Consider the following 48897-nt stretch of genomic DNA (forward strand, 5'->3'; position numbering starts at 1 on the left):
GAGGCCAAAATTGTCTTATACTGCGTTAAAAATAATTCTTTTAGACGACTAAATTTCGTTATTTTTGCCTTGTCTAAGACAATTTTTTCTCTCAGATCAAATTATAAACAAAGATAAACAGGCTCTAGGAATGCGTTAAATGAAATCACATCAGACAAACTTAATTAGCCATTGGCTGATTTTATGCACTTTTATTATCTTATCCGCTGCTGCTTTTGTTGGTTCTGCTTCTGCTAAAGAGGCGCTTATTTACCAAGATATAATTTGGGCTAAACCCAAAGGGTTTGCATTAACCGCAGATATTAAAGTGCCAGAGCAGCAAAGCTCTGAGCTACTACCTGTGGTGGTGATTTTTCATGGTGGCGGCTGGCTGGTTAACCGCAAAGAAATTATGAATGATCTGGCTGCTTTTATTCCTGAGCAAACTCAAATGATTACGGTTAATGTGAATTATCGTTTGCTCGGTGATTTAAATAATACAACAACAATGAATGAGATTATCGAAGATGCAATGGGCGCTGTACTTTGGGTTAAAGACAATATTAAAAACTATGGTGGCGATCCTAATAAAATAGCTGTCACTGGCGATAGCGCTGGTGGGCATTTGGCCGCTATGGTCGTTTTGGCTGGGCGTACACTGGCAACAGATGGATTTTCAGATAAAACATTAGGTTTTAATCCAACTTATTTGCCGAAAGGTAAAACCGCAGAAGAGATAGCCAAATCAGATGGTTTAAAAGTGCAGGCCGCTATTTTAAGTTACGCCGCTTTAGATTTATATCAGGTAGCGCAAGGCGGCTTTTTTGAATCTGATAATAATGGTTTTTGGCATTGGGCTAAGGCTAAGCCACGCGGCATATTTGGTGATCCGATTTCCGTTAAAACTAATCCAGAATATTATCGGGCAGTATCGCCTTCGCATAATGTTAAGCTCAATGCAGATTATACCTTACCGCCACAGTTTGTTTTTGTTGGAAGTTTAGACCAAATAACCCCAGCAACATCGGCAGAAAAGTATGTTAATTTGCTAAAAGAGTCTGGGCAAAAGGTTGAATATAAATTGTATCAGGGGAAAGGCCACGGATTTTTAGACAGTGGTTGTAATGAATATACCAAAGGCTGTTTTGATGAGCTGGCAAAACCAGTCGTAAAAGATATGATTACTTTTTTAAATAAAGTATTTGCGACTGAATAAATATATTAATGCAGCTTGATCAAAAAAATGAGCAGTTGGCTGCTCATTTTTATCGATTTTTCTTTATTTAGATTTGGCTTAACGCTTTAACGATTAAATCAATTTTTGATTAATCGTCTTGTCCGCATTTTTCGGTATCAACGCAATAACCATATAAATGTAAGCTGTGGTTGGTCAATCTGATGCCATGTTCTTCGGCAACTCTTTCTTGACGCTCTTCAATTACATTGTCGATAAACTCAATTACTTTGCCACATTTTAAACACACTAAATGATCGTGGTGTTTTTTCTGGCTTAGTTCAAATACTGATTTACCGCCTTCAAAATGGTGACGGTTAACAATACCGGCATCATCAAATTGGTTTAATACACGGTAAACCGTTGCTAAACCAATTTCTTCGCCTAAATCGAGCAATATTTTGTAGAGTTCTTCAGCGCTAATATGCTGATGCTCTGGCTTTTGTAATAGCTCAAGTATTTTGATTCGAGGCAGAGTAACTTTTAAGCCCGCTTTTTTTAGTTCAGTATTTTGTTCTGACATAATAATTTGCTATTCGTTAAAATTTTAAAGATTATACACTTAATTCGCATCTATATGCGAGCCTACTTTGATTTTAGTCTGACTTGATTAAGTTTTAAACCTTTTATTTTTAAATAATAATTAGAACTTGCCGTTTTTAAGAGAATAATTGTAAATGGATAAAGTATTTAAATATCCTAGGCTGATTCGACTAGCTATGAATATCTGGCCGCCGTTTTTTTGCTGTGGAATTCGCTTTAGTCAAATTTCAGCCGATTACCGGTATGCCAAAATAGAATTAAGACACTGGAAAATTAACTTAAATGCTAACCGCACTCAATATGGTGGTAGTATCTTTAGCATGACAGATCCGGTTTATAGCTTATTATTAATGGCTAATTTAGGTTCAAAATATCATGTTTGGGATAAATCAGCAGAAGTTGATTTTATTCATCCTGGTCGGGAAACGCTTATTGCCGAAGCTTTTTTAGAAGCTGAAAAACTAGCTGAAATTATTCAGGCGACCCGCAACGGCGATAAAATTTATCCAACATTTACTTTTCATATTAAAGATGCCCACGGACAGTTGGTTGCTAAAGTGAATCGCACTTTATATGTCAGGCTTAAAGCCAAATATAGACCAGCAATAAATACAGAATCCGAATAAATGACAACGACTAAAAAACCATAGGGAAAGAACCAAACAATAAAAATAATAGCGCACAAAGAAAAAAGCCCAGACCACTAGATATCTGGGCTAAAACTAGACTCAAGGGGTGAGTCCATTTGCGCTAACTAGTTAAAAATGTCTGCCAAATTTAACTAGGTATCTTAATTGTAGATGAGCTTTTAAATAAGTGTTACATCTGCTAGGAATAATTTGTTCCAAACCAGAACTGTTTATCATTTTTGGTTATATCGCTTAGCGGCATTAGCTAACATTGTCTCTGACCAATTCACGCGGGAGCTGATTTTTTAATTTATCCGGTAGTTTTTTGGCAAAACCTAACGCTTGCTGATTAAACAGCACAACCACTTCACCTTTGTTAAGCTTGGCTAGTTCATCATTTTCAAACCAAATATCCTGACCTTTTAAATAACTCGCAGCTTGCTCTGAGTTTAATTCAAATGTTTGTTGCTTAAATAACGGGGCAAAATTGGTGGCTAAATTGTGATCAAATTTAAAGCCATGCTTTGCTAGTTCAGCTAATTTAACCCCAACTCGGGTAAATTTTATTTTGCCAATTAATTTGGCAAACTCAGGCGGAAAATACCAAATTTCGTTATTGCGTTGATAACAGTGCTCAACCGGAAAGTGCTGGCAAGCAAATTGATTTTGTAACGTCTGACAAAATTGCTCAGCTAATTTTTTTGTCACAGGTGTATAAGGGAACTTACCGAGTTTAGTAAACGGGTTATCATGATGCGGCTCAATACTAGCTAATTTTTTGATGCGGGCAATAAAAAAGCCCTCTGAATCATAAATTTGTGGCCAAACATGCAAAAAGCCATCAGCTGTCATGCTTTGCTCTGCGCCTTCAAATAAATTATTTAACGGCTCAAAGCTTACCTGCTGCGGGTATTTTTGTTTTAAAGCTAAACAGATTTGCTGGTTTTCGATTGGATTTAAAGTACAGGTTGAATAAATCATCACACCACCTACTTTAAGAGCATGAAATGCGGCATCAATTAAATCAGCTTGAGTTTCGGCTATTTGATAAACACTGTCTTCAGTCCAGTTTTTCATCGCATCCGGATCTTTACGGATTGTGCCTTCGCCACTACAAGGTGCATCTAATAAAATGGCATCAAAGGTTTCTTCTAAATAAGTAAACTGGCGGCCATCCATGTGTGTTAGGGCTGAGTTGGTGACACCACATCTTTGAATATTAGCAAATAAACCTTTACTGCGGCTGGATGAAAATTCATTTGCAACCACTACGCCTTGATTATTCATTTTTGCGGCCAGCTGAGTGGTTTTAGACCCCGGAGCTGCGGCAACATCCAAACAAACCGATAATGAAGTTTGATTAAATGCCAACGCTTCTGGCGGTAACATAGAACTGGCTTCCTGAATATAAAATAAACCAGCGACGTGCTCGGCGGTATTGCCTAGGCCTATTGTATTTTCTTCTTCATCTGGCCTTTGTAACCAAAAGCCAGTGTCACACCAAGGAACAGGACTAAGGTGCCAGTTTTTATGGTTAGCAAGCTGAATAAAGTTATCGACGCTTATTTTTAAGGTATTCACCCGAATACTTTTTCTAAGTGGTTTGGCACAATATTCGGCAAAGCTTTGTAAACTTAAATGGGCTGGAATATGCGGCGAAATAAAATCAATAAAATTTTGTGGTAACAGGTTTTGGTTCACGTTGGGTTCAGCAAGGCTAATCAATAATGGTTTGGAATATACCCAAGCCTTAACAATATGCAAGTTTTGACCGGGAATTAAATGATATTCTATGAGTCTTAGTTCTAGTTTATATTTTTATTGGTTCGTTTTAATAACAACAGAGGTTTTATCTATGAATGTTAAACACATAAATGCTCATTTTTTGAAAAGCCGTTTTATTTATTTTGTTTCTGCTTTTGTTTTAATCGCTGCTGCTTTTACCAGTTTACAAGCTAAAGCGGATGATGAATTAGTGTTTGTGAGCGGGCGGGCTGCGGTGAATGCAGTGCCGGATAAACTGAGTATGCATTTATTTATTGAAGAGCAAAATTTAAGTGTTTCTAAAGCTAAACAAATTGTAGATGCTAAAACTGACAGATTATTAAAAAGTATATTTCAGTTTGGTATTGATGAAGCTGATGTGCAAAGCTACCAGCTAGATATTCACCCTTATTATGAAAATATTCCTGATCAGGGCAATAAGCAAAACGGTTTTATGGTTACTCGAACTTTTAAAATTGATTTAGATAACTGGGAAAAATTTGATCAATTAATTGATAAAGCGTTAGGTTTAGGGGTGACACGAGTTGGCCAAATCAGTACGCATGTATCTGATAGTTATTCACTTTATTTAAAAGCGTTAGAAAACGCAGTAGAGCAAGCTCGGGCAAAAGCTCAAATTTTAGCAAAACAGGCCGGGCGAAAATTGGGTAAAGTGGTTGAAATTAGAGAGCAGGGAGGTTATCAATATGTCGCGGCTGAGGCGATGAGCTTAAAATCTATGCGCAGCCAGCCGGGTTCAACTGATATTGAAGCGAATGTTTCGGTGAGTTTTGAATTAAAATAATGCTTTATTGATTTAGCTCTAAATTAACAAGCCGCCAAAGTGTCGATGATTTGGCGGCTTTTTTTCTCGATTACATCAAGCCTGATTTATCTCATCCTGTCGATAAAATAAAGCGTATAAACAAGGCACAATACATAAAGTTAATAATGTGCCTAATGCCAAACCATACGCTAGTACACAAGCTAAACCATAAAAGAGAGGATCATGGCTTAAAATAAGCGGTAATAAACCTAAAACTGTGGTGATTGTTGTCATACAAATTGGTCTTAACCGGCTGTTACAAGCTTCAAAAATTGCCTCATTTATGTTTTGTCCGGCTTGGCGGTTTAAATCAATTTTATCAATTAATACAATCGCGTTATTAATAATAATCCCAGCCAAACTATATAAACCCAGCGATACCATAAAACCAAATGGAGCCTGCATTATCCACAAACCGGCGACTGCGCCAATAAACGCCAACGGAATGGTTGCAATAATAATCAGCGGGCGTCTAAAAGAGTTAAACTGAACAACTAATAAGATCACGATCAGCGCCAGCACCAGCGGCATGTATTGGGCTAACGCTTTTTGAGCTTCGGCTGATTCTTTAACGACACCATCATATTCTATGGTGTGATTAAGTGGCAGGCTTTGCTTTAAGGTTTGAATTTGCTGATCAATTTTTTGTTTTAATATCTCAGCCGTAAGCGTTAAATGACGAGCTTCTACCGTAACGGTTTTAAATAAATCTTCTTTTTGAATTTTGGCAAATTCATTAAACGGCTCAAACTCAGCTATCTGAAACAGCGGAATATAGTGCTGAGTATTCGGCGAATAAATATTAACCGTGCGTAATCTGTCTAAATTATAACGTTCATCTAATTTTGCCCGATATAAAATAGGGATAATATTATCGTCTTCCCGGTACTGTGAAATTTGCGCGCCGCTAAAATAAGCTTGCAGGGTTTGCGCAACATCATCAGAGGTTATTCCAGCTCGTCTGGCTCTGTGCTGATCAACCAAAACTTTAACTTTGGTAATGCGTCCTTCCCAATTGTTTCTAATATCTATGGTGCCGTCGATAGAAGCCAGTATCGACTGAATATTTTCTGCGGTTTGATAAATGACTTCCTGATCCGGCCCCTTAACCTGAATTGAAATAACAGAGGAATCAGACGGGCCTAAAAACATTTTATTCACTCTGGCCGATAAATAAGGAAACTGCGTTCTAAAACCGTTTCTTAACTGGGTGATAGTTGGCTCCATCTGGCTGGCATCATCTAAATTTAATACCATAAACCCTTTGTTAGAGGCCGGATCTTGCGGACTTAACGACAGCACAAATCTAGGGCCACCAAAACCGACATAAGCTGCATAAGAACTGATTTGTGAAAATTCATCTTGTTTTAACCAGTTAAAAATTTCCTGCATCGCGGCATCGGTTGCTCGGCTTGATGCATCTGGCTCTAATTCTATATCGACCAGAATTTGTAACCGGTCAGAATCGGGGAAAAACTGTTTGTTTAAAAAAGGCATACTGCCAATACTCAATACTAATAAAGCAAACGCGATACACAGGCTTAATAATTTGTGGCCGAGTGTCCAGTCTAAAATCGAGTGATACTTTTGCTGAATAAAAATAAAAGTCTTGGACGATTTAGCAGCTTGGTTATTTTTAGTATTTGGCTGATTTTGTTTGGGTTTATCGACAAAAAAGTAACATAAAACGGGTGTTATGCTTAACGCTAACAGCCAACTCGCCATTAAACTGATTAAAATTACTAACGAGATTGAGCGGGTATATTCACCTGCTACATGCTGAGCCAGCATTAAAGGTAAAAAGAATAAAATCGTGCTAACCGATGAGCTTAACAACGGAATTGCTAACGAACTTGGGCCGTGGGTGAGGGCGTACATTCGATCTTCGCCTTGCTCTAGTCTGGCTTTAAAATCTTCTGCGATGACTATGCCGTTATCAATTAATAAACCGAGCGCGATAATTAAAGTGGCTAAACTCATTCGCTCAAGATTAATCCCGCTAAAATTCATAATCGCCAGACTAATAAGCATGACACAAGGTACAATCGAACCAACAATTAAGCCAACTCGCACGCCTAAAAAAATCATGACCACAACTAATACAATAATCAGCGTTTGCAGCACATTAACTGAAACACCATAAACGGTTTGCTCAACCTGATCGGCCTGATAAGTTGCAATTTCTAATTGGTAACCCAGTGGCAGGGTTTGCTCTATTTCCGCTAATTTAGCCTTTAAAACCGGGCTGTAATCGAGCACATTAAAGCCAGACAACATAGAAATAGCAAATACCAAGGCAGGTTTGCCATTGTAATAAGCCAGTTTTTCTGGTGGGTCGATATAGCCGCGTTTTATTTGAGCTAAATCGCGTAATAAAATGGGCTGATTTAAATTAGGCAGACTAATTAATAAATTACCAATTTCTTCAATTGAATTAAAATTACCAGACGGCTCAAGTACATAACTTTTTAAGCCGGTATCAATTGAGCCACCGGGGCTAATAATATTCTGGCTTTGTAAAATAGCGCCGAGCTGAGCCGGATCAATCCCCAGTTGTGCCAGTTTATTATTGGCTATTTCAAGATAAATTTGCTCTTGCTGAACTCCTAATAAATCAATTTTTTTAGTACCAGCTACGCCATATAAAGTATCGCGGATATGTTTGGCTGTGTCGTACATTTGCGCCAGAGAAAAGCCGTCTGCGGTGAGCGCTAGCGTAATAATCGCCACATCACCAAATTCATCATTTATTTGCGAACTTTGAGTACCTTGCGGCAGTTGGCTTTGTGCTGAGGTTACTTTGTTGCGTAAATCCTGCCAGATATTATCTAAATTAAAATAACGATCCGCTATTTCCACATGAATAACTGACGAACCAATTGAAGAGGTTGAACGAATACGCTCAACTTCGGGGATTTTGCGGATCGCTTCTTCGAGTTTTTTGGTGATCAGTCGCTCAACCCGCTCAGCAGACATGCCCGGATATTGAGTGCTAACAATGGCTTCTCTAATCGTAATTTCGGGATCTTCACGCGCTGGCAGAGTAAAGTAGCTAAATACACCGTATAAAATCCCAAGCGCCAGGATAAAAAATAAAGGTTTGCGATAATGCAAAGACGTTGCAGCAATATTCATTGGTTTTCCTTTATTTTGTATTAGTTGAATATTGTTATATTGTGTTCAAGCAAACTGACTTTTTGCCCGTCTTGTAAAAACGACACACCGGCAATTGCAATAATATCGCCATGTTTTAACCCAGCAGAAATGAGCACCTGATTATTAATGATATTTTCCGGCTTTACGCTCACTTTTTTTAAGGTTTTGCTATCTGGTTGATAAACAAATACAAATGCTTGTTGGTTTTGACCTGCCAATAAAGCGGATACCGGTACTTTTACCGTATTGCCGCGGTAACCTGATTTACCTTGACCATTAAATTCAAACTCAACTTCTACCGACATCCCAGCTTTTAATTTGGGGTTTTGTTCGGTTAAGCTCAACACCACAGGAAAGGTATTAACATCAATTGCGGTATTTGACACTTCGGTCACTTTAGCGGTTAAAGTTTGATTAGGAATCACCTGACTGGTTATTTTGCAAATAAGCCCGGGTTTAATATTTTGAATCAGTGTTTCGGGTACTAAAACCGATACTTCTAAACCATGACTCGCCTCAATCGATAATACGGTTTGCCCCACGCTTACTTGCTGCGAAGGTTCAATTAACCTTTGGCTGATATGGCCGTCGTAAGGGGCGATTAACAGCGTATCAGTTAAATTCTTTTGGGCGATATTAAACTGGCTTTTTGCAACTTCGACACTGCTTTTCGCCGATTCAAACTGAGATTTAGCATTATCAAATGCTGAGGCTGAAACCAATTGCTCTTGTTTTAATTTGGCAAATCGCTCAAATTCGGCTTGTCGGTCAATCAATGCAGCTTGTGCTTTATGTAATTCACCTTCCGCAGCCTGTAATGATAGCTGGTAATTTTCTGGTTGAAGTTGGGCTAATTTATCACCGGCTTTAACTGTATCTCCCAAATTAACCCAAACTTTTTCTACTTTTCCGGCTACCTGAAAACTGAGCGGGGCAAAATCAACCGATTGTAGCTCTCCGGCTAAATGGCGTACCTGAGTTAAAGCTTGTTGTTCAACTTTAAGCCATGCAATTGATCTGGGTTCTAGCTCGGCTTGATTATTTTGTGGCTGACAGGCTAATAAAATAGCGCAACTGAATAAAAGCGAAATTGATTTAAAAGCATTCATAAATTAACTTAAACAGGAAAAGAATGCTTTTATTAAAGCTGAAATCACTTAAAAATTAAAGTATTAGACAATATTATGTTTAATACTTTAATTTTATTTTTTTGATGTTAATTTGGCTAGGTGCCAAATATTATTGTTGGGTTTGGCTTGCGCGGTTTAAGTAACAGCCAAGCTCAGTAAAATCTGTGGTATTGGCTTTTAACTCTTTAATTGCAGCTTGCATCGCTTCGCTTGCAATATTTTCCGTTACATCAATATAAAACATTTCTTCCCAAGGGCGGCCTTTAATTGGGCGGGATTCTAATTTACACATATTAATGTCGTGCTTTTTAAAGATCATTAACGCATCAACCAACGCGCCTGGACGTTGACCAACAGCTAAAATTAACGATGTTTTTGCCGCACACTGAAACGGTACATTAACAGACTCGCGCGCCACCACAATAAAACGGGTTTGATTGTCTTTTTGATTAGCAACATCAGCCTGAATCGATTCTAATCCATAATGTTTTCCGGCTTCAGCACTGCCTAATACTGCAACGCTTGGGTCATTTAAATTTTTAACCGCTTCAAGCGCAGACGATGTGCTATCCATCACTTCCAGTTTTACGTTTTCAAATTCAGATAAAAAGTCGCTGCATTGTGCAATTGGCTGGTGGTGGGCATAAATCGTGCGAATTTGATCCGGCGATGTTTTACATGCTACCAATAAATTATGCTTTACTGGAATAAATAACTCATCAACAATTTTTAAACGTGTGGTTTGCAGTAAATCATAGACTTCGTTAATTGAACCAGATGAGGTATTCTCAATAGGAATAACCCCTAAATCTGCTTTTTTGTCTTCGACCGCAGCAAAAATACCGTTAAAGCTATCGCAGCCTAAATCAATTAAACCACCATTAATACTGGCTAAATATTTTTCAACTGCGGCATGGCTATAACTGCCTTTGCTGCCTAAATAAGCAATTTTATATTCAGCACTTTTTAGCTCAGGATTATCGAGTTGTAATAAATAATCTTGTTGCAGCTCAACTGAATCTTCAATAATTAAGCGATAAACTTGATTAACATAATCTGGTTTAAGTTTTAATTTTTTGCCTTTTTCTGTCAGGTTTTGCAAAAGTAACGTTTCGCGGTAACTATCGCGGATTGCTTTTTGAGTTTGTACCTTACTTTTAACGACTTGCAGGCTTAAAGCGCGGCGTTCAGCTAATAACTTTAATAAAGCTTCATCTACTGCGGTGATATTTTGTCTTACTTGGTCTAAATCTATTTTTTCCGTGGTCATTGGAGATCTCGTGCTTTTCACTATCCGCAGGGGATATTTTTTATAGCCAGAACCTGAAAAGGACTAATACAAGCAAATGTGTTGCTAAATACTCAGGTAATATCAAAAATTTCGCCAACTATAGCGAAAAAAAGCGCAATGATAAATCTCTTAATTCAAACTAGTGAAAAAACCAAGAAAAAACGTAGTGATTGATGTGAGAAAAATCTTACAAAAGTGAGATATTACTTGAGTTTTGTAATATAACGTGCAATAAAGTGGGCAGTCGAACATGGTTTCAAAGTTGACTAAACCTCAATTAGAGCTTGGCATATTAATAAAATGATAAACTATAATAAAACTAAATATACCCGAAACCTGACTTCTTTAGCATTAATCCTCACTTTAATTCTGTTGTTTTTATTGAGTTTTTTGTTTATTCGAAGTATCAATAATTGGCGTGATTTTAATCAGAATCAACTGACCCAGCAACAGTTAAATAACTTAATACAAGCTGAATATTTATTTGAAAGCCGGCTCCAACTGATAACCAAAGATTTTGTTTCTGAATTTACTGAACCAGAGTTATTACTAAACTCCCCTGCATTTTTAATTAAATACAACCAATCTACTGGTGCAGAAGAGCAGATATTTCGTACATCAGAACAGGTCATTGCTAAGCAGTTACCCACTGAATTTATTGCTAAAATCACCCATTATTTTGAACAAAATTCGCCCCACGAGCTTACTTGTTGTGGATACACTCAAATTTCAGAAGAAAATTGGGCTAGAGTTGGAGTGACTCTAGTTAATGAGAAAACCTGGGTTATTTATGGTGAATTGATTACTTCAAAAAATCCAATTATTAATCAAATTTCCCTTGTTAATAAAGGTTTGGAAAATTCTTCTAATAATGTACTGATACAAAAAAACTTTTTTGATAATAAACAAAATATTAAATTAGATATTATCCCTCTTAACCGTGTGGAGTTATACTTAAAGCCTCTCTGGTTAGTTTTAATTTCACTAATTATTTTAGTCTGCATTACTTTGGTGGCTGCTTTTATTGTGAATAGGCGTAACCCCAAAAAAGAATTAGAGCGATTAAAACAGCAAGTTGCCAAAATTTGTCCAACGCAATCTGAGGCTAGTCATATATCTGCTGATGAAGGACAAGATACAGCAGAACTTGCCCAATCAATTAATTTAATGTTAGATGAATTATTCACAGCAAAAGAGTTTAATCGTGTTGTTTTAAATTCAATTGGCGACGCGGTAATTACAACTGATTTGAATGGGTTAGTTACGTTTTGTAATGCCGCTACATTTCAAATAATACCTTTGGATGAAGAGCAGATTATCGGTAAACCCCTTGAAGATATTTTACCGTTTGTTCACAGTAAAGATACAGTTAAATTGAAACAATACTTGGGTGAGTTAATCCGAAACCATAATTCTGATTCAGGTAGCCGACACACGCATGAATTTAAGCGTAATTTAGAAATTTTGTATGTTGAAAAGCATATAACTTTATTACGAGATGCGGGACAGAAAGCTGTAGGGACTGTTATGGTTTTACGTGATATGACGCAATCAGAGAGACTGCGTAAAAAGCTTAACTTTCAAGCCAGTTATGATGTAGTTACCAAGCTGTATAACCGATTAAAGTTTGAAGAGATGCTGAATGTTGCATTACATACCGCAAAAGTTGAAAAACGTGAACATATATTGTGTCAAATTGATTTAGATAGATTTAAGCTAATTAATGACAATGCGGGCCATGCTGCAGGCGATCAATTATTATATGAAATTGGTTCTATTTTACGCTCGTTTTTACGCAAAACAGATGTATGTGCTCGAATTGGTGGGGATGAATATGGAATTATTTTATACGATGCCCAAATTAAACATGGCTTAGCTATAGTAGAGAAAATTAGAGAACATATTAAATCTTACCGTTTTATTTGGGCTGGAAAAGTTTATTCTGTAGGGGCCAGTTTTGGTATTACGGAAATCACTCATGAGTCATTGAGCGCGGCTGAATCGAGACGAGAGGTAGATGCGGCCTGTTATTTGGCTAAAAGTAAAGGGCCCAATAATATACAGCTTTTTGACAATAAAAATGAATATTTAAATACTCACCATCAGGCTCCACAGTGGGCAGCAAAAATAAACGATGCTTTAATTCATAATAAATTTGAATTGTTTTTTCAGCGAATCAATCCAACCGTTGGAACAAGTGCCCGGGAGCATGTGGAAATATTGCTGAGGATGCGCGATGAAAATGATATTTTATTACCACCGGGTTTATTTTTACCAGCAGCGGAAAGATTTAGACTAACCAATAAAATAGATCGCTGGGTAATTAAAGCCGTTTTTACTTGGTTATCTTCGCGTCAAACAATCTGGGAAAAAGTAACTTTATCTATTAACTTGTCTGGTGAATCCTTAAATGATGAAAGTTTATATGACTATATTATTGATTTACATCAGAAAGTAGGTTTTCCAAGTGAAGCAATATGTTTTGAGGTTACTGAATCAGCGGCCGTCAACAATTTAGTTGTTGGCCGAGAATTAATTTTAAGGCTGCAAGCTTATGGCTTTACTTTTGCTTTAGATGATTTTGGTAAAGGCTTTTCATCCTATAGCTATTTGCAGAACTTACCTGCCGAGTATATTAAAATAGATGGTGGTTTTGTTAAAGAAATGCTGTCGAATAAACGGGATCACGAAATCGTACGCTCAATTCATCAGATTAGTACAGTGATGGGAATGAAAACTATTGCTGAATATGTTGAAGATGATGAAATACTAGAAGCGCTTAGAGAGATAGGTGTTGATTATGCTCAAGGGTTTGGTATTCAAAGGCCTGCTGAGTTAGCTGAATTCAAACCTGTCAGTGAATTTTTAGAACAGGCTACTCGTGAAACGGAAGAGATTCATTAACTGGAAATAGGTTTTTATATGTCGTTTGCTCTGAAGATGACTTTATTTCGTCTGAGACAGTATTAAACACAAAATACTGATCTCTACCATTGGCTTTTGCCTGATAAAGAGCACAATCAGCTTGTGACAAGCTATCACTGATTGATTGAGTTAAGGATGAGATACCAATACTTGCGGTTAATTTTATAAAGCCACCGTTTTCACTAGAGAGTTGAATATCTCTTAAGCACTGTAGAATTCGTTCAGCTAAATGTTCAGCTTGTGGTAAGTTACAGTCCAAAGCTATTATTGCAAATTCTTCTCCTCCAATTCGGGCAAAAATATCGTATTCACGAATAGCTGTTTCTTTGATTTGATTACAAACAGTCTTAAGAGCAAGATCTCCTGTTTTATGTCCATAATTGTCATTTATGTGTTTAAAATGATCTAAGTCAATAACAAACAAGCTAAGATTTAATCCTTTCCTTTTTGCTAAATTAAGCAAAGCGTCCCCTTTTTCAAAAAAGGCTCGTCTATTAAATATTTGTGTTAAAGGGTCTGATGTAGCCTGAGTTTTTAGTTGCTTATTTAATTTTATCAAATTGTTTTCAGCATAAGTCCGGCGTTTTATTTCCTTTTTTAATGCGCCAGTAAGATAAGCAAAGCGCCATGAAATAAGAGACAAAATCAAAATAATTAATAAAGTAAATATAGTGATAGGAATAAGCCATGATAAATCGGGCTGAGTTGAATGGTACATTAGCCCAGATATATCAGCTTGTTCGATCATGCCAAGTTCAGTATAGGTTTGAGCTATTTGTTGCCATCGACCCGGGTTCATGTGACCAATAGTTACGAAATCTGGCATAGCTAATTCTTTGAGCTTTTGAGCTTCAAAATTTAAATGCGCTATGCTTTTTCCTTGAGCATATTTAGTATGAATTAATTGAACAGTCTCTTCTATATTATTAAATGCATATTCCCAACCAGCTAAAGAGGCTTGGGTGAATTTTTCAACCAATTCTGGAGATGATTTAGCTAAATTTTCTGAGGTAATTAAGATGTCATTATAAAAATTCACACCGTATTGACTAGGATAAATAAGACTGTAAGCAATGCTTTTTTCTTTAAGCAAAAAAGGTTCATTAGAGGAATACCCATTATAAGCATCTACTTTTCCAGTGATGAGGTCGTCAATGGTTTGCTGTGTTTTAAATTCCGCAATATTTGTTAAAGATATGCCTTCTTTTTTAAATGTAGCTAATAATTCCGCACTCTCAACTAAGTTAATTATAGCAATCTTTTTATTAATTAAATCATGTGGTTGGGTGAGGTTGTTTTTTTGTAAAGTTATCCAAACCAAAGGCGATGTTTGACTAATTGCGGCTAATGCTACTACAGGTTTTTGAGCGGCTCTTTCAATTACAATGCCAGACCCGCTAACCGCAAAATCAGCTTTACCTTGAATAAGCTGTTCAACAGGTGATAAACCATTACCGCCTTCAATTAAGTTAACAGTCAGTTCTTGTGCCTGATAAAAGCCTTTTTCTATAGCCATGTAGTAACCTGCAAATTGAAACTGGTGTAACCAGCGTAACTGCAAGTTTATTTGAGTTTCTGATATTGCAGAAAAGCTCACGATAACTAAGCATAATATTTTTATTTTAGAAAATAAGCTCATATTTCCCCCGCAACAGTTATGAGTTGCTCGTTATACAGAGCTTACTTTTAGATGCCACATAATGAGTATAGGTAAGAATCCAAACTAAAGTGCTTTTTTACGTATTTTATTTTTGTTTAATATAAAACACATTTGTCCAAAATATTGGTCTTTTAATGTTAAGATAATCGAATTCATGCATGTTTCAAATAACCTAATTCAATAAACTAAAAATAATAATAGATCAGGAGAAATCAAAAGGAATGATTCAGGTAAACAAACTCTCAAAGCAATTTGGTCAGACAATAGCTGTTGATCATCTGTGTATGGAGGTTAAAAAGGGAGATATTGTGGGGGTTCTGGGCATTAATGGTGCAGGCAAATCAACCACAATCAAAATGCTAGCTGGTTTTATTAAACCTAGTTCTGGCTCGATAGAAATCAATGGTCTGAATATGCAGAAAGATGCTATCAAGATTAAACGATTAATTGGCTATCTTCCAGAAACTGCTCCTAGTTATGAGGAGATGACAGTTGCTCAGTTTTTAAATTTTATTGCTCAAGTCAGGCAATTAAAAAAACAAGACCAGAAAAAACAGTTGAACAAAATTGTAGAGCAATTGACTTTGGTTAATGTTTTAAATCAAAAAATAGCAACTTTATCGGCGGGCTTTAAAAGAAAAGTTGGTTTAGCACAAGCACTGTTACACGATCCTGAGGTATTAATTCTAGATGAGCCAATGGTTGGCCTAGATCCTAATCAGAAACATCAGGTCAGACAACTAATTCAGCGTTTATCTCCAGATAAAGCAATTATTATTGCCACTAATATTCTGGAGGAGATTATAACTGTTTGTAACCGTATCGTTATTATCAATAAAGGACAAAAAGTATTCGACGGGACATCTCAACAGTTTGCATTAAAAGGTTCATCTAAAAATACAATTGTGCTCGAGTTTAAGAGTAAAAAGCCAGATGTATCGCATTTAAGGTTAGCACCTGGAGTTGTCGACATTATAGATCTGGGGGAAAGAAAAATATCGATAGTTGGTCATGAAAGTTATGACAATTTATTCCCACAAATATTTGATACTGTTCATCTACAAGGGTGGGATATCAATGCAATTTATGCTGAAGAAAGCTCTATGGAAGAAATCTTTAAAAAAATTACGGTAGGGAATTAATCATGGTTGGCACGATTTTTAAGCGGGAAGTAGCTAGCTATTTTGCAACAGCTAGTACTTATGTTTTTATTTTCTTTTTTTTGGTATCTAGTGCTTTTTTGACTTTTTATCATGGGAATCTTTATGAGCTTGGGCAAGCCGAGTTATTTCCATTTTTTAGTTACTTACCTTGGATTTATTTATTTTTAGTACCTGCAATAACTATGAAAATCTGGGCGGATGAGCGTAAAACAGGAACTATCGAGTTATTAATGACCTTGCCAGTTTCAATTTGGCAATTAACTATCGGCAAATTTTTTGCTGCTTGGTTTGTATTAGGGGTAAGTTTATTTTTAACTTTTCCGTTGTGGTTGACTATTAACTATTTAGGTAATCCTGATCAGGGCACTGTGTTTACTGCATACGGGGCAGCTTTGCTTATGGCTGGCACTTTTTTATCTATTAGCATGTTTATTGCTGCATTTAGCTCAAATCAAGGTATCACATTTATTTTTAGCTGTGCGTTGTGTTTTCTTTTTGTAGTTATTGGTAATCCAATATTCACTGGCTTATTAACTCGAATTACACCACAAATTGTCGTCGATACTTTAGCTTCATTTAGTTTTTTAAATCGTTTTGAAGCTTTGGCTTCCGGGGTTTTAAACGTCAGCGATATTATTTATTTTTTTATCTCAATTATTATTTGGTTAATCGCTAGTTTGTGTGCAATAGATTATAAAGAGTCAGCCTAAGGAAATTAGATGAAAAAGGTAAATACTCTCATCGTATTACTCTCACTGGCGATCATATTTTTTGCTGCAACATTGTTAAATAATCAATATTTAACAATGTATAAACTAGATTTAACGGACAATAAAATTTACAGCTTATCTGAAGATAGTTTGAATATTATCAACAGTATTAATGAGCCGCTGCATTTATATTTTTTCTTTTCTAATGATGCCGCAAAAGAACTTACTCAAATGCATTTGTATGCCAATCAGGTTAAAAGCTTTTTATTTGAATACGCTCGTTTAAGTAAAGGCAGTATTCAATTAAATACTATAGATCCTGAGACCGACTCTCTGGCACATCAGCAAGCAGAATCTTTAGGATTAAAGGCGACATCAATTGATGAAAATGGCAAAAAGCTTTACTTTGGGTTAGGTGCGCGAAATGCTTATGGCCAAACAGCTGCTATTCAATTTTTTGATCTAACTCAAAAGGCTAGATTGGAATATGATATTTGTAGGTTACTGCAGATATTAATAAGACCTGAAAAAATAAAAGTTAGCATTTTAAGTGATTTACCTATTAACGGAAAGATAGAGCGTCCACTCGCTCAGAAACAACAAAATAATTGGTACTTTTATCAATTACTACAACAAAATTATTCGGTAACACTAATCAATTCAGATATAGATAAAATACCGGAATTGACGGATGTTTTATTGGTTATAAACCCTCATGATTTATCAGTGAAATTACAGTTTTCTATCGATCAATATTTGCTAAAAGGCGGTAAATTAGTCATTTTTGCAGATCCTTTAACTGAATCAGTAGATCCTGCAATGAAAGTTTCAGAAGCATTAGTGGCATTACTGAAGCAGTGGGGGGTTATCATTTCAGATCAAACAATTGTGCAGGGTACAAAGAATAAACTTGTTATACCATTTTCTAACTTACAAAAAGCGCAGCAATATACTGATTTAGGTTTAACTACAGAACATTTAAGTACATCAGATATAACCACCGCAAGTTTAAATACAATCAATGGCTCATCATTTGGTTATCTTCTTGCTCGTGAACCTGTGTTATTTAAGCTTGAACCATTACTTTATAGTTCTGAGCTAAGTCACTTAATGCCTTTGGTTGATTATCAAAGTACAGCATCGCCAAAAATAGCACAGGCGCCTTTTATTGGTTCAAATCAGCAATATACTCTAGCAGCCAAAATTTCTGGTCTTATTGTATCTGCTTTTTCAGATATGCCTGAATATCGAAATAAAGCTGATTTTGTATCCAAAAATAAAGATAGCAATTTAATTGTAGTAGCGGATACGGATTTATTGGCTGATCAATTTTGGCTGAAAACAAATTACTTTTTAGGGCAGTTTATCCATTCCTCTTTTACTAATAACTATAATTTTTTAACTAATATTATTGATGATCTGAGTACTTCAGATGCTTTAAGTAATTTAAAAAGTAAAACAAGTCTTAATCGTTCATTTGAACGAGTGGCATTATTTAAAGCTCAGGTGAATGAAAAATTTAGAGCTCAGATAGAGATATTAAAAGCTAAATTAGCTAATACAGAATCGAAATTACTTGAATTAAACCACCAAAAGCATAATTCTGGTCTAGCGATTCACAATCAGACTCAACAATCTGTTATTGAACAATTTATGCTCGATAGAGTCCAAAATCGCAAAGCATTGAAAGAGATCCAAGCTCAAGTAAACAAGGAAATAAACCAATTGGGCACTATTATTAAATTTATTAATGTGATCGTTGCCCCGATTTTATTGACCTTATCTTTATATTTGCTGAGCTTATTATTTAAAAGGCGTAAATTAGATTAAAGATTATCAAGGAGAGTTTTATCAATGAAGTTTTCATCAGCTATGTTGGCACTATTTTTAGCTGTTACCATTTTAATTATTAGTTTAGTTTTAAGTGAACGGAATAATCAACCTGCAATTGTGGTAACAGAGCATTGGTTGGCCGATTTTATTGCGGATAAACAGAATTTGCATCAGGTACAAATTTATAACCGAAATAATGAATTACTGATAAATGCCCAGCTTATAAAAGATAATTGGGTTGTAACTAATTTAGATAACTATCCCTTGAAAATGTCTCAATTTTCTCAATGGCTTGAGCAACTTATTTTAGCCAAAAATATTGAGGAAAAAACTAATCGGCCGGAACAGTTTTATAAATTAGGTTTGCAAGATCCCAGTGCCTCTGAAGAAACTTTAAAACAAGCGCTTAAAAACTCAGTTAAATCAGTGCGTGCACTTGAAAGCGATCGGGATAACTATGCGTATTTAGTTAAACTGAATACAGGTAAACAATTCGATTTATTAATTGGAAAACAGGCCGCTAATGGAAACGGACAATTTGTACGTAGGCAACGTAGTCAAAAAACTTGGCTGTTAAATTATAATATTGAAATGCCAAAAACGAGCAGCGACTGGATTAAAACTGATTTCTTTAATTGGAATATACAACAGGTGAATAGAGTTAGCATTCAACACGTTGATTTACAGGAAGAGTTTAAAATTGAACGGGTTGATATTGCATTAGCTAATCATTCTCAGGCTGAGCCGGAATTAAATAAGCAACCAACTAAAATGGGTGATGTTTGGGCGATGTCACCGTTAAAGCCAGAGCAGCAAATAGGCGCTGAAAAAACAATTACTAATTATATTAATCAACTTTCAAATTTAAGTTTTGTTGAACCAGAAGCTGTTAACCCTGAACTTTGGCAGCAAGATTCTATTGTGTTAATTCAAATTGCATTTAATGATGACAGCTTAGTTTCATTAAGTTTACGTTCAAACGATGAACAGCATTGGGTGCGAGTAATGGCACAGGGCAGTGGGCAAATTGCGACCGAACTGGCCGGATTAACGCAGTGGCAATTTAAATTATCTTCTACCCAATTTAAGCAAATTAACCAGCGACTAAGCTATTTTTTAGCTAACCCAGTCACGGAGTGAAAATAAAAAACGGTTAAAAATCAAACTCGAACTGAACTTAATAGAAGTTTAATAGATTAATTTTTATCCATGTTTTAAGCTATTAACTCAACTTTAAAAAATATTTTGAGTTGAAAGCTTTTAACCGGATAATTCATTATAGCTCAATGTTTTAGTAGTGGTTTTTAGCTTAATATTTAGCTGGTTAATATCGACTAAAAAGCGACGAAAAGCTTGATTTACTGGACTTTTTAGGCTGAAACTTGTTATTCTATAAAAACCTTAGTTAATCGTCGATGCAGCTTTTAGTTTGTATTTTTGTTTAGAGTTCAAAATTAAGCAGGCATTAACTAATAGCAAAGGTATATTCACTTGTTATATTCGCGTGTGTATATAATTAAACTCAGGTGGGTGACAACTCTGATGAGTATAACCTTTTAACCTTTAACCTAAGAGACTATCAAATGGACATATTTGAAGAACATGAATCTGAAGTGAGAGGCTATATCCGCTCTTTCCCTACTATTTTTGACAAAGCGATTGGCGCAGAATTATTTGATGAAGACGGCAAGCGTTATGTTGACTTTTTTGCCGGAGCGGGCACTTTAAATTACGGGCACAACCCGGAAAAAGCAGTGGAAGCTCAAATTCAATATTTAAAAGATCGCCGAATTGCTCACGGTTTAGATAAAGCGACAGTAGCAAAACAAGCGTTTTTAACTACATTTGTTGAGAAAATTTTAGAGCCAAGAGGCTACAACTATAAGCTTCAGTTTACAGGCCCAACTGGTACTAACTGTACTGAAGCTGCAATGAAACTGGCACGTCAGGTAAAAGGTCGCGGTAATATCGTTGCTTTTACCAATGCATATCATGGTCATACAATGGGGGCATTATCGGCAACTGGTAATCAGGCATATCGTGACGAATCTTACGGTGCGCGTGGTGCTGTATCTTTTATGCCGTTTGACGGATTTTTAGGCGACGATATGGATACAATTAAAGTATTCCGTCGTTACCTTGAAGATAAAGGTTCTGGCCTTGAAAAACCGGCTGCGGTTATTTTAGAAACCGTACAAGGTGAAGGCGGGATTAACGTTGCTTCAAAAGAATGGCTACAAAATTTAGCTGCGCTATGTAAAGAGCAAGATATTTTATTAATTGTTGACGACATTCAGGTTGGTAATGGCCGAACCGGTAAATTCTTCAGCTTTGAAGAAGCTGGAATTACACCAGATATGGTTTGTTTATCTAAATCAATCGGTGGCGGTAACCCAATGGCTGTATTGTTAATTAACCCAGAAGTAGACGCATGGTCGCCGGGTGAGCATACGGGTACTTTCCGTGGTAACTCATTGGCTTTTGTGGCGGCAAAAGAGTTAATTGATCAATATTGGTCTGACGATACGTTAACGAAAGAAGTTGGCCGTAAATCTGAAATTATTAAAGCTGCACTTGAAGAGCTTAAAGCTGAATTTCCTGAGTTTGACTGTAAAGTTAAAGGCAGAGGTTTAGTTTTAGGGATTCAAACAAATCAAGCTGGATTTGCTGATAAAGTATCAGCTAAAGCATTTGAAAAAGGCTTAATTTCTGAAACCTGTGGTGCAGACAGCCAAGTTAACAAAATCTTTGTTGCTTTAACCATTGAAGATGGCATTTTAAATGAAGGCTTAGCTATTTTTAAAGAAGCTTTCCGTGAAGTGGCAGCAGAAGTTAAAGCTTAACCGTTAAATTAAGCTTTACAGAGCAAAATTTAAAAGAGGGCATTTTTGCCCTCTTTTTTTATCTATTTATTATCTCGAGTTGTAAGCTAAAATTAGCAGCACAATTAAACCCGTAAATTATCCCCCAACTTTTTGCGCTTTAAAAATTCAATTAATTATCAGTTATTTACAATTAGGCTAGAAAATTGGGTAAAAAGTCTAAATTGTCTTAAAGCTATGCCATAGCTTATTTTTTGCTAAATTTAAATAGTGTCCACTGCCGCACAGCTAAGAAACAGGCAGCAGCCATACCAAAGCATCAACACAAGCAGCTTAGTAATCAACAAAGCGTTTATCTAGCTTATGTATATGGTTTGATGGATAAATCAAAACCGGTAAGTGGGGCAGTTTTTAATTGTAGTTGACAGCAGCACAGGTATAGTGTTTTTGTAGGAAAGTAAAGTATTTAAAGATCGGAAAAGGAATACTATGACGCTGTTATTTATTTATCTAACGATTGCGATTGGTGTGTCATTTTTATGCTCAATACTTGAGGCTGTATTATTATCTGTTTCCCCCAGTTATATTGAGCAAGTTAGTGAGCGTAATTTAAAAGGCGGTTCGCAATTGGCGAAAGTAAAAGAGCGCATTGATGAGTCTTTATCTAGCATTTTAATTTTAAATACCTTTGCTCACACTATGGGAGCTGCGGGTGTTGGTTCGCAAGCAATACAAATATTTGGCGCAGAGTGGGAGACATTGATCGCTATATTGCTTACTTTATCAATATTGTACTTTTCAGAAATAATTCCAAAAACTTTGGGGGCAACATATTGGCAAACTTTTGCGATACCTGCTGCTTACACTATTTCATGGTTAATTAAAATTGTTTATCCCTTAGTGTGGTTATCTACCAGAATTACTTTATTGTTCAGTAAAAATACGGACAGAGAAATTACTCGAGAAGAAATTATCGCGCTTGCATCTGTCAGTTATAAGGATGGGAGTTTATTGACGCACGAAAATGAATATCTTGTGAATTTACTCAGGATGAGAGACGTAAAAGTAGAGCAAATTTTAACCCCGCGTTCAGTCGTTCATATGCTGCATGATACTATTAAAGTAACAGATGCACTCAATTTAGCCCAAACCCAAAAATTTTCCCGCATGCCACTTTATGGCAAAAATATAGATGAGATTACGGGTTGTATATTGCGTAACGAGTTATTTATAGCCGAGCGAGAGGGTAAGGGCGATATTTTAGTCAGTGAACTGGCTCAACCTATATATCGAGTATCTGAAAAATTACCGGTGAATAAAATGCTGGATTTTTTTATTAAAGGGAAAATTCACCTTGCGTTAGTTGAAGATGAATTTGGTCAAACTGTGGGGGTTGTGACATTAGAAGATGCAATTGAGACTCTACTGGGTAAAGAGATTGTTGATGAGAGTGATATGGCGACGGATATGCAAGATCTAGCAAAAAGAAAGTATCGAGAGCGGCTACGTAAAGATAAAAATATCTAAACATCTATTATAACTTCTACTTAATGCGATTTAAAAACCACAATATAGGAGTAGATATTCGTAGTGCCATCAGCTAAAAAACAGTCAGTTTACGCTGACATTTTTGTTAATACTGCATTTATACAGGTAAAAAACCAACAATAAAGTTATGTTACCATTCATATCCTTTTTGAGGCTGTGTTAAGTTAGGTTTTATTCTCAGGCTCGGATCTGACTCAGCAAAAGTAATGACTTAAACTCAAGTCATTACTTTTGAAAAAAGTTTTGGACAAAACCAATTACCACATTAAATCATCTGGGATAACAAAGTCTTTGTATGGATCTTCTTCGACATCGTCCACTTGTTCATCGCTTTTAGCTAAGGTATTTAACAATACGATATAACCTTCGTCACGCTGGCTGATTTTTTCGGCAGCGGTTGCCGGTATCACATAATAGGTTTCACCTAAAACGGCGATGCCAATATACCCTTTAACTAATTGATTTTGTAGTTTGTCGTTGACCAAGATGCTTTTAATCACGCCATTGTGTTCAAAGTTATATTTAATTTCGCCTTTTTGCTCAATTTGGTTATTTTCAATTAATTGTTTGATTTGAGCGGCAATGGCTTTTTGCTCAGCCTCTTTTTTTAAGACTAAATTGGCTTGTTCAGACTTAGCCTGTTGCTCCGATTTAGTTTGTTCGGTTGCAGCTTTAACCTCTTTTTTTAAGGTTCGGCTTTTTTTACTGCCTTTAGCTGCTTTTTTAGCTTTTTTTTGAGTTGTTAAACCTGCTTTTAAAAGCTGATCTTGTAAAGAACTCATCTGGTAATAACTCCGCTTAATTAAATTGGTTAGGTTAATTGGTTAATTGGTTGATTGTATCGCGTTATTTAATGCTTTATCCATAAAGTCTTTAATTTGTGGCTGAGCTTGTGCATTTGGGTGAATACCATCTCTTTGCATTAGATCAGGATTGACTGCCACTGATTCAATAAAAAACGGGATTAAATCTAATTTAAACTCTTGTGCAATTTCATGATATTGTTGAGTAAAACGGGATACATAACGCTGACCATAGTTAGGTGGTATTTTTATTTCGGCTAAAATGGCTTCTGCACCTTTTTGCTCGGTTAATTGAACTAATTGAGTTAAATTTTGTTTAATAACCGGTAGCTGAAAACCTCTTAAACCATCGTTACCACCTAATTCAATTAATACCCAAGCTGGTTGGTGTTGGTCCAGTAATTTATTTAACCGGTTTAAGCCGCCGCTGGTGGTGTCGCCGCTGATGCTGGCATTAATAATATTTCGCTCAGGGTAGTTTTGCTGCCAGTCTTGAGCTAATAAATGAGCCCAGCTTTGTTCAACATCCAGCCCATATCCGGCGGATAAACTGTCGCCTAATATGAGCAGGGTTTGTTTGTTATTTTCAGCATAGGCTGAGTGAACTAAATTAAAACTAAGCAGTATAAAAACTGATAGCAACTTAGCAAAACCGAATAGATTAAAATATTTATAAAAAGGAACTGTCATAATGTCCTCAATACTTAGCGTTAAAAATTTATCCAAAACCGTAAGTTCCAACGGCGAAGAACTTAAGATATTAACCGATTGTCAGTTTGAAATAAATGCAGGTGAATCAGTTGCTATTGTAGGTCGCTCCGGTTCGGGTAAATCCACTTTGTTAAGTTTACTGGCTGGGCTAGATGTGTGCCAGCAGGGTGAAATCTTTTTAGCAGGTCAAGCGTTGCATAATTTAGACGAAGAGCAGCGTGCTATTTTACGCGGTGAAAAAGTGGGTTTTGTATTTCAGTCTTTTATGTTGGTACAAAGTTTAACTGCGCTTGAAAATGTGATGTTACCACTTGAATTGAGTCACCAAAAAGATGCAAAAACGCAGGCTTTAGCATTGTTGGCTGCGGTTGGGCTTGAAGATCGTGGTCATCATTATCCTAATCAGTTATCTGGTGGCGAGCAGCAAAGAGTTGCCGTTGCACGCGCATTTGCTTCACGCCCTGCAATTTTATTTGCCGATGAACCTACCGGAAATTTAGATGCTGAAAATGGTAAAAAAGTTGAAGATTTATTATTTGAACTCAATCGCGCACAGGGCACAACGTTAGTTTTGGTGACTCACGATACCAATTTAGCAAATCGTTGCCAGCGACAATTAACCATGCAGGCAGGTCAGTTACATGAGTTAGGCGTAGCAGCAGTAGATGGTGAATTACATGCTTAATCAAAATATGAAAGTAGCGTTTAATTTAGCCGCGCGGTTGTTGCGGCAAGAGCTTAAACGCGGTGAGTTAACGATTATTTTGGCCGCTTTAGTGCTGGCGGTTTCTTCGGTATTTTCTTTATCTTTATTTAGTGAGCGTTTACAGGGCGCGTTAAAAGAAAAAAGCGGAGAGTTTTTAGCGGCCGACAGTGTGTTAAGTGCATCGCGCGAAATTAATCCTGAATGGATTGAGCAGGCTGATGCCATGTCGCTGGACTACTCTCAGCAAACTCGTTTTTCTTCAATGTTGTTTGTAAATGACAAGATGCAACTTGCCAGTATTCGGGCGGTTGATCAGGCTTATCCATTAAAAGGGGAACTGAAATTAACTCAAGTTGCATGGGATGCTGGTGCAACCACAGCTGAACGGGTTGAGCCGGGAGAAATTTGGCTCGACAGTAAATTAATCAGTCAACTAGGGGTGAAACCCGGTGCAATGATTGAAGTGGGCGATACCCAACTTAAATTCGCTCATATTATTGCCAGTGTGCCAGATACCGATTTTAATGTTTTTAATGCAGGCGGATTAGCATTAATTCATTTAGATGATTTAGCTAAAACCGGTGTGATTCAACCCGGCTCACGCGTGAGTTATCAGCTTAATTTAGCTGGCGATAGCAGTGATTTAGCTGATTTTGAAGATTGGGTAACGCCGTTACTTAACCGTGATATTCACCGATTTAATTCAACTGATGATTCTAATTCCAGAATTTTACGTTCGGTCAGACGCGCTGAAAAATACTTTTTGTTAGCCAGTTTGTTAGGCATTGTTTTAGCCTCAACTGCCATTGCGGTTGCGGCATCGCGTTTTTGTGAGCGTCATTTTGATCTGGTTGCCATTTTAAAAACCTTAGGTGCGAATCAAATTCAAATCCGCTGGGTATTTGTATTTCAACTTAGTTTAATTTCAATTACGGGTATCGGCCTTGGCCTTGCGCTCGGTTATTTTGCCCAACTTGTGATTATTCAAGCGCTGCAATCTTATTTACCTGAATATATTCCAAATGCGGGCTTGCGGCCTTGGTGGCTTGCTTTTACCACAGGCTTAATGAGTGTTTTATTGTTTTCGGTTTATCCGCTGCTTAAATTATTTTCAATCCCGCCACTTAGGGTTTTGCATCGACAAATGCAGGGGTTGGAAAATAAAGACTGGTTAAACTGGATTTTTTCCGGTGGCGCAATTTTTGGTTTAATGTGGCTTTACAGCGGAAATATTGAGTTAAGTTTGGCGCTGCTGGCATCGGCAGGTTTGGTTATTTTGGTATTGCTGGTTATTGCAAGAAGTGCCATTTGGGGATCACGTAAAGCAGGCGCTAATGCCGGTAGTGCAACCAAGTTAGCTCTGGCTGGTTTGTATCGCCGTGCAAGTGAAAACAGCATTCAGCTGATTAGTTTTACCATTGCCATTGAGTTATTACTGATTGTTTTAGTTTTAAGAAATGATTTATTGGCAGAGTGGCAATCACAGCTCCCAGAAGGAACCCCCAATTATTTTGCAATTAATGTTAATCAGCATCAAATAGACACCTTTATCCAGTCGTTTAACGACAAAGGCATTGAAATTGAAGATGCTTATCCGGTTACCCGTGGGCGTATGGTTGCGATAAATGATGAATATGTTCGTGATGATGTAAGCAAAGAAAGACGAGAGGACAGGGACAGAGATGGCCCACGCTCATTTGGCCGTGAGCTTAATTTAACCGCTTATGCCGAGTTTCCGGAAGATAATACCTTGGTTGCCGGAAGCTGGTGGCAACAAAATGATAAAAGCTATCAGGTGTCGATAGAAGAAGGGGTATCTGAGCGGATGAATTTAAAACTGGGCGATAAACTAACCTTTAATATTGCCGGTAGTGAATTTAGCGCTGAGGTGACCAGTATTCGTAAAGTAGTTTGGGAATCAATGAAACCTAACTTTTTTATGATTTTTAACCCCGTTGTCTTGGAAAATTTTCCGTCTAATTACATCACCAGTTTTTACGTTCCTGAGCAAGTTAAACCAGAACTACACACTATTATGAGCCAATTCCCGAGTGCAACTTTGATTGATATTGATGCGATAATTGATCAAATTAGGCAAATCACCAATCAGGTTTCTTTGGCGGTCGAATTTATTTTAATATTAGTTGTGGTTGCTGGTAGTTTAGTTTTAATTGCACAAGTTCAGGCGAGTTTAGATGAACGCCGCCAAGAGTTAGTGATTTTACGTACTTTAGGCGCTAAATCGTCATTATTACGCAATAGTGTGAGTTTAGAATTTATGATTTTAGGCGCTCTGGCTGGTTTATTTGCTGCTGTTGCAAATGAGATCGCACTTTATATTCTGCAAACTCAAGTGTTTAATATGCCAGCAAAATTTCATTGGCAATTTTGGTTTATCGGACCTATTACCGGTGCAGTGGTCATTGGTTTATTAGGTTTAGCAAGCTGCTGGAAACTCATTAAGGTTAATACTCAGGCCTTGATTAGAGCGCTTAGTTAACCTCAATTAAATGCTTTTATCACCTCAATTTAAACGCGGATTAGCTAATCTGCGTTTTTGTTTTATTTTAAATTTAAGGAAGTTACAAATGAAAAAAAGGGTTTTTGCTTTAGTTTTTAATATTCTTATTGTTTCATTATCTTGTTTACAGCTGGCGAACGCTAATCCATTAAATTCATCGCAACAATCGCAAATAACACATGGATTTGAACAACAACTGTTAGCTGCATTTAACAATAAACAAAGTGATTTGCAAATTGCTGGGTGGGGCAAAGTAACTCGATTATTAGCCGATGATTTAAAAGGCAGTCGCCATCAAAGGTTTATTATTCGGTTGAATACAGGGCAAACTATTTTAATTGCCCACAATATTGATTTAGCGCCAAAAATACAAACGCTCAAAGTGGGTGATACGGTTGAGTTTTACGGTGAATATGAATGGAATAAACAGGGCGGTGTTATTCACTGGACGCACGATGATCCTAACAATAAACATCCACATGGTTGGTTAAAACATAACGGACAGTTATATCAGTAGCCAAGTTATTGATTTTTCATTAAGCTTTATCCACTATTTAAACTATTCAAATATAAACAATGAATATAATCCTAGTTTTTGCGGTATTTATTATTTTATTAGCGGGTATTTTTGTCTGGCAAAAAATACAGCAGAAAAAAGAAGCAGAGCGTTTTGAGTTTATTCATAAATTTACTCAACTCGAACTCAACCCAAGGCAGCAGTTACATTTATTACTGCAACAAATATTAACCCCTGAATATCGCATTCATTGTCAGGTTTCACTGGCGTGTTTAATTAATGCTGATGATAAAATAATTAAAAGAAATGCGTTAAAAAAGTTAATTGATTTTGTGGTAACGGATAAAAATAATCAGATTCTCGCTTTAATTGAATTAGATTTAAGAGATGCCGCAGAACGGAAAAATGATTGGGTTTTAAACTGCTTAAAAGGTCAACACTCATTTATCCGTATCAAACCTCAAAAACAGTATGATGCCCAAGTGATTGCCGAACATTTACAGACGGTTTGTGGCTTGGCAGTGCGTTGAGGTTTAACTCGCTAGCCTCTCTTCGAGAGGCTTTTTTGAGTGGACGTTTATTCTGCTAGTACAATTGTTTTGTTATTCATCGTCATAACACAATTAACTTCATTTGCAGCCTTAGCCATAGCATAGAGTTGTTTATTGTATTCTTGCCCTTTCTTTTTATATTCTGAATCTTCGAGGTGTTCCTCGTACTTTTTTTGGGGGGATTGTCGATGATCTAATGTTGTATTGTTAATCGTTGCGATTAAATTTCGAAGGGAAGCGCTATGAACTTTAACAAACTCTTGGTTCATTTCGTCACAAGTATAATCTTTATATTTAATTGAGTTTATATCGCCTCTGGGTTGTTTAACGGTAATAGTAGTTGGTCCTGTATAAATGTTGCTACGATAATTGGACGATGTTGATGTTGCGCAACCTGAAATAACAAGAATAGTGACGCCTGAGATAAGTAGCTTAACCATTTTTAATCCTTTTAAAAAACACTCCGAATAATTGATATAAAAATTAGCATTTCACTAACTTATTTTCAATAAAAATGAAGTATTAAGATTAGGCATGGCATTTTATTAGTATAAATATCAAGGTAATAAATAAAGAGGCTAGCTTAATTCGAAAGACTGACGTTACTATAAACTTGAACTGTTTAGGAGTCAGTTATTGAATTAGCGATTTAATATTAACGCTTACAAATGGATGATTTAATCATATTGTTTTAGGAAGATATAACTTTTGATACTGAACAGCAGGCAACTAATGTTTGTATATAGTTTACATTATTTGGTTTTTAATATTTTTAGAAGGCTTAGCATAGAACAAGCCTTTAGAATTGGTACGACCGAGTGGACTCGAACCACCGACCCCTACCATGTCAAGGTAGTGCTCTAACCAGCTGAGCTACGGTCGTACATTGGAGATGTTGTTTGAACAACGGCGCGAATATTAGCGACTAGCTAAACTAATGGCAAGTATTATTTAACAAAAAAGGTTTGTTTGCTTTATTTTTGTTCACTTTGGCATAAGTCCGCATTGTTTAAAGATTTGTTGCCAAAGTTGAGTGTGTTTTTGAATGCTTTGATTAAAGCTGTAATAAACGGATTGTGGTTGATTTGTCAGGTATCTTTGCCCAAATGGACTGCGCTGAATTTGGCTGTGTGCAAATAAATAGTCGATTTTAGGCGCAATTTGACTGGAGATAGAGTTTAATTTTGTCAAATGTGGCTGCAATATATGAGCGTAGTATTTAATAAACACATTATGTAAGTAGGTGATTTCTACTGGCGTAAAACTATCAGTGCAGACTTGTTTTTGTGCCTGACTTGTTAACATTTTATTGACTTGAGCTAGCTGATTTTGGGTATATTCCAAAGTATAAAATAGTTGGCTGATAAACTTGCGGTTGTAAATTTGTGCAACGCTGTTTTCAAAGCGGTTAAATTGAGGCTGGGTGAGCGGTTTAGTCGAATCTGGCGTTATTAATGGGGTTAAAGCATTAATAAATTCTAAGCTGGTATTGAATCCGGCTGTGTCGTTTTCAAGTAAAGTATGGGTTTGCTGATAAAATGCTTGAACAGGTTCAGCCTCAATTAAATAGTTATTGACTTGTTTAGGCCAGTTGTTTTGCTTGTGTGTTTTTATTTTAGTTAATAAAGCGGCTTCTGCCGATTGAGTTAACTCGCTGCAAAAATTGAGAGCATCAAGCAGCTTTTTTTCATAAATTAAGCGGTTACTTGGGCTGTGTACTTTGCCTAAACTTGAGTTTCGTTCACCAATAAAGTTTTGTAGTTGGCAGTCTTGAATTGATAAAGCTTTAATCAGGTTGATTTCAATTGGCTCAATTGCTTGGCGGTATTGATTTTGATTAACTGGATAATAGTTGGGCGGTTCAACGGGCGTAAATTCGCTTGCCGTTAAGTTTGCTATTCTATCCGGATACTTTTGCCACTCATTTTCAAGCTCAGTTTTACCACAAGCGCAAAGACATAAACTCGTTAAAATAATTAGCTGTTTAATAACCATGGTTTTCGCCAAAAATAAGCCAGCCTTAAACTTAGCAAAATCGCTGACATGGATAAACTAATTAATAAACCAATCCAGTAGGCACTTACGCCCATTGCAGGTACAAGGTAATTAGTTTCTGCTAATAAATAACCAGTTGGGAAACCAATAAGCCAATAAGATAATAAAACAAGCAGCATTGGTTTCTGAGTATCGGCGTAACCGCGTAAACTAGCGGCAACTATGGTTTGAATGCCATCCGACATTTGAAAAATAGCAGCCCAAAATAGCAGTGACATTGCAATCACAAAAATAGCCTGAGAGTCGCTAAACAGGGGAATTAACCAGCTACGGGACAGCATAATGGTAATGCAGGATAAAACCGCAAAACCAACACACATTAAAATGCCAGATTGAGCAACTTGTTTGGCTTGAGCAAATTGTTTTTGTCCAAGTTTTTGGCCAATTAGTACAGTTGTTGCCATGCCTAAACTAAGCGGAACCATATAAAAATTGGTGGTGACATTGAGCGCAATTTGATGAGCGGCTGCCGGATAAGTGCCGTGAGTTGCAATAGCAAGGGCAACTGCACCAAACAAGGCTAGCTCCATAAATATAGTAAAACCAATAGGTACACCAAGTTTAATTAAATAGGCTAGATCGGTTAATTGTGGCCAGCTAAAATTAAACTCTTTTAATGCTTGTTTGGTTATTGGGCGCAGCCAAGTTATGGTTGCAAAACCAACAAACAAGAGCGCTGTCGAAATACTGGTTGCTATTCCACAGCCTGCGCCGCCAAATGCCGGAATAATGTCGCCAAAACCATAAATAAACAGCCAGTTAAGTGGAATGTTTAATAACATAGCAATAAGGCTAAATAACATGAGTGGTTTGGTTTCGCCAACTGCTTCGTTTAAATAACGAAAACAAGCAATTAAGCAGACAAACGGTAAACCAAAACTTAAATAATATAAGTATTCGCTACCAATAGATTGTAATTTAGGTTCAAGGTTTAACCATGCCAGAAAATGGTCAGAAAAACTTAAAATAATTAGGGTGAAAATACAGGTAATTATGGCTAACCAGATCCCCTGATTAAAATAATTTGCTAATTTTTTAAAATTGCTTTCACCGTAGGCGTGAGATAAAACCGGCGCGAGTACCATAATAACGCCCATGCAAAAAAAGTATGCGGGATGCCAAATAGATAAACTTGTGCCAACGGCTGCCATATCAGCATCGCTAACTTGTGCAGACATTAATAAATCAATTGTCACCATGATGGTTTGAATGCTTTGAGTGACAAAAATAGGCCAAGCCAGTTTGAAAATAGGACGAATGAATTGCAGCACAATAATACAACAGCTAGTTTAAGTTAGCCTGATTATACGTGATTGATAAAATAGAGGTAAGGGCGATTTAAACAAAAAAGCCATTCAGATGAATGGCCTTTTATTTTAAATTAACTTGAGTTAATTATTTTTTGATTGGTTTGAACTCGCGCTCAACTTCGCCGGTATATAACTGACGAGGACGACCAATTTTAGCACCCGGCTGGCTTAACATTTCGTGCCAGTGTGAGATCCAGCCAATTGTACGTGACATTGCAAAAATCACAGTAAACATATTAGTTGGAATACCGATGGCTTTTAAGATAATGCCTGAGTAAAAATCGACATTTGGATACAATTTTTTGCTGATAAAGTATTCATCTTCTAAAGCAATTTGCTCAAGACGCATCGCAACATCTAATAATGGATCTTTAATGCCTAATGCATTTAATACTTCATGACACGTTTCGCGCATTACTTTAGCACGAGGGTCAAAGTTTTTGTAAACACGGTGACCAAAGCCCATTAAACGGAATGGGTCGTTTTTATCTTTTGCTTTAGCTACATATTCGTCAATACGGTCAACTGAACCGATTTCTTCAAGCATGTTTAAGCAAGCTTCGTTAGCACCACCGTGCGCAGGACCCCATAAAGAGGCAATACCCGCAGCAATACAAGCATAAGGGTTAGCACCAGAAGAACCTGCTAAACGAACAGTTGAGGTAGACGCATTTTGCTCATGGTCAGCATGCAAAGTGAAAATTCTGTCCATTGCTTTTGCAACAGCAGGTTCAATTTTATAATCTTCAGCTGGTACAGAAAACATCATGTTTAAAAAGTTTTCTGAATAAGATAAACCATTTTTTGGATAAACGAATGGTTGACCAATGCTGTACTTGTAACACATAGCAGCAATCGTCGGTAATTTTGCAACTAAACGGGTTGCACATCTAACTCTTTGTTCGGCGTCTGTAATATCCAAATCTCTGTGATAAAAAGAGGATAAAGCACCTACGATGCCGCATAACATCGCCATTGGATGCGCGTCTCGACGGAAGCCACGGAAGAAAAACTCGATGCCTTCATGCACCATAGTATGCTTTTTAATTGTACCTACAAACTTTTGGTATTCTTCTTCTGTTGGCGCATTTCCATGTAACAACAAATAACAAACTTCTAAATAATCAGCTTGTGTTGCTAATTGAGCAATAGGATAACCTCGGTGAAGTAATACACCTTTTGCACCATCGATAAAGGTGATCTCAGATTCACAAGAACCGGTTGCTAAAAAGCCCGGATCAAATGTGAAATGACCATACTTACCTAATGAGCGGACATCGATTACATCTTGGCCTAAAGTACCGGACATAATAGGTAATTCTATTTGTTGTCCGTCAATAGTAAGGATGGCTTTCTTGTCAGCCATAGAAATTCTCCTTTCGAGCAAGTCATGCGACATGTGATTTTAATTATTAATACTTAAAACCGACTAGGAAAGTCAATTTATAGAACTTTTATTTACTTTACCTGATATTCAGCTATGCCGATAGAGCATTTTTGCAATCTTCGCAAAATTCATATTTGCCTAATTAAAAATTAAACAATTTCAGCTCTATTTTTGAGACATCAGGAATTGCTTTGGTTAAACAGCATAGTCAACTGCATAAGCGCTAAGGGTCTTATTATCTGTACAAGAGTTCAATTTAAACAATAAACGCTCAAAATATAAACTAATCAGATTTCAGACGTTCACATACTAGCTTAATTTTTAACTCAACCATACAAAAAAAGCATTCACTTGAAAAATGGGTTTAATTCATTAAAAAAATGAACTTTTGTTAAAAAATTAGGGTATAAATTTAAACAATTTATTTAGAGCAAGATAAGTTCAATCAAATAATCATAATTTATCATTTTTATTAAAAAAGTGCTTTTAAATAAATTGTAAAGTCATATAGTTAACCTGTCAGTTTTGACTATACTTTACAGCGCAACGCGAGATAGTTATTTATAACTTAAAAACAAGTGGGAAAACTCAGTGAAAAAGCAACGACCAGTCAATTTAGAGCTAAATACAATTAGCTTTCCGGCTACCGCAATTGCTTCCATCTTACATCGTGTCACCGGTGTAATCATGTTTTTTGCAATGGGTATTTTAATGTGGTTATTGGCAACTTCTTTATCATCGCCAGCAGGCTTTGCAGATGTTGCCCAGTGGTCACAAACATTTTTTGCAAAATTCATTTATTGGGGCATTTTAACTGCTCTGGCATATCACCTTATCGGCGGTATTCGTCATTTAATTCAAGATTTAGGCTACTGGGAAGAATTAAGCTCAGGTAACTCAAGTGCCGTAATTAGCTTAATTTTAACAGGTGTACTGTCTGTATTAGCGGGAGTGTGGTTATGGTAGCAAATGCAGCAACGTTAGGCCGAAGTGGCGTTCATGATTTTATTTTAATTAGAGCTTCTGCTTTAATCCTGACTGCTTATAGCCTTTTTATGGTTGGCTTTTTGGTATTAACACCCGAGTTAACTTACGTAAAATGGGCTGAGTTATTCTCTTGTCTTTCAGTTAAAGTTTTTACTTTAATTTCGTTATTCGCTTTATTAGTACATGCTTGGATTGGTTTATGGCAGGTTTTGACTGACTATGTTAAACCAACCTGTGTACGTATTGGTTTGCAATTTTTATTGAATATTGCCGCACTAGCTTATGTGGCAACTGGCATTTTCGTATTGTGGGGTGTGTAAGTGACAATTCCAGTAAGAGAGTTTGATGCTATTGTAATTGGTGCTGGTGGGGCGGGTATGCGCGCTGCACTGCAAATTACTGAATCGGGAAAAACCTGTGCTTTATTATCTAAAGTTTTTCCAACTCGTTCACATACCGTTTCTGCACAAGGCGGGATCACAGTTGCGTTGGGTAATGCCCATGAAGATAACTGGCAATGGCACATGTACGACACGGTTAAAGGGTCTGACTATATTGGCGACCAAAATGCCATTGAATATATGTGTAAAACAGGTCCTCAAGCGATTATTGAATTAGAAAATATGGGCTTGCCTTTTTCTCGTACAGAGCAAGGGAAAATTTATCAACGTCCTTTTGGTGGTCAATCTAAAGCATTTGGTGGCGAGCAGGCTGCTCGTACTGCTGCGGCGGCTGACCGTACCGGGCATGCATTATTACATTTGCTTTATCAACAAAATGTTAAAAATAAAACAACCGTATTTAGCGAGTGGTATGCACTTGATTTAGTTAAAAATCAGGATGGCGCTGTGGTTGGTTGTACTGCAATTGATATTGAAAGCGGCGAAATTGTTTATTTTAAAGCTAAAGCCACAGTATTAGCGACAGGTGGTGCAGGACGAATTTTTGCTTCTACCACTAACGCTCATATCAATACAGGTGATGGGGTTGGCATGGCGCTTAGAGCCGGTGTGCCAATGCAAGATATGGAAATGTGGCAATTCCACCCAACTGGTATCGCTGGTGCTGGTGTTTTGGTTACCGAAGGTTGCCGTGGTGAAGGTGGTTATTTATTAAATAAAGATGGCGAGCGCTTTATGGAGCGTTATGCCCCTAACGCAAAAGATTTAGCTGGCCGTGACGTAGTTGCCCGTTCAATGATGACCGAAATTCGTGAAGGTCGTGGATGTGAAGGCCCTTGGGGTCCTCACATTAAACTTAAACTAGACCACTTAGGTGCTGAAGTTTTAGAAAGCCGTTTACCGGGGATTTTAGAATTATCTCGCACTTTTGCTCATGTTGACCCTGTTAAAGAGCCGATTCCGGTTATTCCAACTTGTCACTATATGATGGGCGGCATTCCAACTAATGTTAATGGTCAGGCGATCACCTTAGATGAAAACGGTAATGATAAACTGATTGAAGGTTTATTTGCCTGTGGTGAAATTGCTTGTGTATCTGTACATGGTGCTAACCGCTTAGGTGGTAATTCATTATTAGACTTAGTGGTATTTGGCCGTGCAACAGGTTTACATTTGGGTGAAGCACTAAATGATTATGCAGTTAAAGATGCTAGCTCAGACGACATTGATTTGGCATTAAATCGGGTTAATCGTTGGGAAAATACTCAAAAAGGTGAAGACCCGGTTCAAATCAGAAAAGATCTTCAACAATGTATGCAGCTTAACTTCTCTGTATTTAGAGAAGGTGATGCAATGGCACAAGGGTTAGCTGAGTTAAAAGAAATTCGTGAGCGTTTAAAAACAGCACGTTTGGATGACTCAAGTCGTGAGTTTAATACCACACGTATTGAGTGCTTAGAGTTAGAAAACTTAATGGAAACCGCTTATGCAACTGCTGTTGCGGCAAACTTTAGAACAGAAAGCCGCGGTGCTCATAGCCGATTTGATTACCCTGAGCGGGATGATGAAAACTGGTTATGCCACTCAATTTATCAACCTCAAACAGAAAGCATGACGCGCCGAGAGGTAAACATGCAGCCGGTTGAGCGCGAAGCATTTCCACCAAAAGTAAGAACTTACTAAGCGAGTTTTGAACATGAAACGTATTTTTTCAATTTATCGTTATAACCCAGATGTTGATAACAAGCCTCGCATGCAAGATTATGAGCTGGAATTGGAAGACGGCAGCGACATCATGGTATTAGATGCTCTTATTCAGTTAAAAGAGCAAGATCCGAGTATTTCTTTTCGCCGTTCGTGCCGTGAAGGGGTTTGTGGCTCCGATGGCTTAAATATGAATGGTAAAAATGGTTTGGCCTGTATCACGCCATTGTCACAACTTAAAGGTAAAAAGGCGGTGATCCGACCGTTGCCGGGTTTACCTGTTGTTCGTGACTTAATTGTAGATATGAGCCAATTTTATACTCAGTATGAAAAAGTGAAGCCTTATTTAATTCCAGATGAAAAAAATAAGCCTGCGCGTGAATATTTACAATCGCCAGAAGAGCGTGAAGAACTGGATGGCTTATACGAGTGTATTTTATGTGCTTGTTGTTCTACCTCTTGTCCTTCGTTTTGGTGGAATCCGGATAAATTTATAGGTCCAGCCGGTTTATTACATGCTTATCGTTTTTTAGCTGACTCCAGAGATGGTGCACAAGATCAAAGATTGGCAGATTTAGACGATGCATTTAGCGTATTCCGTTGTCATAGCATTATGAATTGCGTTAGTGTATGTCCTAAAGGGTTAAACCCAACAAGAGCAATAGGTAAAATTAAATCTATGCTCTTAAACAAGGCTGTTTAGATAGCTTTTTAAACTTACAGTTTAAACAAAATCTTCTAAATAGCCGTTCTTGTTATGAGAATGGCTATTTTTTTATGTAAAACTTTTAGCGGTAAAAGGATAAGATAATGCATGAAGGCACGATGAAAGCTTGGCTTGAGTCTTCGCAGTTAGCGGGTAGCAATGCGACCTATATAGAAGCGTTATACGAGCAATATTTAGATAACCCACAAAGTGTGAATGATGAATGGCGTGCTTTGTTTGACTCTTTCCCTCAGGTTGAAGGGGTAGATGTTGAAGTAAAACACTCAGATGTTCAGGAAGAATTTAAAGAAATTGCCAAAAATCCTCGTCGGACACAAGTTATTGTTCAAAAAGGCAATTCGGATGTTAAGCAAGTTAAGGTATTACAGTTAATTAATGCTTACCGGTTTCGAGGCCATCAACATGCTAATATTGACCCGCTCGGGTTATGGCAGCAAGAAAGAGTACGTGATTTAGAACTGTCTTATCACGAATTAACGAATGATGACTTAGACAAAGTTTTTAATGTTGGCTCACTGGCTGTTGGTCAAGAAAATCTACCGCTTAAAGAAATCCACAGCAAATTAGTTAAAACCTATTGTGGCTCAGTTGGTGCAGAATATATGTACCTGACCTCAACCGATGAAAAACGTTGGTTGCAGCAAAGATTAGAGTCAGTGCAGTGTGAACCTCAACTCTCAACAGAAAAAAAATTAAAACTATATAAAGAGTTAGTTGCGGCTGATGGGTTAGAAAAGTATCTTGCAAGTAAATTTCCGGGTGCTAAACGTTTTTCATTAGAAGGTGGCGATGCATTAATTCCAATGCTTAAAGGCCTTATTTCACGCGCTGGTGAACAAGGGACTAAAGAAGTTGTTATTGGAATGGCTCACCGTGGTCGTTTAAATGTATTGGTTAATGTATTAGGTAAAAATCCATCTGTATTATTTGATGAGTTTGCTGGCAAACATGATGAAACTTTAGGCTCTGGTGATGTTAAATATCACATGGGTTATTCATCAGATTTTGCAACACCGGGTGGCAATGTGCATTTGGCGTTGGCGTTTAACCCGTCTCACCTTGAAATTGTAAACCCTGTGGTCATGGGGTCAGTTCGTGCCCGTTTAGACAGACGCGACAGCTTAGATGGCACACTTGCTTTACCTATTACTATTCATGGTGACTCCGCTATTGCTGGGCAAGGTGTAGTGCAGGAAACCTTTAACTTATCGCAAACCCGCGCTTATGCGGTTGGCGGTACAGTTCGTATTGTGGTTAATAATCAGGTTGGTTTTACAACTTCTAATCCAAAAGATACGCGTTCAACTCAATACTGTACTGATATTGCAAAAATGGTACAGGCGCCAATTTTCCATGTTAACTCTGATGATCCTGAAGCGGTTATTTTTGCCACTGAAGTTGCGCTTGATTTTAGAAACAAATTTAAACGCGATGTGGTTATTGATTTGGTTTGTTATCGTCGTCATGGGCATAACGAAGCCGATGAGCCAAGTGCAACTCAGCCACTTATGTATCAAAAAATTAAAAAGCATCCAGTTCCTCGCCAAATATATGCACAACAATTAATTGGTGAAAATGTGTTGGCCGAGCAAGATGCAGAACGAGCGGTTGAAGAATATCGCTCTGCATTAGATCACGGGGCTTGTGTGGTTGAAGAATGGCGCTCAATGACTGAACATTCAGTAGACTGGCGACCGTTTTTAAACCACGACTGGGATATTGAATACGATGGCAAAATTGCAATTGATGAGTTAAAGCGTTTGGCTGAGTCAGTTTCACAATACCCGGAAAGTGTTGTGCCACAATCACGTGTTAAAAAGATTTACCAAGATCGGGTAAAAATGGCAGAAGGTGAAAAGCTGCTCGACTGGGGTTTTGCCGAAACCTTAGCGTATGCCTCTTTGGTTGATTCTGGTACTCGAATTCGCTTAACGGGTCAGGACTGTGGACGAGGAACATTTTTCCATCGCCATGCATTTATTCATGATCAAAAATCAGCACAGCCTTATATGCCGTTAAGTCATATCAGCGAAAACCAAGCTCAAATTGAAATTTATGATTCAGTATTATCGGAAGAAGCGGTACTGGCATTTGAGTATGGTTATGCAACAGCTGAACCAAAAACGTTAACAATTTGGGAAGCGCAATTTGGTGATTTTGCCAACGGTGCTCAGGTTGTTATTGATCAGTTTTTAAGTTCTGGCGAGCAAAAGTGGGGTCGTTTATGTGGTTTAACTTTATTATTACCGCACGGCTATGAAGGACAAGGTCCAGAGCATTCATCTGCCAGATTAGAACGTTTCTTACAATTGTGTGCAGATCATAATATTCAGGTTTGTGTACCAACCACTCCGGCTCAAGTATTTAATATGTTGCGCCGTCAGGCAGTTCGCCCAATGCGACGACCTTTGGTAGTTATGTCTCCTAAGTCATTATTACGTCATCCTCAAGCTGTATCTTCATTAGAAGAATTAGCCGAAGGCGTATTCCAAAATGTGATTGGTGAAATTGATGAGATTGCCGCAGATAAAGTTAATCGTGTGGTGATGTGTAGCGGTAAAGTTTATTACGATTTACGTGACGCCCGTGCTAAAAGTGAAATGGATAATGTTGCTATTATTCGAATTGAGCAATTATATCCATTCCCGCTTGAAGATATGGCTAAAATTATGGCTCAATATCAGCATGTTAAAGAATTTGTCTGGTGTCAGGAAGAACCTCAAAACCAAGGCGCATGGTATTGTAGCCAACATCATTTTAGAGATGTGATCCCACAAGGTGCTCAGCTTCAATATGTTGGCCGTAAAGCTTCGTCTTCTCCGGCAGTCGGTTATTTAGCTGTCCATAACCAGCAACAAAAAGAACTAGTGCATCAGGCACTTGGTTTAGAAATAGAATAAGAGATATAACATGGCTATTGATATTAAAGTACCGGGTTTACCCGAATCAGTTGCAGATGCAACCATTGCTACTTGGCATGTAAAAGAAGGTGACACAGTTAGCCGAGATCAAAATCTTGTTGATATTGAAACCGATAAAGTTGTGCTGGAAGTGGTTGCCGAAGCAGATGGTGTGATTGGAAAAATTAAACATGGTGAAGGTGATACCGTTTTAGCTCAGCAGGTAATTGGTCAGTTACTTGCTGGAGGCGAAAAAGCTGCGCCTTCAAATCAGGATAAAAGTGAGCCGGCTGAAAGCTCAGCTAAGTCTAACCCCGAAAAGCAAAATAAAGGTGAAAGTGTGGAAGTTAAAGTACCCGTCTTACCAGAATCTGTTGCCGATGCAACAATTGCCACATGGCACGTTCAACCAGGCGAAGCGGTAAAACGCGAGCAAAATTTGGTTGATATTGAAACTGACAAAGTAGTGCTTGAAGTAACTGCTGAATGTGATGGTGTGTTAACTGAAATACTTGAGCCAGAAGGTTCAACAGTCAACGCAGAGCAGGTGATTGCTAAACTTGAAAAAGGCGCAAGCACTGAGTCTTCAAGCTCAGCTAAAGAAGAAGCACCTGCAAAAGAAGCTGAATCTGGCTCCGACGATAATGACAGTACGTTAACACCTTCAGTTCGCCGTGCTTTATCTCAAAATGGGATTAGTGCTGAAGAAGCTAAGAACATTAGTCGCTCGGGTGAAAAAGGACGGTTAATGAAAGAAGATGTTGAAGCTTATGTGAAAGCGAAACAAGCGAAGCAGTCTCAATCTTCACAAAAAGCGGAAAAAACAGATACAGCGGAAGCTTTAGGTAACAGAACACAGAAACGTGTACCAATGACACGTTTACGTAAAACCATTGCAACGCGTTTATTAGAATCAAAAAATACCACGGCAATGTTAACGACCTTTAATGAAGTTAACATGAAGCCTATTATGGATATTCGTAAACAATACCAAGAAACTTTTGAGAAAAAACACGGTATTCGTTTAGGGTTTATGTCTTTCTTTACCAAAGCGGTGACCGAAGCTTTAAAACGTTACCCGTCAGTGAATGCCTCAATTGATGGTGATGATATTGTTTATCATAACTATTTTGATGTGAGCATGGCGGTTTCAACGCCACGTGGTTTGGTGACTCCGGTTTTACGCGATTGCGATCAATTATCATTAGCTGAAATTGAAAAAGGCATTCGTGAATTAGCGATTAAAGGCCGTGATGGTAAATTAACAATTGAAGAAATGACCGGCGGTAATTTCACCATTACTAACGGTGGGGTGTTTGGATCATTAATTTCAACCCCTATTATCAACTTGCCACAAACTGCTATTTTAGGGATGCACAAAATTCAGGACAGACCTATGGCGGTCAATGGTAAAGTTGAAATTTTACCTATGATGTATTTAGCACTGTCTTACGATCACAGATTGATTGACGGTAAAGAGTCAGTTGGATTTTTAGTAACTGTTAAAGAGTTACTTGAAGATCCGACTCGTTTATTACTTGATCTGTAATAATAAAAATATGACAAAAAAGCGGTACTGAGTATCGCTTTTTTTTATTTTGTTTTTCAAAGTTCATTTCCAACCTAATTAGCCAATGCTGATTAAATTTAAGTTGGTAGAGTGATTTAACTAACAAAGGATACTTGTTATGAATTTGCATGAATATCAGGGCAAGCAATTATTTGCGCAATATGGTTTACCCGTTTCGCGTGGTATTGCTGCTCAAACACCTCAAGAAGCTGTCGCTGCATTAAGTCAGGTTGAAGGTGATAAATACGTTGTTAAGGCTCAGGTTCACGCTGGTGGCCGCGGTAAAGCCGGTGGGGTTAAGCTGGTTGAAACTAAAGCCGAAGTTGAAGCATTTGCAAAACAATGGTTAGGCCAAAAATTAGTGACTTATCAAACTGATGCTAATGGTCAACCAGTTAGCCGTATTTTGGTTGAACCTGCTTGCCCGTTTAAGCAAGAGTTATATTTAGGTGCTGTCGTTGACCGCTCATCTCGTCGTATCGTATTTATGGCGTCAACAGAGGGTGGTGTTGAAATTGAAAAAGTTGCAGCCGAAACCCCGGAAAAAATCCTAAAAGCAACTATTGACCCATTAACAGGTGCACAGCCTTACCAAGCACGTGAAATGGCGTTTAAATTAGGCTTACAAGGTAAACAAATTGGCCAGTTTACTAAAATCTTATTAGGTTTATCTAAACTGTTTGTTGAAAAAGATGTGGCTTTAATTGAAGTTAATCCATTAGTGATCACTCAAGATGATGATTTATTGTGTTTAGACGCAAAAGTAGTGATTGATAGCAATGCTTTATATCGCCATCCTGATTTACGTGAAATGCACGATCCAACTCAAGAAGATGAGCGCGAAGCACATGCTGCTAAGTGGGAATTAAACTATGTTGCATTAGATGGCAATATTGGTTGTATGGTAAATGGTGCAGGCCTTGCGATGGGAACAATGGATATTGTTCAGCATCATGGTGGTAAACCCGCTAACTTTTTAGATGTGGGCGGTGGCGCAACAAAAGAACGTGTTGTTGAAGCCTTTAAAATTATTTTATCTGACGAAAAAGTAAAAGCTGTTTTAATTAATATTTTCGGCGGTATTGTACGTTGTGATTTGATTGCCGAAGGGGTTATTGGCGCAGTTGAAGAAGTTGGCGTAAAAGTACCGGTCGTTGTTCGTCTTGAAGGTAATAACGCAGAATTAGGCACCAAAGTTTTAGCAGAAAGCGGCTTAAACATTATTGCTGCAACCAGTTTAACAGACGCAGCAGTTCAGGTAGTTAAAGCAGCGGAGGCAAAATAATGAGCATTTTAATTAACAAAGATACTAAAGTCATTTGTCAGGGTTTTACTGGTTCTCAAGGTACATTCCACTCAGAACAAGCAATTGCTTACGGTACTAAAATGGTTGGTGGGGTAACGCCAGGCAAGGGTGGTCAAACACATTTAGGTTTACCGGTTTTTAACACAGTAAAAGAAGCGGTTGAACAAACAGGTGCGCAAGCCAGCGTTATTTATGTACCAGCACCATTTTGTAAAGACTCTATTTTAGAAGCTGCACATGCAGGTATTGAACTGATTGTATGTATTACCGAAGGTATTCCAACACTGGATATGCTTGAGTGTAAAGTAAAATGCGATGAGCTAGGTGTTGTTTTAATTGGCCCTAACTGTCCGGGTGTAATTACTCCGGGTGAATGTAAAATTGGTATTATGCCGGGTCATATTCATCTGCCGGGTAAAGTGGGTATTGTTTCTCGTTCAGGTACTTTAACTTACGAAGCTGTAAAACAAACAACAGACGCAGGTTTTGGTCAGTCTACTTGTGTCGGTATTGGTGGCGATCCAATTCCGGGTTCAAACTTTATTGATATTTTAAAACGTTTTGAAGACGATCCTAAAACTGAAGCCATAGTGATGATTGGTGAAATTGGTGGTAGCGCAGAAGAAGAAGCGGCTGCATTTATTAAAGAAAATGTCACCAAACCAGTTGTTTCTTATATTGCGGGTGTGACTGCGCCTCCGGGTAAACGTATGGGCCATGCTGGTGCGATTATCTCTGGTGGTAAAGGGACGGCTGCTGAGAAATTTGCTGCGCTAAAAGATGCTGGAGTGACAACTGTTGACTCATTAGCAGATATTGGCGAAGCGTTAAAACAGCGCACTGGTTGGTAATTTCTCCCCCAGTTTGTTGCAAAATAAGCTTAAGCATTATAAAACCGACATAGTTTGTCGGTTTTTATTTTTATAAGGTAAGGAATCATCATGTTTGAATTATTAATGTCGGTTCGGGATTACGAATGTGATATGCAGGCGATTGTAAATAATAGTGTTTATATGAACTATTTAGAGCATGCCAGACATGAATTTTTAAAAAGCATTAATATTGATTTTGCTGCGTTAGCGCAAGCAGGGATTAATCTTGTGGTGGTTAGAGCAGAAATGGATTATAAATCTCCACTTAAAAGTGGTGATCATTTTACCGTAGGTGTTGAGCTTGAAAAAATATCAAAGTTAAGATTTGCGTTTAATCAAGTGATTAAAACAACTGAGGGCAAGTTGATTCTTGAAGCTAAGGTGATTGGAACATCAATTAATGCTAAAGGCAGGCCCGAGTTTCCTCCGGAATTGTTAAATGTATTTGACCTAAACACTTGATTTAGGTTTATAATATTTTCCACCACGGATATATTAGGACTTGTTATGAAAAAAGCTTTACTTGTTTTATCTGGTTTGTTTGTATCTACCCATTTATATGCAGCGCCACCTCAAACCGCTTTATGTGCTACCTGTCATGGGCAAGATGGAATTTCTCCGATGCCTATTTACCCCAATCTAAAAGGGCAAAAAGAGCAGTATTTATATCTGCAAATGCAAAAATTTAAAGATGGCTCTCGCCCAGATCCTATCATGAAAGGGATGGTTGCAGCTTTGTCTGATGACGATATGAAAGTGTTAGCTAAATATTACGCTGAGCTTAAATAACCACACTTTCTTTCATTTTATAATCAACCGTTTATGTTTAATTTAAAGTTTAAGTCAACGGTTGATTATGTTGTTCTGCAACTAACTCATCCAAGTTTTCACTGAGCATATTCAGCACTTTAAAACAGCTACGCAGATCATCTGTTGGAATGCCTTTAATCATTTTTTGGCTAATCTCTGCTAATGCCTGATTAAGCTGGCGTTTAATTACTAAACCCGGTTCTGAAATTTTAATTATGCATTTTCGTTTATTGTCTTTTACCACTCGGCGGATAATCCAGTTTTGGCGGGTTAATTGATCAAGCAAACGGGTGATTGCAGCTTTGTCTTTATGGGTTTTGTTGATTAGTTCTTGCTGTTCAATACCGTTATCCGGAATGAGATTGAGCATAAAAAAGGCTTCAGGGGTGGTGTCTATTTGTTGTTGATGAATTAATTGTTTAATTGCTTGTTTCATCAAAAATGCGCTGCTGTGCAGCGCATAACCTAGCGTTTTTTCAATATCTGTTTTTGGCATTTTTATATCCAGAAATAAAACTTAAAAATGCCAGATTTTGAAAATTAACTGGCAATAAAATGCTTGATTTGCTCGATAATTCCGTCAGTGTCGAGTTTTAACTGGCGATACAGCTCGGTTTGGCTACCATGTTTAACAAATTCATCCGGTACACCTAACAATAGTGTTGGTTTAAATATACCTTGCTGAGCTAAAGTTTCCAGTACCGAGCTACCTGCGCCACCGGCAATGCAGTTATCTTCGATTGTCACTAAATAGTCATGCTCACTAGCGGCTTGCTTAAGGGCTTGTAAATCAAGTGGTTTAACAAAACGCATATCATAAACACTTGCATCTAAAATTTCTGCGGCTTCGGTCGCATATTGGCAAAGCGTACCAAAATTTAAAATAGCGATTTTTTGCTTATCCGCTTTTGACCTTCTTAATTGTCTGGCTTTACCAATTTCTAAAGCGGTCATTTCTGCCGAAACTTGGACATCAGGGCCATTACCGCGTGGGTAACGAACTACTGCTGCTTGATTAAGTTGATAACCTGTATAAAGCATTTGGCGGCATTCATTTTCATCTGACGGAGTCATAATAACCAGATTCGGAATACAGCGCAGAAAACTTAAATCAAAAGTGCCTTGGTGAGTAGGGCCGTCAGCACCAACAATGCCAGCTCTGTCTACGGCAAATAAAACCGGTAAGTTTTGTAGCGCAACATCATGAATTAATTGATCATAACCGCGTTGTAAAAACGTAGAATAAATCGCAACTACAGGTTTGTAACCTTGAATGGCCATACCTGTTGCTAAGGTAATTGCATGTTGCTCGGCAATGGCAACATCAAAATATTGTTTTGGGAATCGCTTAGAAAACTCAACCATGCCTGAACCTTCACGCATCGCCGGTGTGATCGCCATTAGCTTTTTATCTTGCGCGGCCATATCACACAACCAATCGCCAAATATTTTTGAATAACTGGGCGAGCAGGCTTTTTTAGCAGGGAGTTGAGTTTTAGTTAAGTCAAATTTAGGCACGGCATGATAACCAATTGGGTCATTTTCTGCCGGTTTATAACCTTTACCCTTTTTGGTAATAACGTGCAAAAACTGCGGGCCTTTAAGGCTACGCATATTTTTAAGCGTATTGACTAAACCAACTACATCATGACCATCAATAGGGCCAATATAATTAAATCCTAGTTCTTCAAAAATAGTGCCCGGCGCTATCATGCCTTTTAAATGTTCTTCAGCTTTACTGGCTAATTCTTTGATTGGTGGCACTGAGCTTAATATTTTTTTGCCGCCCTCTCTAAATGAGGTGTAAACAGAGCCGGATAAAATTTTGGCAAGATGACTATTTAAAGCGCCTACGTTTTCAGAGATAGACATATCATTGTCATTTAAAATGACTAACATATCTTTTTTGATATGACCTGCGTGGTTCATCGCCTCAAAAGCCATACCAGCTGTAATAGCACCGTCACCAATTATAGCAACAGATTTTCTGCCTTTACCTTCTTGGGCTGCGGCAATCGCAATCCCTAATGCGGCACTAATTGAGGTAGATGAGTGACCGACACTTAACGTATCGTATTCACTTTCTTCCCGCCACGGGAAAGGGTGTAAGCCATTTAACTGCCTTATACTGCTGATTTGTTCTCTGCGGCCAGTTAAAATTTTATGTGGGTAAGCCTGATGGCCAACATCCCAAATTAATTTGTCAAAAGGCGTATTGTAAACGTAATGCAATGCAACCGTCAGTTCTACGGCACCGAGTCCGGATGCAAAATGGCCGCTGCTTTGGCTAACAGATGCCAATAAAAAATCACGTAACTCTTGGGCAACCTCTGGCAGCTCATTGAGCGGAAGACTTCTGAGCTCCTCCGGCTCATTGATAAGTCTTAATCTTGGGTAACGGTTAATATCTGTGCTCATGTAATTAGTGTTGTCGCTTGATAATAAACTGGGCAAAATCCATTAATGATTGGGTATTGTATGGGAGATCTTGAATTTGCTCTAGTGCTGATTGAAAAACTTGTTCTGCTTTTTGCTGTGCACCGCACAAACCGAGCAAATTAGGATAGGTACTTTTATTATGTTTTTGATCCGACCCCTGTGGTTTACCCAATAAATCAGTGGTTGAAGTAATATCTAAAATATCGTCTTGAATTTGAAATGCTAAGCCAATTAACTCGGCAAATTTTTCGAACTTTTGAGTTTGCTCGGCGGCTAAATCAGGTTTGGCGGCACAAGCTAAACTAACCGCGGCTTTTAATAAAGCACCGGTTTTTAAGCCATGAATGGTTTCTAGCTCAGTTAAATTAACGGCTTTATTTTCGGCCTCTAAATCAAGCGATTGACCCCCACACATACCTTTATAACCCGCACTGAGGCTTAGCGTTTTAACCCAGTTAATTTTAATGTTGGCAGACATATCGGCATTGGCTAATAGCTCAAATGCAAAAGTTTGCAGTGCATCACCGGCTAAAATTGCAGTTGCTTCATCAAACTCAATATGACAGGTGGGTTTGCCACGGCGTAAATCGTCGTCATCCATCGCCGGTAAATCATCATGCACCAGCGAATAACTATGAATACACTCTAATGCAATGGCCGCAGGTAAAGTCGATTGTGTGTTTATATCAAGGGTTTTAGCCATTAAATGAATTAAAAAAGGTCTTAATCTTTTACCGCCATTACTAACGCTATATAACATAGCTTGCTGAAGTTTTGGTGCGATTTGGGCTGGTAACTGCTGATTTAATGTTTCAGCTAAAGCTTGGTTAAATTCGACTTGAAATAATTCAAGTTCGGCTTGCATGCTCATTTAATCTAAATTCTCTATTGATGTATCAACAAATTCAGGTTGACCATTTTTATCCATCAAAATTTTTATTTTTTGTTCGGCAGCATCTAATTTTTGTTGACTGGCTCTAACTAAACCAACACCACGTTCAAATTGTTTGAGGGCTTCTTCTAACGGTAAGTCACCAGATTCAAGTTGCTCAACAACTTGTTCCAGTTCTGCCATGCTGGTTTCAAGGCTCATGTTTTCTGGTTTTTTGTTTGCCATAAACGTGAATACTCTATATTACTAAAAATTGGCGCAACACTAACCCAGTGGGTTAAATTGGTCAAATATCTTACCTTAAATTTAGTCGATTGCTTTAGCTATTTTTTCATTTAATTAACCTTTCGCTATATTTTTAGTGATAAGCGGATGAAAAAGCTAAGCTTTTGATATATCTTGCCGATAAGATTTATACTAATTTAACCTCAACTCAGGATAAGAAGTTAGCTAAAGCCTTAAATTTATTGGTTTTTAGTTTAAGTTCTTTTTCTAGTGAGGGATTTTTTCTGAGA

The 48897-nt window shown here is 37.6% G+C and carries 40 protein-coding genes and 1 tRNA gene; 24 read left to right on the plus strand and 17 right to left on the minus strand.

The window, feature by feature from the left end; genetic code table 11:
- The first annotated feature begins 139 nt into the window (after positions 1-139).
- Complete coding sequence (locus N7931_RS14285) at positions 140-1195, plus strand: alpha/beta hydrolase (protein ID WP_262794976.1); 1056 nt, start codon at positions 140-142, stop codon at positions 1193-1195.
- 109 nt (positions 1196-1304) lie between these two features.
- Here N7931_RS14285 and fur read toward each other — a convergent pair whose 3' ends face one another.
- On the minus strand, positions 1305-1736 hold the full coding sequence (fur, locus tag N7931_RS14290; protein ID WP_262794977.1) for a ferric iron uptake transcriptional regulator: 432 nt from the start codon (positions 1734-1736) through the stop codon (positions 1305-1307).
- A gap of 154 nt (positions 1737-1890) precedes the next feature.
- Here fur and N7931_RS14295 point away from each other — a divergent pair, with 154 nt between their 5' ends.
- Positions 1891-2382, plus strand: coding sequence for a DUF4442 domain-containing protein (locus N7931_RS14295; RefSeq protein WP_262794978.1), 492 nt, complete (start codon positions 1891-1893; stop codon positions 2380-2382).
- A gap of 264 nt (positions 2383-2646) precedes the next feature.
- Here the strand turns inward: N7931_RS14295 and rsmF are convergent, their stop codons facing one another.
- Complete coding sequence (gene rsmF, locus N7931_RS14300; protein WP_262795047.1) at positions 2647-4086, minus strand: 16S rRNA (cytosine(1407)-C(5))-methyltransferase RsmF; 1440 nt, start codon at positions 4084-4086, stop codon at positions 2647-2649.
- Positions 4087-4240: 154 nt separating this feature from the next.
- Between rsmF and N7931_RS14305 the strand changes: the two genes are divergently transcribed.
- Positions 4241-4954, plus strand: a complete 714-nt coding sequence (locus tag N7931_RS14305) for an SIMPL domain-containing protein (protein ID WP_262794979.1) — start codon at positions 4241-4243, stop codon at positions 4952-4954.
- Between the two features lie 75 nt (positions 4955-5029).
- Here the strand turns inward: N7931_RS14305 and N7931_RS14310 are convergent, their stop codons facing one another.
- The 3 genes from N7931_RS14310 to pheA form a co-directional block, all read right to left on the minus strand.
- Positions 5030-8110: an efflux RND transporter permease subunit gene (locus N7931_RS14310; RefSeq protein WP_262794980.1), complete on the minus strand. Its 3081-nt coding sequence runs from the start codon at positions 8108-8110 to the stop codon at positions 5030-5032.
- 20 nt (positions 8111-8130) lie between these two features.
- On the minus strand, positions 8131-9240 hold the full coding sequence (locus tag N7931_RS14315; protein WP_262794982.1) for an efflux RND transporter periplasmic adaptor subunit: 1110 nt from the start codon (positions 9238-9240) through the stop codon (positions 8131-8133).
- A gap of 130 nt (positions 9241-9370) precedes the next feature.
- Entirely contained in the window at positions 9371-10531 is a 1161-nt protein-coding gene (pheA, locus tag N7931_RS14320; protein WP_262794986.1) for a prephenate dehydratase, read from the minus strand.
- 321 nt (positions 10532-10852) lie between these two features.
- Here pheA and N7931_RS14325 point away from each other — a divergent pair, with 321 nt between their 5' ends.
- Positions 10853-13456: an EAL domain-containing protein gene (locus N7931_RS14325; protein WP_262794988.1), complete on the plus strand. Its 2604-nt coding sequence runs from the start codon at positions 10853-10855 to the stop codon at positions 13454-13456.
- Here the strand turns inward: N7931_RS14325 and N7931_RS14330 are convergent.
- On the minus strand, positions 13428-15116 hold the full coding sequence (locus N7931_RS14330) for a GGDEF domain-containing protein (protein WP_262794990.1): 1689 nt from the start codon (positions 15114-15116) through the stop codon (positions 13428-13430). The two genes, N7931_RS14325 and N7931_RS14330, sit on opposite strands and share 29 nt — an antisense overlap.
- Before the next feature lie 242 nt (positions 15117-15358).
- Here N7931_RS14330 and N7931_RS14335 point away from each other — a divergent pair, with 242 nt between their 5' ends.
- The 6 genes from N7931_RS14335 (at position 15359) to N7931_RS14360 (ending at position 23192) form a co-directional block, all read left to right on the plus strand.
- Entirely contained in the window at positions 15359-16279 is a 921-nt protein-coding gene (locus N7931_RS14335; RefSeq protein WP_262794992.1) for an ABC transporter ATP-binding protein, read from the plus strand.
- A gap of 2 nt (positions 16280-16281) precedes the next feature.
- Positions 16282-17010: an ABC transporter permease subunit gene (locus N7931_RS14340; protein ID WP_262794994.1), complete on the plus strand. Its 729-nt coding sequence runs from the start codon at positions 16282-16284 to the stop codon at positions 17008-17010.
- A gap of 9 nt (positions 17011-17019) precedes the next feature.
- On the plus strand, positions 17020-18840 hold the full coding sequence (locus N7931_RS14345) for a Gldg family protein (protein WP_262794996.1): 1821 nt from the start codon (positions 17020-17022) through the stop codon (positions 18838-18840).
- A gap of 24 nt (positions 18841-18864) precedes the next feature.
- A complete protein-coding gene (locus N7931_RS14350; protein WP_262794998.1) occupies positions 18865-19983 on the plus strand; it encodes a DUF4340 domain-containing protein in 1119 nt (372 codons plus the stop codon).
- 443 nt (positions 19984-20426) lie between these two features.
- A complete protein-coding gene (gene ectB, locus N7931_RS14355) occupies positions 20427-21686 on the plus strand; it encodes a diaminobutyrate--2-oxoglutarate transaminase (RefSeq protein WP_262794999.1) in 1260 nt (419 codons plus the stop codon).
- A gap of 468 nt (positions 21687-22154) precedes the next feature.
- Entirely contained in the window at positions 22155-23192 is a 1038-nt protein-coding gene (locus tag N7931_RS14360; RefSeq protein ID WP_262795001.1) for a CNNM domain-containing protein, read from the plus strand.
- A gap of 278 nt (positions 23193-23470) precedes the next feature.
- Here the strand turns inward: N7931_RS14360 and N7931_RS14365 are convergent, their stop codons facing one another.
- Together N7931_RS14365 and N7931_RS14370 are read right to left on the minus strand one after the other, a co-directional pair.
- On the minus strand, positions 23471-23995 hold the full coding sequence (locus N7931_RS14365; RefSeq protein ID WP_262795003.1) for a DUF2058 domain-containing protein: 525 nt from the start codon (positions 23993-23995) through the stop codon (positions 23471-23473).
- Positions 23996-24037: 42 nt separating this feature from the next.
- Positions 24038-24706, minus strand: a complete 669-nt coding sequence (locus N7931_RS14370; protein WP_262795005.1) for an arylesterase — start codon at positions 24704-24706, stop codon at positions 24038-24040.
- 1 nt (position 24707) lies between these two features.
- On the opposite strand from N7931_RS14370, the gene N7931_RS14375 reads away from it, so the two are divergent.
- From N7931_RS14375 to N7931_RS14390, 4 genes are all read left to right on the plus strand, one after another.
- A complete protein-coding gene (locus N7931_RS14375; protein ID WP_262795007.1) occupies positions 24708-25412 on the plus strand; it encodes an ABC transporter ATP-binding protein in 705 nt (234 codons plus the stop codon).
- Positions 25405-27933, plus strand: coding sequence for an ABC transporter permease (locus N7931_RS14380; protein ID WP_262795009.1), 2529 nt, complete (start codon positions 25405-25407; stop codon positions 27931-27933). The genes N7931_RS14375 and N7931_RS14380 overlap by 8 nt, the downstream gene beginning before the upstream one ends.
- 88 nt (positions 27934-28021) lie before the next feature.
- A complete protein-coding gene (locus tag N7931_RS14385; RefSeq protein ID WP_262795011.1) occupies positions 28022-28471 on the plus strand; it encodes a DUF3465 domain-containing protein in 450 nt (149 codons plus the stop codon).
- Positions 28472-28530: 59 nt separating this feature from the next.
- Positions 28531-29001 carry a DUF2726 domain-containing protein gene (locus tag N7931_RS14390; protein ID WP_262795013.1) on the plus strand — a complete coding sequence of 157 codons (471 nt, stop codon included), beginning with the start codon at positions 28531-28533 and terminating at the stop codon, positions 28999-29001.
- A gap of 47 nt (positions 29002-29048) precedes the next feature.
- On the opposite strand, the gene N7931_RS14395 is transcribed toward N7931_RS14390, so the two are convergent.
- From N7931_RS14395 to gltA, 5 genes are all read right to left on the minus strand, one after another.
- On the minus strand, positions 29049-29462 hold the full coding sequence (locus N7931_RS14395) for a hypothetical protein (RefSeq protein ID WP_262795015.1): 414 nt from the start codon (positions 29460-29462) through the stop codon (positions 29049-29051).
- Between the two features lie 366 nt (positions 29463-29828).
- Positions 29829-29905 (minus strand) — tRNA-Val (locus N7931_RS14400).
- 101 nt (positions 29906-30006) lie between these two features.
- Positions 30007-31017: a DUF3080 domain-containing protein gene (locus tag N7931_RS14405; protein WP_262795016.1), complete on the minus strand. Its 1011-nt coding sequence runs from the start codon at positions 31015-31017 to the stop codon at positions 30007-30009.
- Complete coding sequence (locus N7931_RS14410; RefSeq protein WP_262795018.1) at positions 30999-32348, minus strand: MATE family efflux transporter; 1350 nt, start codon at positions 32346-32348, stop codon at positions 30999-31001. The genes N7931_RS14405 and N7931_RS14410 overlap by 19 nt, the downstream gene beginning before the upstream one ends.
- Before the next feature lie 124 nt (positions 32349-32472).
- Positions 32473-33753, minus strand: coding sequence for a citrate synthase (gene gltA / locus N7931_RS14415; protein ID WP_262795020.1), 1281 nt, complete (start codon positions 33751-33753; stop codon positions 32473-32475).
- 612 nt (positions 33754-34365) lie between these two features.
- Between gltA and sdhC the strand changes: the two genes are divergently transcribed.
- The 10 genes from sdhC to N7931_RS14465 all read left to right on the plus strand — a co-directional run bounded on the left by sdhC (position 34366) and on the right by N7931_RS14465 (position 45030).
- On the plus strand, positions 34366-34740 hold the full coding sequence (gene sdhC, locus N7931_RS14420; RefSeq protein ID WP_262795022.1) for a succinate dehydrogenase cytochrome b556 subunit: 375 nt from the start codon (positions 34366-34368) through the stop codon (positions 34738-34740).
- Positions 34734-35081: a succinate dehydrogenase, hydrophobic membrane anchor protein gene (gene sdhD, locus N7931_RS14425; RefSeq protein ID WP_262795024.1), complete on the plus strand. Its 348-nt coding sequence runs from the start codon at positions 34734-34736 to the stop codon at positions 35079-35081. Before sdhC ends, sdhD begins: the two co-directional genes overlap by 7 nt.
- Positions 35082-36845, plus strand: coding sequence for a succinate dehydrogenase flavoprotein subunit (sdhA, locus tag N7931_RS14430; RefSeq protein WP_262795026.1), 1764 nt, complete (start codon positions 35082-35084; stop codon positions 36843-36845). It abuts the gene before it with no gap.
- Between the two features lie 13 nt (positions 36846-36858).
- Positions 36859-37569: a succinate dehydrogenase iron-sulfur subunit gene (locus N7931_RS14435; protein ID WP_262795028.1), complete on the plus strand. Its 711-nt coding sequence runs from the start codon at positions 36859-36861 to the stop codon at positions 37567-37569.
- Between the two features lie 107 nt (positions 37570-37676).
- Positions 37677-40493, plus strand: coding sequence for a 2-oxoglutarate dehydrogenase E1 component (gene sucA, locus N7931_RS14440; RefSeq protein WP_262795030.1), 2817 nt, complete (start codon positions 37677-37679; stop codon positions 40491-40493).
- Positions 40494-40503: 10 nt separating this feature from the next.
- On the plus strand, positions 40504-42042 hold the full coding sequence (odhB, locus tag N7931_RS14445; RefSeq protein WP_262795032.1) for a 2-oxoglutarate dehydrogenase complex dihydrolipoyllysine-residue succinyltransferase: 1539 nt from the start codon (positions 40504-40506) through the stop codon (positions 42040-42042).
- A 139-nt stretch (positions 42043-42181) separates the two neighbouring features.
- Positions 42182-43348, plus strand: coding sequence for an ADP-forming succinate--CoA ligase subunit beta (gene sucC / locus N7931_RS14450; RefSeq protein ID WP_262795034.1), 1167 nt, complete (start codon positions 42182-42184; stop codon positions 43346-43348).
- Positions 43348-44220 (plus strand): succinate--CoA ligase subunit alpha, encoded by an 873-nt coding sequence (gene sucD / locus N7931_RS14455; protein WP_262795035.1) that lies wholly within the window; start codon positions 43348-43350, stop codon positions 44218-44220. Before sucC ends, sucD begins: the two co-directional genes overlap by 1 nt.
- 90 nt (positions 44221-44310) lie before the next feature.
- Positions 44311-44703 (plus strand): acyl-CoA thioesterase, encoded by a 393-nt coding sequence (locus N7931_RS14460; RefSeq protein ID WP_410369357.1) that lies wholly within the window; start codon positions 44311-44313, stop codon positions 44701-44703.
- Positions 44704-44748: 45 nt separating this feature from the next.
- Positions 44749-45030 (plus strand): c-type cytochrome, encoded by a 282-nt coding sequence (locus N7931_RS14465; protein WP_262795037.1) that lies wholly within the window; start codon positions 44749-44751, stop codon positions 45028-45030.
- A gap of 49 nt (positions 45031-45079) precedes the next feature.
- Here N7931_RS14465 and N7931_RS14470 read toward each other — a convergent pair whose 3' ends face one another.
- Genes N7931_RS14470 through xseB form a run of 4 tightly spaced genes read right to left on the minus strand, consistent with a single transcriptional unit; the run spans position 45080 to position 48607 of the window.
- Positions 45080-45547, minus strand: a complete 468-nt coding sequence (locus N7931_RS14470; protein ID WP_262795039.1) for a MarR family winged helix-turn-helix transcriptional regulator — start codon at positions 45545-45547, stop codon at positions 45080-45082.
- 44 nt (positions 45548-45591) lie between these two features.
- Positions 45592-47469 (minus strand): 1-deoxy-D-xylulose-5-phosphate synthase, encoded by a 1878-nt coding sequence (gene dxs / locus N7931_RS14475; RefSeq protein ID WP_262795041.1) that lies wholly within the window; start codon positions 47467-47469, stop codon positions 45592-45594.
- A gap of 4 nt (positions 47470-47473) precedes the next feature.
- The gene (locus N7931_RS14480) at positions 47474-48361 is read right to left on the minus strand and encodes a polyprenyl synthetase family protein (RefSeq protein ID WP_262795043.1); all 888 of its coding nucleotides are present in this window, start codon (positions 48359-48361) and stop codon (positions 47474-47476) included.
- Positions 48362-48607, minus strand: coding sequence for an exodeoxyribonuclease VII small subunit (gene xseB / locus N7931_RS14485; protein WP_262795045.1), 246 nt, complete (start codon positions 48605-48607; stop codon positions 48362-48364).
- Positions 48608-48897 lie beyond the last annotated feature (290 nt).

Source organism: Catenovulum sp. 2E275, assembly GCF_025515275.1.
In the GTDB taxonomy this organism is placed as follows: Bacteria; Pseudomonadota; Gammaproteobacteria; order Enterobacterales; family Alteromonadaceae; genus Catenovulum.

Coding starts and splice junctions, on each gene's coding strand:
- sucC (WP_262795034.1), top strand. CDS start 42,182: ATGAATTTGCATGAATATCAGGGCAAGCAATTATTTGCGCAATATGGT.
- N7931_RS14360 (WP_262795001.1), top strand. CDS start 22,155: ATGACGCTGTTATTTATTTATCTAACGATTGCGATTGGTGTGTCATTT.
- N7931_RS14345 (WP_262794996.1), top strand. CDS start 17,020: ATGAAAAAGGTAAATACTCTCATCGTATTACTCTCACTGGCGATCATA.
- N7931_RS14460 (WP_410369357.1), top strand. CDS start 44,311: ATGTTTGAATTATTAATGTCGGTTCGGGATTACGAATGTGATATGCAG.
- sucD (WP_262795035.1), top strand. CDS start 43,348: ATGAGCATTTTAATTAACAAAGATACTAAAGTCATTTGTCAGGGTTTT.
- fur (WP_262794977.1), bottom strand. CDS start 1,736: ATGTCAGAACAAAATACTGAACTAAAAAAAGCGGGCTTAAAAGTTACT.
- N7931_RS14380 (WP_262795009.1), top strand. CDS start 25,405: ATGCTTAATCAAAATATGAAAGTAGCGTTTAATTTAGCCGCGCGGTTG.
- N7931_RS14315 (WP_262794982.1), bottom strand. CDS start 9,240: ATGAATGCTTTTAAATCAATTTCGCTTTTATTCAGTTGCGCTATTTTA.
- N7931_RS14340 (WP_262794994.1), top strand. CDS start 16,282: ATGGTTGGCACGATTTTTAAGCGGGAAGTAGCTAGCTATTTTGCAACA.
- dxs (WP_262795041.1), bottom strand. CDS start 47,469: ATGAGCACAGATATTAACCGTTACCCAAGATTAAGACTTATCAATGAG.
- N7931_RS14405 (WP_262795016.1), bottom strand. CDS start 31,017: ATGGTTATTAAACAGCTAATTATTTTAACGAGTTTATGTCTTTGCGCT.
- xseB (WP_262795045.1), bottom strand. CDS start 48,607: ATGGCAAACAAAAAACCAGAAAACATGAGCCTTGAAACCAGCATGGCA.
- N7931_RS14375 (WP_262795007.1), top strand. CDS start 24,708: ATGTCCTCAATACTTAGCGTTAAAAATTTATCCAAAACCGTAAGTTCC.
- gltA (WP_262795020.1), bottom strand. CDS start 33,753: ATGGCTGACAAGAAAGCCATCCTTACTATTGACGGACAACAAATAGAA.
- N7931_RS14470 (WP_262795039.1), bottom strand. CDS start 45,547: ATGCCAAAAACAGATATTGAAAAAACGCTAGGTTATGCGCTGCACAGC.
- N7931_RS14285 (WP_262794976.1), top strand. CDS start 140: ATGAAATCACATCAGACAAACTTAATTAGCCATTGGCTGATTTTATGC.
- N7931_RS14335 (WP_262794992.1), top strand. CDS start 15,359: ATGATTCAGGTAAACAAACTCTCAAAGCAATTTGGTCAGACAATAGCT.
- N7931_RS14365 (WP_262795003.1), bottom strand. CDS start 23,995: ATGAGTTCTTTACAAGATCAGCTTTTAAAAGCAGGTTTAACAACTCAA.
- N7931_RS14350 (WP_262794998.1), top strand. CDS start 18,865: ATGAAGTTTTCATCAGCTATGTTGGCACTATTTTTAGCTGTTACCATT.
- sucA (WP_262795030.1), top strand. CDS start 37,677: ATGCATGAAGGCACGATGAAAGCTTGGCTTGAGTCTTCGCAGTTAGCG.
- N7931_RS14465 (WP_262795037.1), top strand. CDS start 44,749: ATGAAAAAAGCTTTACTTGTTTTATCTGGTTTGTTTGTATCTACCCAT.
- N7931_RS14390 (WP_262795013.1), top strand. CDS start 28,531: ATGAATATAATCCTAGTTTTTGCGGTATTTATTATTTTATTAGCGGGT.
- N7931_RS14395 (WP_262795015.1), bottom strand. CDS start 29,462: ATGGTTAAGCTACTTATCTCAGGCGTCACTATTCTTGTTATTTCAGGT.
- N7931_RS14385 (WP_262795011.1), top strand. CDS start 28,022: ATGAAAAAAAGGGTTTTTGCTTTAGTTTTTAATATTCTTATTGTTTCA.
- pheA (WP_262794986.1), bottom strand. CDS start 10,531: ATGACCACGGAAAAAATAGATTTAGACCAAGTAAGACAAAATATCACC.
- N7931_RS14435 (WP_262795028.1), top strand. CDS start 36,859: ATGAAACGTATTTTTTCAATTTATCGTTATAACCCAGATGTTGATAAC.
- N7931_RS14295 (WP_262794978.1), top strand. CDS start 1,891: ATGGATAAAGTATTTAAATATCCTAGGCTGATTCGACTAGCTATGAAT.
- N7931_RS14370 (WP_262795005.1), bottom strand. CDS start 24,706: ATGACAGTTCCTTTTTATAAATATTTTAATCTATTCGGTTTTGCTAAG.
- N7931_RS14310 (WP_262794980.1), bottom strand. CDS start 8,110: ATGAATATTGCTGCAACGTCTTTGCATTATCGCAAACCTTTATTTTTT.
- N7931_RS14330 (WP_262794990.1), bottom strand. CDS start 15,116: ATGAGCTTATTTTCTAAAATAAAAATATTATGCTTAGTTATCGTGAGC.
- N7931_RS14305 (WP_262794979.1), top strand. CDS start 4,241: ATGAATGTTAAACACATAAATGCTCATTTTTTGAAAAGCCGTTTTATT.
- N7931_RS14480 (WP_262795043.1), bottom strand. CDS start 48,361: ATGAGCATGCAAGCCGAACTTGAATTATTTCAAGTCGAATTTAACCAA.
- ectB (WP_262794999.1), top strand. CDS start 20,427: ATGGACATATTTGAAGAACATGAATCTGAAGTGAGAGGCTATATCCGC.
- sdhD (WP_262795024.1), top strand. CDS start 34,734: ATGGTAGCAAATGCAGCAACGTTAGGCCGAAGTGGCGTTCATGATTTT.
- odhB (WP_262795032.1), top strand. CDS start 40,504: ATGGCTATTGATATTAAAGTACCGGGTTTACCCGAATCAGTTGCAGAT.
- N7931_RS14325 (WP_262794988.1), top strand. CDS start 10,853: ATGATAAACTATAATAAAACTAAATATACCCGAAACCTGACTTCTTTA.